Source organism: Streptomyces sp. NPDC054765, assembly GCF_053612065.1.
In genome coordinates, this window is the sequence record NZ_JBSHBP010000013.1 from 56,730 (window position 1) to 113,847 (window position 57,118).

Sequence of the window (57,118 nt, forward strand, 5' to 3'; positions counted from 1 at the left end):
TGGTACGGGTGCCGGTGGTACGGGTGCCGAGGGTGCGTCTTCCGGGCATGGCAATGGCTCCTGGGAAAGGAGTGGCGTGGCCGGCGGTGGAGCGCGCGGTCAGCCGAGGCGGGCGACGGTGCGGGCACTGAGGTCGATCACAAAGCGGCGGGTGTCGATCCACCGGCCGTTCTTCACCTTGGTGAAGAGGCGGATACAGCGGTGTTCCCCGCAGTCGCCCAGCGCGCCCGGCGCCTCGCCCTCCGCGCGGCCGCGGTAGACGAAGCCGGTGACGGAGAGCGGGTCCGGGCCGGTGAGGTCGCGCCCGGTGGCGTCGCGGTAGTCCTGGCGCAGCCCGGAGCCCAACGGGGCGGCGATCAGCAGCCGGGCCGCCTCGACGGCCTCGGCGTGGCTGGGCGGTGGCTGGACGCCGTGCTGGGTGTCCGTCGACTCCACCTTCGAGGTCGTGAGGTTGACGGTCTTGGTCAGGTAGCCGTCGGTCTTGTAGTCGTAGAAGGAGACCAGTGCCCGCCGCGGCGGGTCGGCGAGCTGGACCTCAGAAGGGGCGAGTTCGGCCAGATCGGTGATGAGGCGTTCGGGACCGGGCCGTCCGGTGACGTCCGCAGCGGCGCTGCGCGGCGTCCGCGGCAGCGCCAGGTCCTGGGCGCGCCGGAGTTCGTCGTCGGTGAGCGGGTCCCGTCCCCGGCCGCGCTCCCCCTGGGGACGGACCCCCTCGACGACGCCGGGCGCCGGTGGTCCCTGGTCGTGTCCCGGTGCGGGCGCGCCGGGCGCGCCGGCCGCGGCGGGCCGGCTCCGGCCGCCCGTGCGGTCCGTGGCGTCCGCGTCGGACGGCAAGGTGATCGCGGCCATGACGGCGGTGCCCGTCAGCGCGATAGCGGTGCCCGCGAGGAGCTTGCCGAGGTGGCGGTGCATCAGATGGTGCACGGTTCCCCCCTGCTGTCACATGCCGTGACACACATGTCGGTTCCCCCCTGTCCGTCCTCCAGTAGGACGACCAGTAGGACGATCCGACATCGCGACAGGTTGCCCACCATTGAGCGGAGATCCCGCGAAAAGCCCTCTGTGTGCGAGAAGTTGCGAAAAGTTGGGGAAGTATTTCGATCCGTTCCGCGGATGTGTGTCGTGGAGTCGCCGCAGCGCCCGAGAAGAAAGTGGAAGAGTCTACCCATGCAGGTCTGGCCGGGACAGATGTATCCGCTGGGTGCCACCTATGACGGGGCGGGCACCAACTTCGCGGTGTTCTCCGAAGCCGCGAAGCGCATCGAACTGTGTCTGCTGCACGACGACGGTTCGGAGACCGCCGTCGAGCTGCGCGAGAGCGACGCCAATGTGCGGCACGCGTACCTTCCGGGGGTGATGCCGGGGCAGCGTTACGGCTTCCGGGCGCACGGTCCGTACGAGCCGGAACGGGGGCAGCGCTGCAACTCGGCAAAGCTGCTGCTCGATCCGTACGCACGGGCCATGAGCGGCCGGATCGACTGGGACGAGGCCGTCTACGGCTACCACTTCGGACGCCCCGAGGTCCGCAACGACCTGGACTCGGCACCGCACACCATGGCGTCGGTCGTGGTCAATCCGTACTTCGACTGGGGTGACGACCGTCCGCCGCGCACCGCATATCACGAGACGGTGCTCTACGAGGCCCATGTGAAGGGTCTGACGATGCGCCATCCGGAGCTCCCCGAGGAGCTGCGCGGCACCTATGCCGCGCTGGCGCATCCGGCGATCATCGACCATCTGACCAAGCTCGGGGTGACCGCCCTGGAGCTGATGCCGGTGCATCAGTTCGTCCAGGACCACCGGCTGGTGGACGCGGGGCTGACGAACTACTGGGGCTACAACACCATCGGGTTCTTCGCCCCGCACAACGCCTATGCGTCCTGGGGCGACCGCGGGCAGCAGGTGCTGGAGTTCAAGACGGCGGTTCGGGCGCTGCACCGGGCCGGTATCGAGGTGATCCTCGATGTCGTCTACAACCACACCGCCGAGGGCAGCCACCTGGGCCCGACCCTGTCGTTCCGGGGGCTGGACAACGCCTCGTACTACCGGCTGTCGGACGACAAGCAGTACTACACGGACACCACGGGCACCGGGAATTCGCTGCTGATGCGCAGCCCGCACGTGCTCCAGCTGGTGATGGACTCGCTGCGCTACTGGGTGCAGGAGATGCGGGTGGACGGCTTCCGCTTCGATCTGGCGGCGACGCTGGCCCGGCAGTTCCACGAGGTGGACCGGCTGTCGTCGTTCTTCGACCTGGTGCACCAGGATCCGGTCGTCAGCCAGGTGAAGCTGATCGCCGAGCCGTGGGACGTCGGCGAGGGCGGCTACCAGGTGGGGAACTTCCCGCCGCTGTGGACCGAGTGGAACGGGAAGTACCGGGACACCGTGCGGGATCTGTGGCGGGGCGAACCGCGCACCCTGGCGGAGTTCGGGTCCCGGCTGACGGGCTCGTCGGACCTCTACCAGGAGGACGGGCGACGTCCGCTGGCCTCGGTGAACTTCGTGACCTGCCATGACGGCTTCACGTTGCACGATCTGGTCGCGTACAACGAGCGGCACAACGAGGCCAACGGTGAGGGCAACCGGGACGGTGAGCGCTTCAACCGGTCCTGGAACTGCGGCGCCGAGGGCCCGGCCGACGATCCCGGGGTGCGCCGGCTGCGGGCGCGGCAGATGCGCAACTTGCTCGCCACGCTGATGCTGTCGCAGGGCGTGCCGATGCTCAGCCACGGGGACGAGTTCGGGCGCAGTCAGGGCGGCAACAACAACGCGTACTGCCAGGACAACGAGCTGTCGTGGGTGCCCTGGCCTCAGCAGGGCGGCGCCCGGGGCATCGACGCACCGTCCGAGTCGGACGACACGCAAGGCACGGACGAGGCGGATGCGGCGGACGCGGCGGACGCGGCGGACGCGGCGCAAGAGGGGGACGCGGCGCCGGAGCGGGACGAGGAGCAGCTGGCGCTGCTGGCGTTCGTCCGGCAGATGGTGTGGCTGCGGCGCGACCATCCGGTGTTCCGTCGCCGGCGGTTCTTCCAGGGGCACCCGTTGGAGGGCACCCACGACGAACTGTCCGACATCGCGTGGTTCACGGCGGGCGGCGAGGAGATGGGGCCGCGCGACTGGCAGTCGGTGCATGCCAAGTCGCTGACGGTGTTCCTCAACGGCAGCTCGATCTCCGAGCCGGGTCCCCGGGGCGAGCCGGTCACCGACGACTCGTTCCTGCTGATGTTCAACGCCCACGACCAGGACCAGGAGTTCATCGTGCCGGAGCACCTCGGCCGGCAGTGGCAGATCGTGGTGGACACCGACCGGCCGCAGGCGGTGGCGGACGGCTGCGGCGCCAAGGTCAAGGCCGGCGACCGGCTGAACCTCATCGGCCGGAGCCTGCTGGTGCTGCAGCGGCCTGCGTAGCGGCGTCGGGCCGCCGGGCCGGAGCCCCGAGGGCGGTGCCCAGGATCAGGACAGCTGCTCCGACGGCGGCGGCGAAGGCGGCCGAGGGGCCATGGGTCTCGGCGAGCCGGCCGGCGACAGGTGGCTGTTGCAGCGAGCATCGCCGGACGCCGTCCGGCACCGGCCCGCGCACCCAACGCACCCAACGCACCGGACGTACGAAGGTCTACGGCCTCGCGGCCCGTCCCCTTGGAGGAAACGACAACCCCAATGCCGGGCGGGGATGACACAACGGGCCGTCAGCGGGGTACGGGTGTTCCCATGACGCAGCCATCGAGTCCGTCGCCGACCGCCACCTACCGGCTGCAACTCCAGCCGGACTTCCCGTTCGCCGCCGCCGAGCGGGCCGTCCCGCATCTGGCCGCGCTCGGCATCTCCCATCTGCATCTCTCGCCGGTGCTGGAGGCGGTGCCGGGGTCCACCCACGGCTATGACGTGGTCGATCATGCGGCGGTCCGGGCCGAGCTGGGCGGCGAACCGGGGCTGCGGGCGCTGTCGGCGACGGCCCGGTCGCACGGCCTGGGGCTGGTCGTCGACATCGTGCCGAACCATATGGCCGTGCCCGAGCCGGTGTCGCTGAACGAACCGCTGTGGCAGGTGCTGCGGGACGGCCCGGCGTCGCCGTACGCGCGGTGGTTCGACATCGACTGGGACGGCGGGCACGGTGGCCGGCTGCTGCTGCCGGTGCTCGGCGGCCGGCTCGGCGAGGAGGCACGGCACTTCCGCGTCGAGGGCGAGGTACTGCGCTACCAGGAGCATGCCTTTCCACTGCGCCCCGGTACGGAAGGGCTCCCGCTGAAGCGCCTCCTGGAGGCCCAGTGGTACCGCCTCGCGTGGTGGCGGCTGGCCCGCAGTGAGCTCAACTACCGCCGCTTCTTCACCATTTCGGAGCTGATCGCGGTCCGTGCCGAGGACCCCGAGGTCTTCGGGGCGACACACGGCACGGTGCTGCGGCTGATCCGCGAGGGCGTCATCGAGGGACTGCGCATCGACCACCCGGACGGTCTGGCGGACCCCGCCGGCTATCTGGCCCGGCTGCACGAGGAGACCGGTGGCCGCTGGACGGTGGTCGAGAAGATCCTCACCGGTGACGAACAGCTGCCGGCGAGCTGGGCGTGCGCGGGCACCACGGGCTATGACGCCCTCCGGCGCATCGACGGTCTCTTCGTCTGCCCGCAGGGCGTCGGGCGGCTGTTCTCCCACTACCGGGACTTCGTCACCCCGCTGGCCGACGAGGGCGGCGACTGGGAGGAGACGGTACGCCGGGCCGCGTACGAGGTCATCACCCACGATCTGGCCGCGGAGGTCGAGCGGCTGGTGCGCACCGCGGCCCGTATCAGCGCATGTGTCCCCCGACCGGGTGACCATGCGCCGTGGGCGCTGCGCCACGCCATCCGTGAGCTGATGGTGCGGCTGCCGGTCTACCGCCCGTACGCCACGGACCCCGGGCAGGCCGGACCGGACGCGGCGATGCTGGGCGCGGCGGCGGCCGGGGCGCGTACCGCCTTCCGGGTGCCCGAGGAGGCACGGGCGGTGGATCTGGTCCACGATCTGGCGCTCGGCCGGCTGCCGGACGCACCGGACACGGACGCACCGGGCCACGCCCCGGGCCACGCACCCGGCCACGGCGGCACGGACTGCGCCGACTTCGCCGCGCGGTTCGCCCAGACCGCGTCCGCGCTGCACGCCAAGTCCGTGGAGGACACCGCCTTCTACCGCTATCCGGTGCTGCTGTCGGCCTGCGAGGTCGGCGGTGCCCCCGGGGAACCGGCGCTCCCCCCGGAGGCGTTCCATGCGCACTGCGCCCGCGTGCAGCGGGACCGGCCGGTCTCCGCAACGGTGCTCTCCACACACGACACCAAGCGCAGCGCCGATGTACGGGCGCGGATCGCGGTGCTGTCGGAGTGCCCGGACCGCTGGCGGGACGTACTGGGCGCGATGGCCGACAAGGCGGTGTGCGACGTCGGGGCCGGCGGGATCGACGGGGCCGGTCCGGCGGATCCCATGGTGTCGTGGCTGGCCTGGCAGACCGCGTTCGGCCTGGGCGCGCCCGGTGACGGTGGCGCGGCGGAACGCGTGGCACCCGCGGTCCTCAAGTCCGTACGGGAGGCCGGGCTGCGTACCTCGTGGACGGAGCGGAACGCGGGCTACGAGGAGGCGGTCGAGGAGTTCGTCCGCACGGGGCCCTGTGGTCCCACGGCCGCCCCGCTGGCCGCGCTGGACGAGGAACTCGCGCCGTTCATCCGCGCCAATGTGCTGGGCGCCGCGCTGCTGCACCTCACCATGCCGGGCGTCCCCGACCTCTATCAGGGCACCGAACTCGCCTACGCGGCGCTGGTCGACCCGGACAACAGAAGGCCGCCCCGCTTCCGGCCGGAGCTGCTCGCGGAGCTGGACGGGGGCGGCGCGCCGCACGGCCTGTCCGCCGAAAAGCTCCGGCTGACCACCACGGCGCTGCGGCTGCGGCGCGACCGTCCCCACTGGTTCGGCGCCACGGCGACGTACGAGCCGGTGTACGCGGAGGGCCCGGCGGCCGAGCACTGTGTGGCGTTCTGCCGCAGCGGCCGGGTGCTGACGGTGGTGACCCGCCTGTCGCTGCGCCTGGTGGAGACCGGCGGCTGGTGGGACACCCTGCTGCGGCTCCCGCCGGGCGGCCCCTGGCGGGAGCTGCTGACCGGCCGCGAACTGCCGGGCGGCGCGGCGGTGGGACTGAGCGAGCTGCTGTCGGTGTCGCCGGTGGCGTTGTTCGTGGGTGAGTGAGTAAGTGAGTGAGCGAGGGAGCGAGGGAGGTAGGAGCAGGAGGGAGGGAGGTACGGAGGAGCAGGAGGGAGGGGGAGGAGGCGGAGGGAGGAAGGCAGGAAGCGTCAATTCCCGGTTGCCTCACCCGTGTTCGTCGACCCGCGCAGCAATTCGGTGAACTCCGCCGCCGCGCCGGTCAGCCCCACCCGTGAGAAGACGGTGATGTCACGGTGCCAGGGCGGGTCGGTGGACACCGAAGCACAGTCCAGGCCGGCGAGTTCATGGGACGCGGTCAGCAGTACGCCGACGCCCGCCGAGGCCATCCGGACGGCGGTCGAGCTGTGCTGGGTGCGGACGGGGACCGTCGCCGCTCAGCGCTCCGTCAGGACGTAATCCACCCGGCCGAAGGTGATGTGGTCCCCGGGGCCGACCGTTACCTCGCCCACCACGCGGCGGCCGTTGACGCAGGTGCCGTTGGTGGAGCCGAGGTCGCGCAGCAGCCAGCCCTTGCCCGCGCTGCGGAGTTCGGCGTGGGCGCGGGAGACCGTTTCGTGGTTGAGGCGCAGGCCGACGCCGGGCGCCCGCCCTATGAGCAGCGGCAGCGGCCCCGGCTCCGGCAGCAGAAGCTTCGGCAGCCGCTCCATACGCCATGCGCGGCGTACCCGGAGGTGGAACGCCGACGCCCGGCCCACCATCCGCAGCATGACGCCCTGGACCTTGCCGCTGCTGGCCAAGTCGGCGGTGACCAGGTCGAGTTCGGACTGCTGCTCGGCGGTGAGGACGAGTTCCAGACGCCGCAGGAAGGTGTCCTGGGACAGCCGTCCCTGCGCCGCACCGTCGCGCAGCAGGTCGAGAGCGCGTTCCCGGTCGGCGTCCGACGGGCGCGCCGGGCGCGCAGGGAACTCGAGCGAAGTCATACCGGGATTCTCCGGCGGCCGCGAGCCGCTGTCCAGGCGAGGTGTGCGCCCGGGACGGTGCGGGCGGGCGTCGCTCGCCGGAACGGCCCAGCGGAATGGCGCGATGTCGGCCCGTGCCGCCACGTCGGGCTGTCGGGCGGGGCGGCAGCATGCTTTCTTCGTCAGGGACCGGGACCGAACGAAGGAGGACGGCCGTGCTGTTCGAGGTGTGGGCGCCGAAGGCCGGGCGGGTCGCTCTCCGGTGGGCGGGGGGCCGGGCCGGTGAACCGGACGTCCCGATGGAGCGCGCGGAGGGGCGGCCGGGCTGGTGGCGTACCGAGGCGCCGGCCCGTGACGGGGACCGTTACGGTTTCCGGCTCGACGGCGGGCCGCCGCTGCCCGATCCGCGTGCCGTGCGGCTGCCGGACGGCCCCGGCGGGCCCGGCGCGGTCGTCGAGCACGACAGGTTCGGGTGGCGGCACCCCTGGTCCGGCCGCCCGCTGCCCGGCGCGGTCCTCTACGAACTGCACCTCGGCACCTACACCCGCGAGGGGACCTTCGACGCCGCCGCGGCGCGGCTGCAGCACCTGGCAGCCCTGGGCATCACCCACATCTCCCTGATGCCGGTCTGCCCCTTCCCCGGCAGCCACGGGTGGGGCTACGACGGGGTCGCGCCCTGGGCGGTGCACGAACCGTACGGCGGTCCGGACGGGCTCAAGCGGTTCGTGGACGCCGCGCACGGTCACGGGCTGGGGGTCGTGCTCGATGTGGTGCACAACCACCTCGGCCCGTCCGGCAACCATCTCCCGCAGTTCGGGCCGTACTTCACCGACACCCATCACACGCCGTGGGGCGCCGCGGTCAATCTCGACGCCCCCGGCAGTGACGAGGTGCGCGGCTATCTCGTCGGCTGCGCGCTCTCCTGGCTGCGGGACTACCGGCTCGACGGGCTGCGGCTGGACGCCGTCCATGCGCTGCACGACGACGGCAGCCCGCATTTCCTGGCCGAACTGTCCGCCGCCGTCGACGCGCTGGCGGAGCAGCTGCGGCGCCCGCTGTTCCTGGTCGCCGAGTCCGATCTCAACGATCCGCGCACCACCGCGCCGCGGGCCGACGGCGGACACGGTCTGCACGCCCAGTGGAACGACGATTTCCACCATGCCCTGCACACCGCGCTCACCGGAGAATCCCAGGGCTACTACGCCGACTTCGCCCGCGCCCCGCTCGCCGCCCTCGCCAAAACGCTGACCGGTGGCTTCTTCCACGACGGGGGCCGTTCCAGCTTCCGCGGCGAGCGGCACGGCGCACCGCTCGACCTGCGGGTGACGCCCGCGTACCGGCTGCTGGCCTACGCCCAGACGCACGATCAGATCGGCAACCGTGCGCTCGGCGACCGCCTCGCCGCCGGGCTCTCCCCCGGGCTGCTGGCCTGCGCCGCCACGCTGGTGCTGTGCTCCCCGTTCACACCGATGCTGTTCATGGGCGAGGAGTGGGGCGCGAGGACCCCGTGGCAGTACTTCACCGCGCACACGGATCCGGAGCTGGCGGAGGCGGTACGGGCCGGGCGGCGTCGCGAGTTCGCCGCGCACGAGTGGGCCGGCCACGCCGACGACTGGCCGGATCCGCAGGACCCGGCGACCCGGGACCGCTGCGTGCTGGACTGGAGCGAACCCGCCGTGGAGCCGCATACCGCGCTGCTGGCCTGGCACCGTGCGCTGCTGACGCTGCGCCATGAACTGCCGCCGCTGACCGACCCTGATCCGCGTCACACCGCCGTGCGCTACGACGAGGCGGCCCGCTGGCTCCTGCTGCGGCGCGGCGCGCTACGGGTGGCGGTGAATCTCGCGCGGGACACCACGGCCGCCATCCCGGTCGGCGGCGACGGCCCGGACAGGGACGACGCGGACCCGAACGGCACGGACGGGAACGGCACGGACGGGAACGGCACAGGCGGGAACGGCACAGGCGGCGGGGCGGCGCTGCGGGCGCTGGCGGGCTGGCCCGGGGCCCGGCTGCCCGGTGCGGACGGAGTGCTGCGGCTGCCGCCGGAGTCGGCGGTGGTGCTCGGGCCGTAGCGCGGCCGACGGCGCGGCCGACGCGACGTCGGGCCGCCGCCCGCATCGGCCACCACCCGCCACGGTCCGCCTCCGGACGGCGCCCGCAACGGCCCCGCCCACGGCCACCACCCGTCCCGCTCGCCCGATCGTCCACCCCATGGACAGGTGATGGACACTGTGTCCATGCCCCTGCATATCTCCGACCTGCTGGCCCGGCCCGATCTCCGGCTGTCGGTGACCTACGACGTACCGCCGGAGCTGCTGGCCCGTACGGTCGAAGCGGCCACCGTCTCGGATCTGCCGACGCCGGGCAAGTGGCTGCAGGGCGGTGAACTCCTCATGACCATCGGGCTGTTGCTGCCGATGGAGCCGGCCGCCTGCCGCGCGTACGTCCGGGACGCGGCCGAGGGCGGCGCGGCGTGTCTGGCGCTCGGGCTGGGCCGGGGGCTGCCGTATCAGGAGGCGCCGGAGCCCCTGGTGACCGCGGCCGAGGAGGCCGGTCTGCCGCTGCTGACGGTGCCGGACGAGGTGCCGTTCATCGCCGTCACCAAGGCGGTCTTCGACACGCGGGCCGACGAGCAGCGCGCGCTGCTGCACCGGGCCTTTGCGACCCAGCGGCGGCTGACGGCGGCGGCGACCGGTGACGGGCTGCGGCCGATGCTGACGGAGTGGACGGCGGCCACGGGCGTGGGCGCGGCGGTGCTCGACCCGCTCGGGCGGCTGCTCGCCACGAGCGGGCGCGAGCCGCGGAAACATGCCGCCACAGGCGCACGATCTGCTCGAACGGGTTGCCGCGCGCGGGCTGCGTGGCAGCGCCTCCAGCACGGCCGAGGGTCAGCAGTGGGAGGTGCAGCCGCTGGGCGCGCGGCGGCTGCGCGGGCTGCTGCTGCTCACCGGCCGCCCGGACGACGCCGCCCGTTCGGTCGTCCCCGGCCTGGTCTCGCTGCTCTCGCTGGAGCTGGAGCGCCGCCACCTCCGCGATGAGCCGGAGCGTCGCCGCAGGTCGGCGCTGTTGTCGGAGCTGCTGGCCGACGAGGACCCGGCCGCCGACCGGGCCCGGGACATGCTGCGCTCGGCGGGGCTGACGGCCGAGCGGGTGCGCGGTGTCGTGGTGGAGGCGGGCGGCGCCACGGCGGGTCGTACGGCCACCGGCCGCGCCGAATCCGGAACCGGGGCGGCGGACGGGCAGACGGACGGACAGGCGGACGAGCAGACGGACGGCGCCGCGCAGGAGATGGCCGCCGATCTGGCGCTGGCGGTGCCCGGCGGTCTGGTCAGGGTCGTGGGCGAGGCGCCGGGCACGGTCATCGAGGCGGTGGTCGGCGAGGAGCTGGACGTCCACGAGGTGCTCGCCCGCTTCGCCCCGCACTGCCCGGCCGGGATCGGCCCGGCCACCGCCCCCGAGGCGGTACGGGTGTCCCTGCGCCAGGCCGCCGGTCTGCTCGCCGTCAGCCGGGCCGGCGGCGCGCCCTCGCAGGCCCGGCAGAGCCAGGCCAGCCGGCTGCTGCTCGACCTGGGCGACCGCCGGACGCTGCACGGCTACGCCGACACCGTGCTCAGCCCGCTCGATCTCGCCGACCACGGCGAGGAGCTGATCGCCGCCCTGGCGGCCTGGCTGGAGACCGGCGGCGCCTGGGACGCCACCAGCCGGCGGCTCGGCGTCCACCGGCACACCGTACGCAACCGCCTCGACAAGGTCATGGACCTCACCGGCCGCCGTCTCGACGACCCCGACGACCGCTTCGACCTCTGGCTGGCCACCCGCATCCGCCGCGACGGCGCTCCCCCCTCCGGGCCCGGCGACCGGCCCGCTCCCCCGCCGCCAGGCCGGTGACGTGGCGCACCGTCACCCCGCCCGCTCTTCACTCTTTTCCCCGCACCGTCTTTACTTCGAGGGTGACCTACGAGATCCGCACCCTCACGACCGGCGTCACCGGCCCCGCCCCCACATCCACGTCCACTCCCGCGCCCGCTTCCCCGCGGGGCACCGGATCCGGCACCTTGGTGGCCGTCAGCGATCTGCACGTCCGCTACCAGGAGAACCGTGACATCGTCGAGGCGTTAAGGCCGGAGTCCGACGACGACTGGCTGCTGGTCGCCGGTGACGTCGGCGAATGCGTCTCCGACATCCGCTGGGCGCTCACCCTGCTCAGCGAGCGGTTCGCCAAGGTCGTATGGGTGCCCGGCAATCACGAGCTGTGGACACCGGACCACGACCCGGTGCAGCTGCGCGGCGTGGCACGCTACGAGCATCTGGTGGAGATCTGCCGGGAGTTGGGCGTTCTCACCCCCGAGGACCCGTATCCGGTCTGGGAGGGCGCCGGCGGCCCGGCCGTCATCGCACCGCTCTTCCTCCTCTACGACTACACCTTCCGGCAGCCCGGGGTGACGTCCAAGGAGGAGGCACTCGCCCGTGCGGAGGAGGCCGGAGTCGTCTGCACCGACGAATACTTTCTGCACCCCGACCCGTATCCGACGCGGGAGGCGTGGTGCCGGGCCCGGGTGGCCGCCACCGAGGCCCGGCTCGCCGCCCTGCCGGAGGAACTGCCCACCGTGCTCATCAACCACTGGCCGGTGGTGCGCGAGCCCACCCGGCCCCTGTGGTACCCGGATTTCGCGCTGTGGTGCGGTACGGAGGCGACCGCCGACTGGCCGCAACGGTTCCGTGCCGCCACCGTGGTCTACGGCCACCTCCACATCCCGCGGCTGCTGATCTGCGACGGCGTACCCCATCAGGAGGTGTCGCTCGGCTATCCGCGGGAGTGGCAGCGCCGCTCCCGCGCACCGGGCCGCCCGGTCCGGATCCTGCCCGCACCCGCCCCCGTCGCCGCCGGAACCACCGGGACCCCCGCATGATCGACAAACTTCTGCCGGCCCCGGTCGTGACCGCCGAGGCCTTTGCCGACGCCCCGCTGTCCGAGATGTTTCCCGAGGAGTGGGCGCTGGTGTCCGCCGCGGTGCCCAAGCGGCAGAAGGAGTTCGGCACCGTACGCGGCTGCGCCCGCAGCGCGCTGGCCGAGCTGGGCATCGCCCCCGCGCCGCTGCTCCCGGGCCCCGGCCGCGAACCGCAGTGGCCGGCCGGCATCGTCGGCGCCATGACGCACTGCTCCGGCTACCGCGCCGCCGCCGTGGCCCGCTCCTCGGACGTACGGACCATCGGCCTGGACGCCGAGCCCCATCTGCCCGTGGACGACCCCGGGGTGGTCGGCCTCATCGCCCTCCCCGAGGAACGCGCCCAGCTCCGGCGGCTGGCCGTCACCCAGCCCGACGTCTGCTGGGACCGCCTGCTGTTCAGCGCGAAGGAGTCCGTCTACAAGGCGTGGTATCCGCTCACCCACCGCTGGCTCAACTTCGAGGAGGCCCTCCTCACCCTCGACCCGTCGAACGCCACCTTCACCGCCCGCCTCCTCGTCCCTGGCCCCGTGGTCGACGGCAGGGAACTCACCGAATTCAGCGGCCGGTGGCTCGTGGGGGCGGGGTTGGTGGTGACGGGGATTGTGGTGATGGGGTGACGCCGGCGCCGTGGCCGAGGACCATGCGAGAGCGTTCCGCCGGGCTTTGCCGGCAGCCGATTCACCATGCCTCCGGTCAGGCTCCTGGCACCATCCTTCGGCGCCCACCGTGAAAGGCAGTTGGCCGTGCGGGGAACGGATGCCCCATCACATCACCCCGCATCAACGCCCGTTCCTCCGCACTTCCTCCCTTCCGCTCTTCCGCACCGGCTGATGCCAACGACGGACCGGCCACCGGATCCGTCCGCGCCTTGCGTTACGTTTATGAACCGTCAGGACGTTGAAGGGTCAGTAGCCCACTCATGCACGAGCAATTCGACACAACCGGTGGGACGGAACCGTCCGATACCGAACTGGTCCGGCGTATCCGTGCGGCCGCCCGGGTCGGCGACCGGGCGGCGGCCGAACCGGGTGCCGCGCCGGCTGCGGACGGCGCAGCCGCCGCGGCAGGCGAGGAAGCCCTCAATGAGTTCCACCGCCGGCACTACGCCGCCGTAGTGGCCCACGCCCGCGCCTGTTGCAGATCCTCCCAGGCCGCAGCCGATCTGGCGGCGGAAGCCCTCGCCGGCGTCCTGCACTCCCATGACCCGGGAGAGGATCCCGATGCGGCATGGCGGGGCAGCTTGCTGGCGGCGGTACGCCACACCGCCGCCGCCTGGCACCAGAGTTCGCGGAACACCGAGCTGCGCGACGACTTCGCCTCCTGGCTGGCCGCCCAGCACCCGGGGAAGGGCCCCGACCCCTCCGGCACCGGACAGTTGTCCTCCACAGACGGCGAACCCACCGCCACCGTGCGCCCCGTGGAGCTGAACCCGCCCGCCGCACCACGCAGGGCGCGCCCGTCCCGAGTCTCCTGGGCACGCATCGTCATACCCGCCGTTGCCGTGGCCGTCCTGGCCGGCATTGCCATATCCGCCGGACTCCTGGCCGGCCCGGCGCGTCATGACACCTCGGCCACCGGCCCCGGACGGTCGGGTCCCCCTTCGGCCGTCACTCCGGATCAGCCGCCGACGGCTTCTCCCCGCAGCTCGGCGACCGCCTCCAGCTCGGCGTCGGGCACCCCGACCGCACCCCCCACCGCGGCGTCGACGCCACCGCACTCCCCGCACTCCCCGCACTCGTCGCCGGCAGCATCGTCGACGCCCGCGCCCCCGGGCGGCAAAGGCAAGCCGCCGACCGCCCACACCACCGCGCTGAGCGCCCGGCCGTGGTCCTCCAGCAGGAACGGCTGGGGGCCGGTGGGACTGAATCACAGCGTCTACGGAAGCCCCCTCACCATCGGGGGCGCCGGCTACTCCCAAGGCCTGGGGGCCCACGCCGACAGCGAGATCACCTACCCCCTCGGCGGCACCTGCTCCACCCTCAGTGTGGATGTGGGCATCGACGACGAGGTGGGCGCGAACGGTTCAGTGGTCTTCCAGATCTACCGGGACGGCACGAAGGTCGCCGACAGCGGCCTGATGACGGTCGGCCAGTCCGCGAAACACCTCACCGCAGACCTCACCGGCGGCACCGAGCTGCGGCTCGTGGTCACTGACGGCGGCAACGGGAACAACTCCGACCACGCCGACTGGGGCGGCCCCCTCATCACCTGCAGCTGAACGGCCTCCCACCGCGGCCGGACCAGGCCCGGCCGCCACCGTCCCGCCGCTCACGCCCCGTCCGGCAGCAATCGCAGCGAGATCGAGTGGATGCAGTACCGCTGGTCGGTGGGTGTCGGGTAGCCCTCGCCCTCGAAGACATGGCCGAGGTGGGAGCCGCAGCGGGCGCAGCGGACCTCCGTGCGGACCATGCCGTGGCCGCGGTCCTCGATGAGCTCGACGGCGTCGGAGTCCTTGGCGTCGTAGAAGGACGGCCAGACGTAGCCGATGACCCGCGGCACTTGTCGCACTGACCGACGACGCCGGGCGCGAATGCCGACGTCACCGAGCAGGCTTGGCGGCAGAGCGGGGCAAGACATGGTCGAGTTGGAGCAAAGCGCTCGATGAGACCGTCTCCCCGGGGAGCCAGGCGCGGAGCAGGTGCAGCCCGGCGACCAGTGCGGTGATCTGTCTCGTCGGTGGTGAACAGCAGCGGCGGGACCTTGGCCCCGGGACTCAGCCGATAGGCGCTGCCCGGTCCCGGGCGGGCCTCGACGGTGTTCCCCAGCCGGGGTAGCCGCTGGGCGTCGCGTCGTCCGATGCGGACGCTCGTGCCGAGCCGCTCGGCCAGGTCGGCTGCCGTCCACTCGCCCCCGACTGCAGCAGAGTCAGCAAGGTCAAGGTCCTGATCGTCGGGTCGACGTCCATGCTCTCAGCCGTCCAGAAAAGGAGGACAGATTCAGGCCGCCTCTGTTCCTAGCCTGAAGTCGAGTCACCGAATGAGAGGAAGCTATGCAGATCGCTGTCACTACCCCGACCGGCAACGTGGGCCGCCACGTCGTCGCCACGCTGGTCCGCGCCGGGGTCCGGCCACGCGTCTTGCTGCGCGAGCCCGACCGACTGGCTCCCGACGTCCAGGACGAGGTGGATGCCGTGCCGGTCGACCAATACGATGCCGATGCGGTGGTGGCCGCCACCGACGACGTCGACGCACTGTTCTGGGTGGACCCAACCACCGGCAGTGAGAATCCCCTCGCCGACTACGCCCGCGCCACCCGCAGCGTGGTCCGCGCCGTCACCGGCAACCGGATCGGCCGCGTCGTCTTCCAAAGCAGCGTCGGCGCCGAGAAACGTCACGGCGCCGGCGAGATCGACGGCCTGGCACACACCGAAACCGCTTTGGATGACATCGGCGTCGACGTCACCCACCTCCGCTGCGGCTACTTCTTCACCAATCTCGAACTTCAACTCGATGCCTTACGAGCGGGCACCCTCCAGGTGATCCTTCCACTCGACCAGCCCATGGCCTGGGTGGCGCCTCGCGACATTGCCGAGGTGGCCGCCACCCGACTGCTTTCTCCCACCTGGTCCGGACGTTGCGTGCAAGCAGTTCATGGACCCGCCGACCTCACCTGGCGACAGGTTGCCGAAATCCTTACCGCCGCCACCGGTCGGCGGATCGGCGTCGAACGGATCACCGACAACGCCATGCGCACCCAGCTCCACCAGGCCGGGATGACCAACCAATTGGTCGAGGCCGTGCTCGGCATGTCAACCGGCCTTCGCGAGAACTTCGTGCCCGAACAACGCCGCACCGTCCAGACCACCACCCCGACCACCCTCGCCGCCTGGGCCTACGACCATCTCCGGCACCAGCTCGTCGAGGCGTCGTAAGTAATCCGGTCAGGTAACAGCAACTCCGTTGAACGGGGTCCCGGCCGCGACCCCGGCGACCCCAGGGTGCGCCGGCTACCGGCGCACCCTGGCCATCGCTTTCCTTGTGAGTGTGAACGGGTTTTGGCGATCGGCGCGGCGTCACGCGTGGCGGTCGCCACGCACCGGATCGGCCAGGCCGGGGAGGGCGGACGGCTCCGAGAGGCGCGCAACCGGTATGGGCCGGCGGTCCCGGATCAGCTTGGCGCAGACGTAATATCCCACTCCGCCCACGACGAGCCCGACGAGCCAGGACAGGTCGGCGCCACCGAGGAGCCCCACCATGGGGCCGACGTACATGCCACTGTTGATGAACAGTAGTTCGGCACCGATCGACACGAGGTAGATGAGCACGGCCCACCAGTTGCAGGTCCCGTAGCGGCCGTCCTTCGTCAGTAGCGCGGGAATGTCGTAGTGGCCCCGGCGAACGACGTAGTAGTCGACGAGGTTGATCGCGGACCACGGCACCAGGAGAGCCAGCACGAACAGGGTGATGTTCTGGAACGTCGCCAGCAGGCTGCCGCTGGCCAGGGCGGCGAGCACGCTCGCGACCGTCGCGAAGCAGGTCACGAAGATCGCCCGTGCCGCAGCGGTCGAGCGCACCCGGCCGTCCGCGGATACCGCGCTGAGCACGGTGAGGAAGGCGCCGTACGGGCCCTCCGCGCCGGCCGGAACCAAGCCGAGCAGCAGCGCCGCGACCAGCAGCCCGCTGACCGACGGAAAGCGGCCGGCCAGGAACCCGATCGCGTCGGAGTTCACCGCGGCACTGTTGACGGCCGCGGCCATGGCTCCGATGATCATCGTGCCCGCGCCGCCCACGGCCGAACCGAGATACGTGTAGGCGAACGTCACCCTGGTCGGCGTGTCCTCGGGCAGGTACCGGGAGTAGTCGGACACGTAGGGAGCCCAGGTGACCTGCCAGGCGACGCACACCGACATCGCCGAGACGACGGCGCCGACGGAGTGCGTGGTCGCGCCGGGCGCGTGGCTGGGCAGGTGCGGGACAAGCCATACGAACAACGCGAGGAACGCCACGCCCGAGATCACCGCGACGACCCGGCCGGCGGCGTGGATCAGCCGGTATCCCACCAGGGGGATCAACAGCAGCACCAGGTTGAAGACCACGATGCCTGCGATCTTGGGCACATGGGCCCAGGTCGCGATCGCCTGCCCGGCGACGAGGCTGCCCTCGACGGCGAAGCCGAGATACATCAACACGACCATGGCGGAGGGCAGCACCGCGCCGTAGAAGCCGAACTGGGCGCGGCTCTGCACCATCTGTGGAAGACCGAGTTGGGGCCCCTGCGCGGAGTGGTAGGCCATGAACAGCCCACCGACCAGGTTCCCCACCACGATGCTGATGATCGCCCAGGTCAGATCGAGTCCCATCCCGATGGTCACCGCACCGGTGATCAGGGTGTTGATCTGCACGTTGGTGGAGAACCACAGGGCGAGCTGGTGCCACGGCCTGCCGTGCCGCTCCGCGGCCGGAATGTGTTCGATCGTTCGCTGCTCCAGCGCGAACGGCGTGCGCCGCTTCATCGTGCTTCCCGGGCGCCGTGCCCGGTCCCGACGGCCGCGGCAATCGAGGCCAGCGCCGCGGCGTGCTCGGCACGGGCGTCCCGGGGGTGCGGGAGGCTGGAAAACTTCACGATGACGACGTCTCGTTCCGGGTCGAGCCAGAGGTACTGGCCGAAGATGCCGATCCCGAAGAGTGTGCCCGCCGAGTCGCCGGGGATCCACCATTGGTTGCAGTAGGTGCCGTGCGGATGGATCGACCCGAGGTCGCGGTCGGGCAGCACCGCCTCCTGGCCACCCCGGCGCGTGGCGTGGATCCACTCCTCGGGAATGACCCGATGGCCGTCGGCCACGCCGCCGTCCAGCACGCACCGACCGAACCGGGCGAGATCGCGGGCGGTGGCGCTGATTCCGGCGCAGGCGTACGGGGCGCCCGCCGGATCCAAGGTGACCACGGCGTCGTGCTCGGCACCGATACGGGACCAGACCCGTTCGCCGATCACGTCCGGATAGGGCTGCCCCGCGGCGCGCTCCAACACCCAGGCGAGCACGTCGGTGGTCGCCGAGCAGTACTGGAAGCGCTGCCCGTGCGGGCCGTCGGGCTCCAGGCCGGTCAGAAAGGCACGCACGCCGTCCGGGTCCCCGTCGTGCCTGGGCCGCCAGCCCGCTGCCCGGTCCCCGGTCTGCACCTGCGACTGCGGATCGTCGTAATCCTGGCGAAAATGCAGCGCCGCGGTCATGTCCAGCACCTCGCGCACCGTCGCCTTCCCATATGCCGACGACGCGAGTTCCGGGACGTATGTCTCCACCGTGGCCGACACATCCAGCATCCCGTCGGCCACCAGACATCCCGCGGCCATGCCGGCGACCGACTTGGAGATCGACATCAGCGCGTGCCGACGGTCCGGCGCCGCCTCGCCGTAGTAGCGCTCGAACACCATCTGTTCGCCGCGCAGCACGACGAGCGCGTCGGTCGCCGTCCGCGCCAGGAACTCGGCCACCGTCGAGGAGCCTTCGGCGGTCGCGATCACCGTCTCCTCCAGCTCCGCCCCGGCCACGGCGAACCGACGGTGGCCGGCCCCGCCGCGCGGGATCACCGCAGTGCCGAGCAGTTGCTCCACATGATTGAACGCCCAGCGGTTGGCCGGCGGTTCGAGCCAGTTTTCGGGCGTGGCCGGGTTTTCGAGGGGGGGCTGAATCGATGCGCTCATGGGTGCGGATCTCCTGCGTCCGGAGGGCGAGTGGGGGGATACCTCAGCGTCGCGAACCCGAACCATGCTGTCCAATACTGATTGTTTCCCTATCTCCATGCCGGTTCGGCATAATGGGCGGATGGGAATCAGGCGCTTTCGCTACTTCCTCGCGGTCGTCCAGTCCGGCACCGTCACCGGGGCGGCGGAGCGGCTGCATGTCGCGCAGCCGGCGGTGTCCCGGCAGCTGCGCCATCTGGAGACCGAGCTGGGACTCGCTCTGTTCGACCGGATCGGGCCGCGACTCCGGCTGACGAGCGCGGGGCGGCAGTTCGTCGCGGTCGCCGAGGACCTGGTCTCCCGAGCCGACCGGATCGACTCCGTGGCGCAGCACATGGCGCGCGGCGGGCTGTCCCACGTCGTCGTGGCCGCCGCCCAGACCACCATCAACGAGGTGCTCGCGCCGTTCGTCGCGACCCTCACCCGCGACGATCCGTTCCTCTCGGTGCGCGAAGTACCCGCGGACCAGATCCAGACCACCGTGCGCGAACAGGCCGATCTCGGCATCGCCGCGGGACCGGCGTACGATCCGATGCTGGCATGGCGCCCACTGACCGACGTTCCCCTGCGCGCCTACGTCGCCCCCACCCACCGGTGGGCCACCCACGGCCGACGCACCATCACCATCGCCGAGCTGGTCACCGAAAAGCTGCTGCTGCTGACCCGGGAACACCCGGCGCGAGCTGTCCTCGACGAGGCCGTGTCCACGGCGGGCCTGACCTACACGCACGTGACGGAAAGCAGCAACGCCCGGATGTGCGAGGCGCTTGCGGCCAGCGGCTTCGGCGTCGGCGTCGTCACCGACCTGCCCCGGTTCGGCGGCCATCCCCTGCTGATCGACACCGCCGGGCCAACCACCCTGCGCCTGCAACTGCGCGCCTGCTGGCCGCCGCACCACTACGCCGCTGAGGCGCTCACCGCCGTCCTCGACCGCCTCGCCGAGTTCGCCGCCACCTATGTCCACGACACCGCATGGCAGACGTCACCCAACAGCCATCGTGAACCGTGAGCCTCGGGCGGGATCGCCGGCTGCCGGAGGTTGCCGAACCGCCGCTCACGCCCCGTCCGGCAGCAATCGCAGCGAGATCGAGTTGATGCAGTACCGCTGGTCGGTGGGTGTCGGGTAGCCCTCGCCCTCGAAGACATGGCCGAGGTGGGAGCCGCAGCGGGCGCAGCGGACCTCCGTGCGGACCATGCCGTGGCCGCGGTCCTCGATGAGCTCGACGGCGTCGGAGTCCTTGGGGTCGTAGAAGGACGGCCAGCCGCAGTGGCTCGCGAACTTGGTGCCGGAGCGGAACAGCTCGGCGTCGCAGGCGCGGCAGGAGTAGATGCCCTCGGTCTTGGTGTCGGTGTACTCACCGACGAAGGCGGGCTCGGTGCCGGCCTCGCGCAGTACCTGGTACTCCGCGGGGGTCAGCTCGGCGCGCCACTGCTCGTCGGGCTTGTCGATCTCGTACGGCATCTGGGGTCCTCCTCAGCTCAGCTGCCCAGGCGGGACAGGATGGCGGGGCCGAGGTCGGTCACATCGCCCGCGCCCATGGTGAGAACAAGGTCACCGGGCTTCGCCATTCCGGCGATGAGGTCCGGGACGGCGGCCTGGTCGGTCTCGGGGGTGACATCGGCGCCGGCGGTGCGCGCGGCATCGACGATCAGGGCGCTGGTGACGCCCGGGATCGGGTCCTCGCGGGCCGGGTAGATGTCCAGGACGACGGAGGCGTCGGCGAGGGCGAGCGCCTGTCCCATCTCGGTGCCCAGCTCCTGGGTGCGGGAGAAGAGGTGCGGCTGGAAGACGACCAGTACCCGGGAGCCCTCGGCCGCACCGCGGATGGCTTCCAGGTCGGCGGTCATCTCCGTGGGGTGGTGGGCGTAGGAGTCGATGACCTGCACCCCGGCCGCCTCGCCCTTGAGCTGGAGGCGGCGCTTGACGCCGGTGTACTTGCCGAGCGCGGAGGCCAGGTTGTGCGGCGGCAGGTCCAGGGCGACGCCGGCGGCGAGGGCGGCGACGGCGTTGTGGGCGTAGTGCCGGCCGGGGACGGAGACCGTGAAGGTGAGGATCTTGCCGCTGGTGAGGGTGACCGTGACATCGCTGGTCAGGCCGCGGGGGTTGACCTTGAGGATGCGGACGTCGGCGTCCGGGGACTCGCCGTAGGTGATGACCTCGATGTCGTAACGGCCGGCGATCTTGGCGGTCAGCTCGCGGGCGCCGGGGTGGTCGGCGGCGATGACCAGGGTGCCGCCGGGGCGGATGCGGCCGACGAAGGTCTCGAACGACTCGTAGATCTCGTCCATCGAGGCGTAGTTGGCGTGGTGGTCCAGCTCGACGTTGAGGACGATGGCGACCTCGGGGGCGTACTTGTGGAAGCTGCGGTCGCTTTCGTCGGCCTCGGCGACGAAGATCTCGCCGGCGCCGTGCTCGGCGTTGGAGCCCGGGGCGTCGAGGTCGCCGCCGATGGCGTAGGACGGCTTGAGGCCGAGGGCACCGAGGGAGACGGCGAGCATGGAGGTCGTCGTCGTCTTGCCGTGGGTGCCGGCGACGGCGATGGGGCGCAGGCCGTCCATGAGGGAGGCGAGCGCGTCGGAGCGGTGGACCACCGGGATGCCGCGTTCGTGGGCGGCGGCCAGCTCGGGGTTGTCCGGGCGGATCGCGGAGGAGACCACGACGCCGGTGGCGTCCTCGGCGAGATGTCCGGCGGCGTGGCCGAGGTGGACCGTGACGCCGAGGGCACGCAGAGCCTGGGCGGTCTCGGAGTCCTTCGCGTCGCTGCCCGCCACCTGGGCGCCGCGCTGCGCGAGGATCTTGGCGATGCCCGACATACCGGCTCCGCCGATGCCGATGAAGTGCGGCCGGTCCATCGAGGCTGGGATGGCGGGTGCCATGGGTGGGTCTCCCTGATCGTCGATCATCGCGAGCGGTGGTGCTGTCGTTCGGTCCTGCTGTCCATGATTCTCGCACCCGGCACCGACAGTGCCGGTCCGTGGACCCCGGGCGGGTGCGGGAACCGCCCGGCGCACGGCCGTCAGCGGCGGATCAGGCCCTGTGCGCCGGCGGCCGCGACCGCGGAGGTACGGGAGTCCACGCCGAGCTTGGAGTAGATGTGGACGAGGTGGGACTTGACGGTCGCCTGGCTGAGGAAGAGCCGTTTGCTGATCGCCGCGTTCGACAGGCCGTCGGCCACGAGCTGGAGGACCTCGGTCTCCCGGCGGGAGAGTGCGGTGGCGGGGGCGCGCATCCGGTCCATGAGGCGCAGCGCGACGGTGGGCGCGAGCGCGGACTTCCCGGCGGCGGCGGTGCGTACCGCGGCGGCCAGCTCCTCCGGCGGGGCGTCCTTGAGGAGGTAGCCGGTGGCGCCGGCCTCGATGGCGGCGAGGATGTCGGCGTCGGTGTCGTACGTGGTCAGGACGAGGACGCGCGGGGCGCCGGGGCGGGCGGTGATCGCCGCGGTGGCCTGGGAGCCGAGCATCCGGCCGCCGAACTGGAGGTCCATGAGCACCACGTCGGCTCCGAGCCGCTCGGCGAGGTCGACGGCCTGCTCGGCGGTGGGGACGTCGGCGACGATCTCGAAGTCCGGTTCGGTCTCCAGGACGGCCCGCAGTCCGGCGCGTACGACGGGGTGGTCGTCGGCGAGCAGCAGCCGGACGACGGGGGCGCCTCCCTGGTCGTGGGGGTCCCCGTCCTCGAACGGAGCCGGGGGCGGGGAAGCCGGGCGCGGGGAAGCCGGGGGCGCGAAAGAGTCCCTCGCGGTCATGTGGCGGCCTCCGGGGTGGCGACGGGCGAGGCGGCGGGGGCGGACGGGCCGGCGGGGCAGGGCAGGGTGACGGCGACCGCGGTGCCCTCTCCGGGGGCGGACTCGACGACGAGGGTGCCCTGGAGGGCGCGGGCCCGTGCGCGCATCGCGGCGAGGCCGAAGCCGGTGCCGGGGACCGCCGCGGTGCCGGGCGGGGGGACCTCGGCGGGGACGAATCCCGCGCCGTCGTCGACGACGTCCAGCGCGACCTCGGTGTCCATGTAGCTGAGGGTCAGCTCGGCCCGGCCGGCGCCGGCGTGCCGGACGGTGTTGGCGAGCGCGGACTGTGCGATGCGCAGCAGGGCGACCTCGTGCGTGGTGGGGAGCGCGGTGGGCGCGCCGGAGACCTGGCAGTGCACGGTGAGAGCGGAGGTATGGGCCGTGGTGGCGCACAGCCGTTCCAGGGCGGCGGGCAGTGATCCGGCCGCCAGGTCGGGCGGGCTCAGCGCGGAGACGAAGCGGCGCGCCTCGGCGAGGTTGCCGACGGCGGCGGTGCGGGCCTGCCGGACATGGCCCAGGGCGGTGCCGGGCCGCTGCGGCAGGGCGCGCTCGGCGGCCCGCAGCAGCAGCTGGATGCTGGACAGGCCCTGGGCGAGGGTGTCGTGGATCTCGCGGGCCAGCCGCGCGCGTTCGGCGAGCACTCCGGCGGCGTGTTCCGCGGCGGCCAGTTCGCTGCGGGCCGCGGTGAGCTCCTCGATGAGCCGGCGGCGCTGTTCGCTCTCCCGGTAGAGGGCCTCGTAGCCGAGGACGACGGCGACCGCGACGGCGGCGCCCAGGGCGGGGCCGAGCACCGTGCCGACGCCGAGGGCGTGGGTGTGCAGACCGAATCCCGCGATGGCGAGCACGGTGGTGGCCGTGACGGCGGGCAGCGCCCAGCGCAGCGGCAGCAGATGCAACTGGACGAAGAACAGCGGGAAGGCCAGCCAGACGCCGTCCGGGGTGAGCGCGAGCAGCACCGTCCAGAGCAGGGCCACGGCGGCGAGCCAGAGGGCGGCGGCGCCGGTGGAGCTGCGCAGGCGGGGCAGTCTGGGGCCGATGGCGTACACGGCGAACACCGCCGCGGCGGTGGCGAGCACGGCCGGGGCGTCCGGGGCACGCTCGGCGAGGGCGCGTACGGCGGCGAGCGCGAGCAGCGCGGCCACCATCAGATGCAGGCAGCTGCGCAGGACCCGCAGGACGGGGGTGAGGGAGTGAGCGGTCACGGCTTCTTCGGTCACGGCCCTTCCAGGCTAGGCGCCCTCCTCACCTGCGGCATCAACCAAAGGGTTGACCGCGGGGCACACCTTTTGATCCCTGCGGACCGCTCCCCGGCGCGATGCCCGGGGCCCGCCGGGGCGGCGACGGTGGGGGCACGCCGCCGGGCAGTGGGGTCCGGCGCCCCGATCCGAGGAGGGCTCCGTCTGTGTTCGTCGCCTGGAGGGACCTGAGATATGCCAAGGGGCGGTTCGCCCTGATGGGCACCGTCATCGTGCTGATCACGATGCTGGTGGGTCTGCTGTCGGGCCTGACGGCGGGCCTGGGCCGGGAGAACACCTCGGCGATCACCGGGCTGCCCGCCGACCACCTGGTGTTCTCGGCGCCCGCCGACGGCAGGGAGGTCGCCTTCACCGATTCGCGGCTGACGGAGCGGACCGTACGGGCCTGGGCGCGGGTGCCGGGCGTACGGCGCGCCGATCCGGTGGGGATCACGACGACGAAGGCCGGGGCGGGCGGCCGGACCGCTGCGGTGTCGGCGTTCGGGGTGCGGCCGGGGGCCGCGCCGGCGCCGGGGCGGGTCGGTGACGGTGCGGTGGTGCTGTCCGAGAAGGCCGCGGCCTCGCTCGGGGTACGGGCCGGGGACGCGCTGACGCTGGGCGGCCGGACGTTCCGGGTCGCGGCGGTGTCGGGCACGGCGATGTACAGCCATACGCCGGTGGTCTGGACGTCGTTGGAGGACTGGCAAGGGCTGACGAGTGCCTCCGGTCCGGCTGCCGGCCGGAGCCCCGCCCCCGGGGAGAGCCGCGCATCCGGCGACTTTGCGGGAGCGACCGTGCTCGCCCTCTCCACCTCCGGGACGGCCGGTCTGGCGGCCGCCGACAAGGCGCTCGGCACGAGGACCGTCGCCACCGGCGACGCCTTGCAGGCCATCGGCTCGTTCGCCGCCGAGAACGGTTCGCTGCAGCTGATGCGCGGCTTTCTGTTCGCCATCTCCGCGCTGGTCATCGGCGCGTTCTTCACGGTGTGGACGATCCAGCGCGGTGGCGATGTCGCCGTGCTGAAGGCGCTGGGCGCCTCGACCCGCTATCTGCTGCGGGACGCGCTCGGCCAGGCCGTCGTCCTGCTGGTGGCCGGGACCGGCCTGGGCACCGCCGTGGCGGCCGTGGTGGGCGCCGGGATCGGCGGCACGGTGCCGTTTGTGCTGGCCCCGTCCACCGTGCTGGTCCCCGCCCTGATCATGATCGCGCTGGGTGCCGCCGGCGCCGCACTCGCCATCCGCCGCATCACGTCCGTCGACCCGCTGACCGCCCTGGGAAGTGCCCGATGAGCCTCGAACTGACCGATGTCACCCTCACCTACCCCGACGGCGATGCCCGGCTGACCGCGCTGGACGAGGTCTCGCTGACCGTGCCCGCCGGATGCCTGACCGCGGTGATCGGCCCGTCCGGGTCCGGTAAGTCCAGCTTGCTCGCGGTCGCCGCCACGCTGATCGGCCCCGACCGCGGACGGGTGGTGATCGACGGCACCGACACCACGGGGCTCGGCCGCGCCGAGCTGACGGCGCTGCGCCGCACCACGATCGGCACGGTCTTCCAGCAGCCGAATCTGCTGCCGTCGCTGACCGCCGCCGAGCAGTTGCAGGTGATGGCCCATCTGGACGGCCGCTCGCCCCGTACGGCGCGGGTCCGCGCACGGGAGCTGCTGGCGGCGGTCGGCCTGGAGGGTCAGGCGGCCAGGCGGCCGCATCAGCTGTCGGGCGGTCAGCGGCAGCGGATCAATATCGCGCGGGCGCTGATGAACGAGCCCGCGGTGCTGCTGGTGGACGAGCCGACCAGCGCCCTGGACCACGAGCGGGGCGCCGCGGTGCTCGATCTGCTGCGCACCCTCACCCGGCAGCGCGCCACCGCGACGGTGCTGGTCACCCATGACACCGCGCATCTGGCCACGGCGGACCGGGTCGCCGAGGTGCGGGACGGCCGGCTCCGCCCCGGGCCCGTCCGTCCGTGACCCGGACGGACGGGCCCGGCAGCGGTGGGCCGGTCAGCCCCCGGCGGTCCCTTGGGGCTGGTCGTCCGCCGCGTGCGAGAAGAGCTTGAGGACCGGGACACCGACCTTGTGGCGGGCGCGGGAGGCCCAGTCGCGGTGGAAGAACTCCTCCACGAAGTGCGGGGTGGTCAGCACGATCACCTCGTCCGCGCCGGTCTGGTCCACGACGGACCGCAGCAGGTCCAGCGGATGGTCCTCGACCACCTGCCCGACGGCCTGTGCGCCGGTGTCGCGCAGCGCCTGCAGGGTGTGGGCCAGGGCCAGCTCGGCGGGGGCCTCGGCACGGGCGCCGCCCGGCTCCTCGCCCTCCCGTACGGCGTCGTCGAACTCACCGAGAGCGACGTCGTCGATGGCCCGTAGCAGAACATCCTGCTTGCCGCGAGGCTGCATGAGCACGACGAACGAGATCCGGTCATCGCCGTGCAGGGTGGTCACAAACTCCACGTCGGCGGGCGTCAGTGGCTTCTCGATCATCAATACGCTCGTGAACACGATGGACGCCCTTCTTCTCTTCGGGGCGCCGCATGGCACGGAGCCCGACAGACACCATCCTGCCCCGTCGCCGTGCGGGACCTGTTGGCTTTCAGTGTGCCCAACGGAAGCTAAGCGGAACAGATAATTCCGCCGATTGTCAGGACCGACGGTAGCGAGTGAAGAGGAACCCGGCCTCCTCCAGTACCGACGCCAGGGCGAACCGCTCCGGCACCGGCACGGCGGGGCCGTTCATGATCCTCGGTGCCTCGCCCACGGCGACCACCGGAGCCAGCGACAGACACAGCTCGTCCAGCGCTCCGGCCGCCGCGAACTGCCCCAGCAGCATCGGCCCGCCCTCCGTCAGCAGCCGGGTATGGCCCCGCCCGGCCAGCACCGCGGCCACCCGGGCCGGATCGACGCCCTGCCCCTCGCCGGCGAACAGCACCTCGGCGCCCGCGGCGCGGGCCTCGGCCACCCGGTCGGCCGGCGCGCCCGCGCCGGTCAGCACGAGGGTGGGCACCAGCGGCTCGGTGAACAACGGCAGGGTGAAGTCCAGCCCGAGGCCGGCGGTCACCACGGCGATGGCGGGGGCCGGTCCCTGGCCGGCGGCGGCCCGGCGGGCGGCGAACGCCTCCCGGGCACGGGCCGGCCGGTAGCCCTCCTGCCGCACCGTCTCCGCGCCCACCACCACCGCGTCCGCGAGCCCCCGCAGCACCCCGAAGATCCGCATGTCGGCCTCGCTGGAGAGCGGCTGTGAGCGGCCCTCGTGGTGGGCGGCACCGTCCACGGACGACACCATGTTCGCCCGCAGCCAGCCGGTGCGCCCCGAGCGCACCGGGTCGTCCGCCGCCGGGTACGCGTAGGCGTCGGCCAGCTCGTGCAGCGTCCATGCGCGGTCCGCGGGGCCGATCGCGCCCACCTCGGTGTTGTCGGCGTCAGGGGCCGGTGCGGAGGGGGCGGGGAGAGGGAACAGGCGTCGCATGGCGGCAGTGTGACATGCCTCGCTCAGCGGACCGGCAGCCACCGCACAGGAGATAGGCTGGACGGCTGTGTCGCCTTCCCAGCCCTCTTCCCCGCAGCCCGACCCGATAGCCGGACCGCCGGCCGACGGGGACGAGGCGGCGCCCGCCGCGCTCACCGCCCGCGCCCCGCACGTCCCGGCCGACCGCCTGGTCGCCGAGATGGTGCCGCCGCCGCGCTTCCAGGGCGCCCGCTTCGACACCTATATCCCGGACGCCGGACAGCCCAGCCAGGCCGCGGCCGTCCAGGTCCTGAGCGACTTCGCGGACAGCATCGACGGCGGGGCCGGCCCGAGCACCGCAAAGCGCCGCTGGTTCGCCAGGAAGCCGGCCGCTCCCAAGGGCCCGCGCGGCGTCTATCTGGACGGCGGCTACGGCGTCGGCAAGACGCATCTGCTCGCCTCCCTGTGGCACGCCACCCCCGCCCCGGCCGAACGCAAGGCCTTCGGCACCTTCGTCGAGCTGACGAACCTCGTCGGTGCGCTCGGCTTCCAGCAGACCGTACGCACCCTCGGCGAGCACAAGCTGCTGTGCATCGACGAGTTCGAGCTGGACGACCCCGGCGACACGGTGCTGGTCTCCACCCTGCTCGGCAAGCTGGTGGACGCCGGTGTGGCGCTGGCCGCCACCTCCAACACGCTGCCCGGCAAGCTCGGCGAGGGCCGGTTCGCCGCCGCCGACTTCCTGCGGGAGATCCAGGGCCTGGGCGCCCATTTCCGTCCGCTGCGGATCGACGGTGAGGACTACCGCCACCGCGGCCTGCCCGAGGCGCCCGCCCCGTACGACGACGAGACCGTCACCCGCACGGCATACCGCACGCCCGGTGCCTCGCTCGACGACTTCCCCTCCCTGCTGGACCATCTGTCCAAGGTGCACCCCAGCCGCTACGGCGCGATGTGCGACGGCATCGAGGCGGTCTGCCTCACGGACGTCCAGGCGGTGCCCGACCAGTCCACGGCGCTGCGCCTGGTCGTCCTCGCCGACCGGCTCTACGACCGTGAGGTGCCGGTACTGACCTCCGGCAAGGCCTTCGACGAGCTGTTCAGCGAGGAGATGCTGCGCGGCGGCTACCGCAAGAAGTACTTCCGGGCGATCTCCCGGCTGACGGCGCTGGCGCGCGACGCGGGCCCGCTGGTGGCCGACGGCTCCCGGTAGGGACCCCGGCGACACCCGGACCGCGGCCTGGTTCCCGGCGACCGGGCCGCGTGGTACACACGAGCGGGTTACGTCACCTGTCCGCCAACAGGGAGTTGCCCATGTCCGCGACACGACGTCAGATCCTGGTGAGAACCGGTGTGCTGGGGGCGGGAATCGCCTTCTCCGGAAGCCTCACGGAGCTCTTCACCTCGTCGCCTCGCCCCGGCCGCCTCACCCCCGGCGGGAGCTGAGGGCGCAGGCGACGGCGGTGGTGGCGGCCGCGATGAGGACGGTGGCGGCGAGCGGCAGCCAGGGGGTGTGGACCGTGCCGTGGGCGGAGCCGGTGACCAGGCCCGAGAGGGCGGCGTTGGCGGGCGACACGGACAGCACGAGCAGCAGCAGCGCGGCGGTCATGCCCACCGGGATGCTCCAGCCGGGGCTGCGCAGCACCGGCCGGTTGCTCAGCACGCCGACTGCCGTGCCCGTCAGCAGGCAGGCCAGCGCGGCGAGCAGCCCGGCGACGGTCGCGGGCAGGACCGGGACCGGCACCTGGTGGCCGGTGGAGTGCGGGTCGGACAGCAGCACGACCAGCGCCGTCCCCAGGAGCGTCAGGAGCAGCGCGGCGCAGGCCGCGGTCAGTACGCCGGCGAGATGGGCCCGGCCGGGCCCGGCGGCCGCGGCGGTGCAATTGCGGGCGGCCGGCGGCTCGTTGGTGACACAGACCCGGGTCAGCCATACGGCGGCCGGCAGCACACCGCCGGCGGCATAGCCGAATGCGTCGAGGATCGGGCCGCCGCTCTGGACGCCGATGGCCAGCCAGGCGGCGTAGAGGACGACCGGCGGCAGCCAGCGGTGCGAGCCGACGAGCAGCGCCGCCTGGTAGCGGAGGAGAGCGATCACAGGAGGGGGGCCTCGTCGGGTGCGGGTGCGGGGGCGGGGGCAGGTGCGGGTTCGGAGGTGGGGGCGGGAGCGTCGCCCGGAGCCGTCCCGGCGCGGCGCACCGTCCCGTTGCGCAGGACCGTCCCGTCGCCGGTCGCGGACACTTGATCCGGCCACGCCCCGGCGGCGGTGACCGAGCGGATGTGCCAGGGCGGCCTGGCGGTGAGCAGGGCGCGCAGCACGGCGTCGGAGTGGACGGCCGGGACCGTCAGACGGGTCGTGCCGTCCGGTCCCGGAGCGATCTGCGGACCGCCGGGCAGCCGTGGCGCTCCGGCGGACGCACGCTCGGGGCCGCCGGGCAGCGCCGCTCCCGGCGGGCCCTCGGCCTCGATGACCACTCTCGTGCCCGGCACGGCCGCCGGTTCCGCCGCCGGGCCGCTCTCCGCACCGGCCGACAGCCGTCCGTCCGCGACTCGGTAGCGGGCGTCGGCCGCGCCCGCCAGCCGCTGCGGATCGTGGTCGACGAACACGACGGTGCCGCCGTCCGCGACCCGCTCGGCAACCGCCCGGTCGAGCACCTCCCGCGCGCTGCGGTCCAGGCCGGTCCAGGCCTCGTCCAGGACCAGGAGTCCGGGCTCGGCGAGCAGTGCCTGGGCGACCGCGACCTTCTGGCTCGTGCCCTTGGACAGCTCCGCCAGCCGGGTACGCGCATGCCCGGCCGCCCCGAAGCGTTCGAGCCACTCGGTGGCGCGGCGGGCCGCCTCGGGGCCGCGCAGACCGTGGATGCGGCCGAGGTGGGTGAGGTAGCCGAGGGCGGTGAAGGGCAGCTCGGCCGGGAACCGTTCGGGCACATAGGCGCTGCGCGGGCGGCCGGTGATACGTCCGGTACTGGGCCGGTCGATCCCGGCCAACAGCCGCAGCAGGGTGGACTTCCCGCTGCCGTTGCTCCCCTCGATGCGCAGCAGCGCACCTGCGGGCACATCGAGCTGCACCTCCCGCAGCACCCAGGGACCGCGCACTCCGTAGCGGCGCCCCACCCCGTCCAGCCTCATGTGTTCCGGCACCTCCGCATGTGTTCCGGCACCTCCGCTGCCTCCCGGCGGCCCCCGCCCGCTCCGCCCTCCCCGACGGTAGCCGGACCGGCTGCCCGGCGTCCGCCCGGGGCGCAATCCCCCTGCGGGCAGCAACCCGGCGTCGGGAAGGCGGCGTTGGGCTCCGCGCCCGGCCGGCCGGCGGGCCGCCCGGCGGGAGGGCGGGAGCGGTGGCGGGGGCGCTGTCGGTGGCGGCTGGCAGACTGGGCGGGTGACCAGCAGTGAGACCGCCGGACAGCCCGGCAACGACTCCGCCGTCCCCGTGCGCCACGAAGACACCGGCCGGGACGCGGCACCGCAGTTCGTGCTGCCGCTCGTCGCGCGGATCGAGCGGGCCGAGCCACCGGCGCGTACGGACGCGCTGGAGACGGCGGCGCGCGCGGTGCTGGTGCTGCTGTCAGACGAGCGGTCGGCCGGGGACGGCGAGTGGGCCGCGGCGGTGCGGGACTGGCAGGACGCCCGGATCCGGAAGGTGGTGCGCCGGGCGCGCGGCGCGGAGTGGCGGCGGGCCGGGGCGCTGCCGGGCATCACGGTCACCGGCCACCGCGCCGAGGTACGGGTCTTCCCGCCGGTGCCGCTGGACGGCTGGCCGAAGGATCTGGTGCGTCTGCAGGTATCCGGCACGGAGCTGGACGACCCCGAACCCCCCGGTGCGCCGGTCGCGGACGCACCGGTGCTCTGGCTCAGCCCCGAGCTGGAGATGACCGCGGGCAAGGCGATGGCACAGGCCGGACACGGCGCGCAGCTGGCCTGGTGGGAGCTGTCCGAGCAGGAGCGGGCGGCCTGGCGCGCGGCCGGGTTCCCACTGTCCGTACGGACCGCCCCGAGCGCGGAGTGGGAGAGGCTGACCCGCAGCGGCCTGCCGGTGGTCCACGATGCCGGATTCACGGAGATCGCCCCCGGGAAGACCGTTGCAGTCGACGGAGTGGACCACGTCAGATCCCTCCCGCGCTGACGACATCCACAGGCGGGCCGCTCCCGCGCCGAACGCGCCCCGCGCCGATGTCCTCCGGCCCAAGGGGACGGAGGACACCGGCAGCGCGGGTCGGGCGGTGTATCAGGTGGTGAGGGTGGCGACGGGGTCGAAGCCGTAGGTACGGGCATAGCCGTTCTCGGTGCCGACGAGGAGGTCGACGACCTCGAAGTAGCGGTCCCAGAACGGGGTTTCGCGCAGCGCGTCGATGAGGAGCTGATAGGCGCCGTGGTCGTCGGCTTCCCAGACCCAGACGTCGGTGACGCGGGTGGAGTAGAACTCCGTGTCGTAGAAGCGTGACCGGACGCCGGTCGTCTTGGCCTTGATCGCGGGGACGACCTGGGTGGCGAAGGCCGTCATCCGCTCCTGGGGGGTCATGGCGAGCCATTCGGGCCTGGTCTTGATGAGCATGAACGCGGTGACCGGCGGTGCGGTTTCCTCAACGGGCATGGCGGGACCCTCCGGAGTGGCAGTGGGTTGTGGTGTGCTGGGCATCGTGTGTTCCGGTGCGGGGGTGGCGCGTCCTCAGGAGAGGACGGCGGGCTTGAGGGTCTGGGCGCACCACTGTTCGAAGGTGGTGCGGGAGGCGGTGTCCGGGGTGCGGGCGACCCCCGCGTCAAGGCCCTCGTCCTTGGCCCGCTTCATGTCGACGATGCCCTGGACGAACGCCTCGTTGAGGCCGTAGCCGACGAGGGTGGTGTACAGCTCGTCGAGCGGCCGGCGTTCGTAGCGGACGGGGCGGCCGAGCTGCTCGGTCATGATGCGGGCGAGGTCGTTGGGGGACAGGTCCTGCGGCCCGAGGACCGGGACGTTGTCGCTGCCGGTCCACGAGCGCTCCAGCAGCAGGCCGGCGGCGACGGCCGCAATGTCGGCGACGGAGACGAGGGGGGCCTTGCGGTCGGCGTCGACGGCGTCGGTGAAGACACCCTTCTCACGGATCGAGTCGGCCTCCTCCAGGATGTTCTCGAAGAAGGACGGGTTGGCCAGGGCGCGGTAGGCGACACCGGTGTCGGTGAGGAGGCCGTCCATGGCGAGGGAAGCGGTGACGAGTCCCGCGCGGTCGGCGACCGGGGTGCCGCGGCCGAGCGCGGAGACGCCGACGACGTGGCCGACGCCGTGCGCGGCGAGGGCCTTCGCGGCGGGGCGGGTGAAGCCGCAGAAGGTGTCCTCCGGGGCCAGGGAGGAGTCCGGGGGGACGAGCCAGAACACGGCGTCCGCACCCTCGAAGGCCCGGTCGACGACCTCGGCGTCGCCGTGCGAGCCGGTGATCACCTCGACGTGTTCGCGCACCTCGTCGGGAAGCCGGGCGGGGTCGCGCACGACCACACGCAATTCCTCGTCGTGGGCGGGGGCGGACTCCAGGAGCAGGGGCAGCAGGTGGCGGCCGATGTTCCCGGTGGGAGCAGTGATGACGATCATGAAAACCTCAGGGGTCGTGCCGGATCGGTACGTCCGTCATCCTGCGGAGCACCACAGTGTTGCCACAATGGGAACTTCAGCACTGAATCATTGCCTGAAATGGAATTATGCCGATGAGCAGCAGTTCAGAGCCTGTTATCGACGCCAATCTCGCCGTCGCGCTGGACGCTCTGCTGGCCGAGCAGAGCGTCACCCGCGCCGCCGCCCGCCTGCACACGTCGCCCGCCGCCATGAGCCGCACTCTCGCCCGTCTCCGGCGCATCCTCCAAGACCCCCTGCTGGTCCGGGCCGGCCAGGCCATGGTCCCCACCCCCCGCGCCCAGGCCCTGCGCGAGGAGGCCGCCGCGGTGGTGCACCGCCTCGGGGCACTGCTCGCTCCCGACGCCGGCGTCGACCCCGCCGACCTGCGCAGCACCTTCACCCTCCAAGCGGCCGACCTGGTCGGCGCGGCACTGGCCCCCGGGCTGCTGCGGCTGGCCCGGCAGGAGGCGCCGGGGGTCTCGTTGCGCTTCCGGGCCGAGGAATGGGAAGCCGGACCGGCCCTGCGCGAGGGCCGGATCGACCTGGAGGTCGGATCCATCGACCACGTCGACCCCGAGACCCAGGTCGAGGAACTGGTCACCTTCCGGATGGCGGCGGCCGTCCGGCCCGGCCACCCCCTCACCGAAGGGTCCCTGACCCCGGACCGGCTCGCTGCCGCCGAACATGTTGTGGTGAGCCGCCGCGGCCGGTTCGCCGGCCCCCTGGACGCCGCGCTGGCCGAGCGGAACCTCCACCGGCGGGTCACTGTCGTCCTCCCCGGCCACCTGGCCGCGATGGCCCTCGCTGCCCGCAGCGATGTCGTCTGCCTCATCCCCAGCGCACCCCCCGGCGTCGTCCCTTTCCCCCTCACCGACGCCGCCGCCACCCTCGGCCTGCGCCTCCTCGACATCCCCCTGCCCCTGCCGCCACTGACCATCGGCATGGCATGGCACCCCCGTCACGCAGCCGACCGAGGCCACCAGTGGCTCCGCAGCGCCGTCCGCCGGACTCTTCTCGCACCCGGAAGCCCGGCCACCTGAGAGCGAAGTGCGCGGCGCCGGCCCCGAGGGAGATCACGCCGGGCCCGTGCACGGTCGCCGTCGGCCACCCCGCGCCGCGGAGGGCGCTGCCGCGCAGGCGTTGCGGGCCGGAGCCGGAACTCACCGGGCCGGCTCCGCACCCTCGCGGAGGAAGCTCAAATCAACCTCTGAAATCGTTCGCCGGAGGGTTCGCCGCGTCCTGCCGCGGCCAGGAGTACCCACACCACGGAGTGAGAGGGGGAGCCATGAAGCGCCTGGGTACGGGAATCGGCTGGCGGCCGGAAATCGCCGCGGAGATCGCGGAGCTGCCCGGGGTGGACTGGGTCGAGGTGGTGGCGGAGAACATCTGCCCCGGCCATCTGCCGTACGCCCTGCAGGAGTTGCGCGAGCGCGGCACGACCGTCATCCCGCACGGGGTCTCACTCGGCCTCGGCGGCGCCGACCGTCCGGACGCCGGCCGGCTGTCCGCCCTCGCCGAGCGCGCCGAGCTGCTCGGCGCACCGCTGGTCACCGAGCACATCGCCTTCGTCCGGGCCGGTGGTCCGCGCACCGCGTCCCCCCGTATGGAGGCCGGCCATCTGCTGCCCGTACCGCGCACCCGTGACGCGCTGGACGTGCTGTGCGAGAACGTACGGATCGCCCAGGACGCGCTGCCGGTGCCGCTGGCGCTGGAGAACATCGCCGCCCTCGTCAACTGGCCGGGCGAGGAGCTGACCGAGGGGCAGTTCCTGGCCGAACTCGTCGAGCGGACCGGGGTGCGGCTGCTCATCGATGTCGCCAACCTCCATACGAACCACGTCAACCGAGGTGAGGACCCGGCAGTCACCCTGGACGAACTGCCGGTCGAGGCCCTCGCCTACGTCCATGTCGCGGGCGGTGTGGAGCGGGACGGGGTGTGGCACGACAGCCATGCCCACCCGGTGACCCGGCCCGTGCTGGATGTCCTCGCCGAGCTGTGCGCCCGGACCGTCCCGCCCGGTGTGCTGCTGGAGCGGGACGAGGACTTCCCCGGGGGCGGCGAGCTGGCCGGTGAACTCGAGGCGATCCGCACCGTGCTGAAGGAGGCCCGCCATGTCCGGGCGGCTTGAGCCGGTACCGGAGAGCGCACTGGACGCCCGCACCCGGCCGGACACGGTCCCCGTCGCTGAGCCGATGCACATCGCCGAGGCGGCGCCCGTCCCTGAGGCGACGCCCGTCCCTGAGGTGGCGCCCGACGCTGAGGCAGCGCCCGCCCCTGAGGCGGCGCCCGGCGCTGAGGCGACGCCCGCCCCTGAGGCGGCGCCCGGCGCACCCGCCGGTACGGGCGGCGAGGCGGGCGGTGACCCGGCCACGGGCACCGACGCGGCGCGGCAGCGGCTGGCGCGGGCGCAGACCGCGCTGCTGTCCGCGCTGGTCGCGGGGGCCCCGGCCCCCGAGGGCTTCGACCACGCACGGCTGCGGGTGCAGAGCCGGGCGCTGACCGCCAAGCGGGCCGCGGTCGTCGCCAAGGTCGCGCCCGAGCTGCCCGAGATCCTCGGCTCGGACTACCGGGCCGCATTCCTCGGCTATGCGCGGCACCGGCCCATGGGCGGCGGCTACCGCCAGGACGCCCTGGACTTCGCGGCGCATCTGCTGGACCGGGGACATCCTGAAGACCCGGCCGCTCGGCAGGAGTTGACGCGCTGGTGGCGGGACCGCGCCGGCCCGAAGCCACCGTCCGCACACCCCCTGGCCCGGCTGGTGCGCGCCGCACGGCATGCCCTGGGCCGGAGGTGACCGTGGTACCAGGCGCCGCCCGCACGGTGAGCTGCCGACGGGGGCCACCGCCTTGCACTGACCCTCTACGAGATGGCCCATCTCTCCGGCGGCCCGCACCGGCTCGCCGATCCGGTCCTGGTGCTGATGGCTCAGCAGCGGCGGCTGCTGCTCGCCGACACCGGCTGGGCCACCGTCGTCGACCCGGTCGGCAAGGACGCCGTCGAGCGGGCCACGCCGAGCGCCATCGGGCCCGGAGGGCAGCGCCGCATACCGGCGACACGGCACGCCCTCGCCGATGACGACGCGGTGCGCGAGGTGGGCGACCGGCTGGTGACCGACGGACCGGCGCTGCCCTCCGCGGCCCGTCCGGGCGTCGCCACGGCCGTCCGCCTGGTACGGGGTGCCGCCCTCCTGGTGGTGCTGTCCACCCTCGCCTCCTACCGGACGGCGCCGGCCGGCGCGGACGACGGGATGCTCCTGGCCTGGTACTCGCCCCCCTGATCCGCACCCTCGGCGCCTGGGCCGTGGCCCGCTTCGAGCTCCACCCGTACAGCGACTGGGCCCCCGACGCCGGCGAAGAGCAGCTGCCGCGCACTGCCGACTCCCCCGCCGCCCCTGCCTCCCTCACCTCGTCCGCCCTCCGCGGCCCCATTGCCCTCACCGACCCCACCTTGCGCGCCGCGCTCCACTCTTCCGGGGCATAGGCACCGACACCGGTGCCAGGTGCTTTACAACGACAATCGCCGCCCCAACTATCCCTTTTGTATGCACACACGAAGGGACGGCCAGTGAGAGCACTTGCGTTGTACGGCACCATCGGGTCGCTGTTGGTGACCGCCCTCGCCACTGCCCCGGCAGGCGGCGCCACGGGGGCCGCCGCCGCACCACCCGCGCCCGCCCCGCACCGCATCGAATTCGGCCGCTGCGCAGCGGTGGAGCATCTGCCGTCGTCCGTCGAGTGCGGCCGACTCACCGTTCCCCTCGACTACGGGCGCCCCGACGGCAAGAAGATCAGCCTCACCGTCAGCCGGGCCCGTGCCACCGCGCGCGGCGAACGGCAGGGCGCCATGGTCTTCAACCCGGGCGGCCCCGGCGCGTCCAGCATGGAGTTCCCGCTCTACGGCGGGCTTCCCAAGTGGAGCAGGCTGGCCCGCGCCTATGACTTCGTGGGCTATGCGCCGCGTGGCGTGGGCCGCTCGGCGCCGCTGTCGTGCGAGGACCCCAAGGAGTTCGCCAAGGCGCCCACCGACAGCCGGCCACACCCCGACGCGGCCTTCAAGCGCCGGAAGGTGGCCGAGGCCAGAAAGTACGCCCGCGGCTGCGTCCGCCGGGCCGGTGCGGACCTGCCGTACTACAACTCCGTCAACAACGCCCGTGACCTGGACATGCTGCGGGCCGCGCTCGGCGAGAAGAAGCTGACGTTCATGGGCGCCTCCTACGGGACGTACTTCGCCGCGGTCTATGCGACGCTCTTCCCCGGCCACGTCCGGCGGATGCTCTTCGACAGTGTGGTCAATCCCGCGCCCCGGCAGATCTGGTACCGCAACAACCTCGACCAGGACATCGCCTTCCAGCGCCGCTGGAGCGACTGGCTGCGCTGGACCGCCGGGCACGATGACCGCTACCACCTCGGTACGTCCAAGAGGGCGGTGCAGCGCGCCTACGACACGGCCGCGAAGAAGCTGCGCCGCAATCCGCTCAACGGGAAGATCGGGGCCGGCCAGCTGCAGTCGGCGTTCCTCAAGACCGGCTACAACGACGCCTTCTGGCCGGTGCGCGCCGAGGCGCTCTCGGGGTATCTGCACGGCGACCCCAAGCCGCTGATCGCCCAGGCCCTGCCGCGGTCCGTCGGCGCCAAGGACGAGGAGAACGCCAACGCCGTCTACACCGCCGTGGAGTGCAATGACGCGCGCTGGCCGCACAGCTGGCGCACCTGGGACCGGGACAACACCGAAGTCGCCCGGATCGCCCCCTTCGAGACCTGGGACAACGCCTGGATGAATCTGCCGTGCGCCTTCTGGCCCGACCGGTCGGAGACGGCCGCGGCCGAGCTCGACGCGGCGGCACACCGGGCGGGCGGCCACGCCGGCGGACAGGACCTGGCCGACGCCGCCGGCCGTGCGGCCTCGACCGCGCTCGACGACGCGCTGCACGGGCAGCGGGGTCCGCTCGACATCCACACGGAGCCCGGCGCGCTGCCGCCGGTGCTGCTGCTGGCGGCCGAGCGGGACGCGGCGACGCCGTACCGGGGTGCGCTGGAGCTGCAGCACCGGCTGCCCGGCTCCTCACTGGTCACCGAGAACGGGGCGGGCACACACGGCATCGGGTTCGGTGACAACGCCTGTGTGAACAAGTACGTCGACGCGTATCTGCTGGACGGGAAGATCCCGGCGCACAAGGTGTACTGCCCGCCGCGCGCGGAGCCGGTACCGGGCCAGCAGGCGACCCGGGCGCAGCACGCGCTGCCGGGGAAGTAGCCAGGACCGCAGACGCCACGGGCCGTCCCCTGGGGGGGCGGCCCGTGGCGCTGTCCGCGGCGGCGCCGGCCGCGCCGCTTGCCGGTTACGCCAGACCGGCGACCAGCTCGGAGACCGGCTTACGGCGTCCGGTGTAGAACGGGATCTCCTCGCGGACGTGCATCCGTGCCTCGGAGCCGCGCAGATGACGCATCAGGTCGACGATGCGGTAGAGCTCATCGGCCTCGAACGCGAGCACCCACTCGTAGTCGCCGAGCGAGAACGACGGCACGGTGTTGGCGCGCACGTCCGGGAAGCCACGGGCCATCTTGCCGTGGTCGGCCAGCATCCGGCGGCGGTCCTCGTCGGGGAGGAGGTACCACTCGTAAGAGCGCACGAAGGGGTAGACGCTCACATAGGCGCGCGGCTGCTCGTCGGCCAGGAAGGCCGGGATGTGCGACTTGTTGAACTCGGCGGGGCGGTGCAGCGCCATGTTCGACCAGACCGGCTCCAGCGCACGGCCCAGACGGGTGCGGCGGAAGAGGTTGTAAGCCTCCTGGAGGGCGTCCGAGCTCTCCGAGTGCCACCAGATCATCACGTCGGCGTCGGCACGCAGGCCGGACACGTCATAGGTGCCGCGCACCACCACGTCCTTGGCCGCGAGCTGCGCGAACAGCTCTTCGACCTCCTCGGCGTAGCCGGTGCGGTCCTCCGGGAGGACCTCGCGCAGCTTGAACACCGACCAGAGGGTGTAGCGGATGATCTCGTTGAGGTCCTTGGCCTTCTTGCCGGCGTGCGGAACCTTCTCGGGCGCCGCGGGTGCCTGCGGCGCGGAAGCGGGAGTGGAAGCGTCTGTCATGCCGTCCATTCTCACTCGGCGGGGACGGAGTCCGGGCGCAGGGTGCCGAGGATGTCGTCGGCGGCCGTACGGGCCGAGGCGATACAGGCGGGGATGCCGACGCCCGCATAGAGCGCGCCGCACACCCTCAGGCCCGGCAGCTGCGCCACGGCGTCCTGGATGCGGGCCACCCGCTCCAGGTGGCCGACCGGGTACTGGGGCAGCCCGCCGTCCCAGCGGGTGACCCGGGACGCGACCGGGGCGGCGGTCAGCCCGACCGCCTCGCGCAGGTCCGTCCGCGAGAAGCCGACCAGTTCGGAGTCCTCGCGCGCCAGGTCCTCCTCGTCGCCGTGGCGGCCGAGGGAGGTACGCAGCACGAAGAGGTCGGGGTCGAAGCCGCCGAGCCAGCCCCACTTGTTGCCGGAGAAGGTGGACGCCTTGATCTTGCGGCCGTCCACGGGCGGTACGAGGAAGCCGCTGCCGGTGAGCCGATCCTCGACGTCGGCGCGGCAAAAGGCCATGGTCACCAGCGCCATGGAGGCGTACTCGACGCGGTTCAGCTCGGCCGCGGCGGGCCGGCAGACGGGGGCGAGGAGGCGGGCGGCGGCGGGCGCGGGGGCGGCGAGGACGACGGCGTCGGCGGCGAGCGGGGCACCGTCGAGGTCGATGAGCCAGCCGTCAAAGGACCGCCGCACGCCGGTGACCTGTGTGCCCGTACGGATCTCACCGCCCTTGGCCCGTACGGCAGCGGCCACCGCGCCCGGCAGCGTCCCGATGCCGCCCTCGATGCCCGTGAAGACGGGGCCGGACGCGGCGGCCCCGGTCCGGTGGACGGCCTCGGCGGACCGCGCCTGGAGGCCCCGTACGCCGTCGAGCAGCGAACGGTTCGTGCGCGCGGCCTCGAACAGCGGGGGAACGGCGGCGCGCATCGAGATCTGGTAGGCATCGCCCGCGTACACCCCGCCGAGGAGGGGCTCCACGAGCCGGTCGACGACCTCGCGGCCCAGACGCCGGGCGACATAGGCGCCGACGGCGACGTCCTCGCCGACCTCGGTGCGCGGCAGCCGGGCATCCTCGTCGATACGGGCGAGCCCTTCGGCGGAGAGCACACCGGAGGCGGCGAGCGGACCGAGGTCCCCGGGGACACCCATGACATGGCCCTTGGGCATCGGACGCAGCGCGCCGCGCGTCCACAGGGACGCCGTTGCCGTGGTGGGCGGCTGCAGCCGGTCGCCGATCCCGACGGCGCGCGCGAGATCCACCGCCTCCGGCCGTCTGGCGAGCATCGATTCGGCGCCCAGATCGACGGGTACGCCCGCGATCTCACCCGCGTACAGCTTGCCGCCCAGCCGGTCCGTCGCCTCCAGGACGGTCACCCGGGCGCCGCCTTCGAGCAGCCGGTGTGCCGCCGCCAGCCCGGAGATGCCGCCGCCGATGACGACCACATGACCGGTGCTGCCGGGCCCGTGGCCCGTACGGGTGTGCGCTGCGCTCATGCCCCCACTCTCTCAGAGCACGCCGACGCGACCGGGACCGGATCATGCCCCGCGCCGGCGTCCGGACCGCCGGGCACGGTGGCCGGGAGCCCCGTTGACAGCGGGCAGCGGCGGGCAAAGACTCATGGTCGGCGGGTGGCGATCTTCGTACCGCCCGCCGACCGTCGAACCGGGACAGCGAGGACAGGGCCTGATGACCGACCCACGCGTACGGGATGTGTACATCGTCGACGCCGTACGGACCCCCGTCGGCAAGTACGGCGGCGCGCTGGCCGGGGTCCGGCCGGACGACCTCGCCGCCCATGTGGTCAAGGCCCTGGTGGACCGCACACCGGACCTCGATCCGGCGCGGATCGACGACGTCGTGTTCGGCGATGCGAACGGCGCGGGCGAGGACAACCGCAACGTGGCGCGGATGGCGGTACTGCTGGCCGGGCTGCCGGTGACTGTCCCCGGCGTGACCGTGAACCGGCTGTGCGGGTCCGGTCTGGAGGCGGTGATCCAGGCGGCCCGCGCCGTTGCGCACGGCGATGTGCATATCGCGGTGGCGGGCGGTGTGGAGTCGATGAGCCGGGCGCCCTATGTACTGCGCAAGCCCGAACGCGCCTTCCCCGCAGGCCATCAGGAGATGTTCTCCTCGACGCTGGGCTGGCGGATGGTCAATCCGCGGATGGCCCCGGAGTGGACGGTGGCGCTGGGAGAGGGCGCCGAGCTGATCGCCGACCGGCACGGCATCACCCGCGAGCAGCAGGACGTCTTCGCGCTGGCCAGCCATCAAAAGGCGGTGCGCGCCTGGCAGGAGGGCGCCTACGACGCGGAGGTCGTGCCGCTGCCGGACGTGGAACTGCTGCGGGACGAGACGATCCGGGAGGCGTCCTCCCTGGAGTCGCTGTCCAAGCTGAAGCCGGTGTTCCGTACGGCCGGAGGCACGGTCACCGCCGGGAACTCCTCGCCCCTCAACGACGGCGCGGCCGCGCTGCTGCTGGTCGACGAGGAGGGGCTGCGGGCCACGGGGCGCGAACCGCTGGCCCGTATCCGTGCGAGCGCGGTGACCGGCATCGAGCCGCAGCTGTTCGGCCTGGGGCCGGTGGAGGCCGTCCGCCGCGCCCTGGAGCGGTCCGGGCGCGGCTTCGGCGAGGTGGCGACGTTCGAGCTCAACGAGGCATTCGCGGCCCAGGCGTTGGGCTGCATCGGCCAGTGGCAGGAGCTGGACCCGGCGGTGGTGAATCCGCGCGGCGGCGCCATCGCCATCGGCCACCCGCTGGGCGCCTCCGGTGCCCGTCTCGCGGGGGCCGTGGCCCACCAGCTCGCCGCCCTGGGCTCGGGTACCGGGCTCGCCGCGTTGTGCATCGGCGTGGGACAGGGCCTCGCGCTGGTCCTGGAGCGCTGAGGCCCGGCGGCGCGGGCCCCGCGGCGCGGGCCCGGCCGGCGCACGCACGGGGCCTGCCCCTGGCCGGCCACCGGCACACCGGCGGGCCCGTGACGTAGCCGGCCCGAGCGGGCAGACCCGTGCGGGCAGCCCCGTACGGAAGTGGCACGGCGGAGCACCCACACGACGGAGCACCCACACGACGAAGGGCACACGGGATGGCGACGGAGCAGCTGGTGATCGTCGGGGGCGATGCGGCGGGGATGGCCGCCGCATCGCAGGCACGCCGGCTGAGGAAGCCCGACGAGCTGGCGATCACCGCGTTCGAGCGCAGCCATTTCACCTCGTACTCCGCCTGCGGCATTCCGTACTGGGTGGGCGGCGAGGTCGACGGCCCGGATGCCCTGATCGCCCGGACGGCACAGGAGCACCGCGCCCGGGACATCAATCTGCGGATGCGCTGCGAGGTCACCGAACTCGACCTGGACCGCGGCCGGGTGCGTACCCGGGACCTGGACAACGGCGGCCGGGAGTCATGGACCGGCTTCGACAAGCTGGTGCTGGCGACCGGCGCCCGCCCGCGCCGCCCCCGCCTGCCGGGCATCGAGGCGCCCGGTGTGCACGGCGTGCAGACCCTCGACGACGGCCAGGCCCTGCTGGACACCCTTGCCGCCTCGCCGGGCCGGCGGGCGGTCGTCGTGGGCGCCGGCTACATCGGCGTGGAGATGGCCGAGGCGCTGATCCACCGCGGCTACGAGGTCACCGTTCTGGAGCAGAGCGCACAGCCGATGTCCACCCTCGACCCGGACATGGGTGCGCTGGTCCATGAGGCGATGTGTGCGCTGGGCATCGAGACGGTGCGCGCGGCGACCGTCACCGGTGTGCTGACCGACGCGGAGGGGCGGGCCCGCGCGGTCACCACCGAGGACGCCGAGTACCCGGCGGATGTGGTCGTACTGGGCCTGGGCGTACGCCCCGAGACCACGCTCGCCGCCGCGGCCGGGCTGCCGCTGGGCGAGTCCGGCGGGCTGCTCACCGACCTCGCGATGCGGGTCCGCGGCCATGACCACATCTGGGCGGGCGGCGACTGCGTCGAGGTGCTGGACCTGGTCTCCGGGCAGCTGCGCCATATCGCGCTGGGCACGCACGCCAACAAGCACGGACAGGTCATCGGCGCCAATGTGGGCGGCGGATATGCGACCTTCCCCGGGGTCGTCGGCACGGCCGTCAGCAAGGTCTGTGATCTGGAGATCGCCCGCACGGGGCTGCTGGAACGCCAGGCGCTCGCCGCCGGTCTGCGCTTCGTCACCGTGACCGTCGAGGCCACCAACCGCGCCGGCTACTACCCCGGTGCCCGCCCGATGCGCGTCAAGATGCTCGCCGAGCGCCGTACGGGCCGGCTGCTGGGCGTGCAGATCGTCGGCCGGGAGGGGGCCGGCAAGCGGGTGGACATCGCGGCGGTCGCGCTGACGGCCGGGATGACGGTGGAGCAGATGACCGCCCTGGACCTCGGCTACGCCCCGCCGTTCTCCCCCGTCTGGGACCCCGTGCTGGTAGCGGCCCGCAAGGCCGCCGGTGCCGTGCGGGGCGCCGGGGCCTGACACCCCGCGCGGGCCCGCAGGCCCGGGTCCGGTCGCCGGCCTCCGGCTCCGCTCAGCGCGCCGTCTGTGTGTGGACGTAGTCGACGAGGCGGGTCAGCGCGTCCGGGTCGGTCGAGGGCAGTACGCCGTGGCCGAGGTTGAAGATGTGGCCTTCCAGTCCGGCGGCCGCGTCGAGGACCTCACGGGCCTTGGTCTCGACGGCCTCGCGGGGCGCGAAGAGCACGGCCGGGTCGATATTGCCCTGGAGCGCCTTGCCCGCACCGACGCGGCGGGCCGCCTCGTCCAGCGGGACCCGCCAGTCGACGCCGACGACATCCGCGCCCGCCTCACCCAGCAGACCGAGGAGTTCGCCGGTGCCGACGCCGAAATGGATCCGCGGGACGCCACGGCCCTCGACGGCCTGGAAGACCTTGGCGGAGGCGGGCATCACCGAGCGGATGTAGTCGGCCGGCGAGAGCGCGCCGACCCAGGAGTCGAAGAGCTGGACGGCACTCGCCCCGGCGTCGATCTGGACCTCGAGGAAGGCGGCGGTGATGTCGGCGAGGCGGTCCAGCAGGTCGGCCCACAGCTGCGGGTCGCCGTACATGAGGGCCTTGGTGCGCTCGTGGTTACGGGACGGGCCGCCCTCGACGAGGTAGCTGGCGAGCGTGAAGGGCGCGCCGGCGAAGCCGATCAGCGGCGTGCCGCCCAGCTCGCGGACGAGCATGCCGATGGCCTCGGTGACGTATGCGACGTCGCCGGGCTCCAGGGCGCGCAGCTGCGCCAGGTCGGCGCGGGTGCGGATCGGGTTCTCGACGACCGGGCCGACGCCGGGCTTGATGTCGAGGTCGATGCCGATGGCCTTGAGGGGCACGACGATGTCGCTGAAGTAGATGGCGGCGTCGACGTTGTGGCGGCGCACCGGCTGCAGCGTGATCTCGGTGACCAGATCGGGCCGCGTGCAGGAGTCGAGCATCGCGATGCCCTCGCGGACCTTGCGGTACTCCGGCAGTGAGCGCCCGGCCTGGCGCATGAACCACACCGGCGTGTGCGGCACCGGCTCACGCCGGCACGCCTTGAGGAAAGCCGAGTCGTGTGTACCGGTCTGCTGCTGGCCCGTGGGGCAATCGTTGGCGCTCACGCCCCAAATCTTCGCACGCCGTACCCCCCACCGAATTGGCCAGGTGGCCGATATCTCCGCATGCGCCCGGGGGCGCCTCCGAATGGGCGACGCGCGCACCGGGTGTCCTCCCCGTATGCGGGCCCGGTTCCGCCTAATCTTCCGGGCATGGCTGCGGCTCACGAACACCTCGCGGACAGCGCGGACGAGGCCCCGATCCCCTTCCGTCAGGCGGTCGAGGCGCTCCGCGCGGCACGACTGCGGCCGGAGATCGAGATCGACCCGACCCCCGCACCGAAACGGCTCGCCCCGTATGCGTATGCGCTGGAAGCGGCGGTCGTCGAGCACGGATCGGGTCCGGACGGCGAGGACAAGGATCTGGCGGACGGCCGGCTGGTGGTGCTGTACAACCCGGCCGGGGACGACACCTGGCAGGGCACCTTCCGGGTGGTGACACTGGCGCGGGCTGAGCTGGAGCCGGAGATGGGCAGCGATCCGCTGCTGCCGGAGGTGTCCTGGTCCTGGCTCACGGGTGCGCTGGACGCGCGCGGGGTGCGCTACGGCGCACCGAGCGGGACGGTGACCCGAGCCGGCTCGTACTACTTCGGCGGGCTCGCGGCGCGCGAGCCCGCGACCCAGATCGAGATCCGGGCGTCATGGACACCTGCCGAAGGGCCCGGCGGGGTGCCGGACCTGGCGGTGCATCTGTCGGGGTGGTGCGACCTGCTGTGCCAGGTGGCGGGCCTGCCGCCGGCCACGCTCGACATGACGCCGCGCGGCGGGATCGTCCCGCTGCCGCAACGCCGCGGCGCACAGCCCCGCTGAGCTGCACTTTTCCATACGGCCGGGCCGCGGTGATCACGTTTGTGCACAGCCGGTCCCGGTGATCGTTTGCGCCCGGCCGGGGCCGTGATCACCGGGACGCCGCCTCCCGCAGGAGTTCCGTGCGGTATCGCGAACGGCTCTGATCATCTTCGTGCGCACTGGATGCTCACCTCTGATCGATCACGCATCCGATTTGCCCGAATTGCCCCTAACTAAATCGTGATCAAAGTCTAAAGTCCCGCCGGTTTGCTGCCGAAGAGGTCAGTGACCCTTCAAACACGGATCATTCCGGCTCCCCCCAGCCGGCTTCCGTCCCCGCCACTCCCCCCAGGAGGCCCGGTGTCTGTTCTCCTCGAGCAACCTTCGAGCCTGGTCGCCTACCGCCCGAACAAGCCGACGGCCATGGTCGTCGTGGCCGACCCTCGCGTCCGCTCCACCGTGACCCGCCACCTGTGGGCCCTCGGAGTGCGTGACGTGATCGAGGCGTCGTCCATCGCGGAGGCCCGTCCCCGCGTCGGCAACCCGCGCGACATCTGCGTTGCCGACGTCCACCTTCCCGACGGCTCCGGCCTCACGCTGCTGTCCGAGACCCGGGCGGCGGGCTGGCCCAACGGCCTCGCGCTGTCCGCGGCCGACGACATCGGCGCCGTACGCAACGCCCTGGCCGGCGGCGTCAAGGGCTATGTCGTCACCGGCACCCGCACCAACCTGGGCCTTCCCGGCCGTCCCGGCACCTCACCCATCGGCGCCAACGCGGCCCGTATGCAGCGCCGCCCTCCGGGTGCCCCCGGCCACCCCGGCGGCTACCGCGAACTGTCGGGCCGTGAGGTCGAGGTGTTGCGGCTGGTGGCGGAGGGCCAGTCCAACAAGGCCATCGGTGTCTCGATGGGACTGTCGGCGCTGACCGTGAAGAGCCATCTGGCCCGTATCGCGCGCAAGCTCGGCACCGGTGACCGGGCCGGAATGGTGGCGGTCGCCCTGCGCACCGGCATCATTCACTGACCCTTCATCCGACCGGCTCGCCCGTCGAGGGAACGTTCCCTCGACGGGCGACGTGCATACACAGATACCCTTGACTGGTGACCGACGCCCAAAAGACCGCAGCAGACACGACACTGCGAGCAACCGGAGACTCGCCTCCGGATTCCCGACCGGCGCCGGTCCCTCTCCTGGAGCCCCGTGAGGGCATCCCCCCGGTGACCGCCACGGACGAGGCGCTCGCCGAGGTCGTGGCCGCCTTCGCGGCCGGTACGGGCCCGGTGGCCGTCGACGCCGAGCGGGCCTCCGGCTACCGCTACGGCCAGCGCGCCTACCTCGTACAGCTGCGCCGCGAGGGCGCCGGCAGCGTACTGATCGACCCGGTCGGCTGCCCCGACCTGTCGGCACTGGGGGAGGCGATCGGCGACGCCGAGTGGGTACTGCACGCCGCCACCCAGGACCTGCCCTGTCTGCGTGACATAGGGATGGTCCCCACCCGGCTGTTCGACACCGAGCTGGCCGGACGGCTGGCCGGCTTCGCCCGGGTCGGCCTGGGCGCCATGGTCGAGAACGTCCTCGGCTTCGCCCTGGAGAAGGGCCACTCCGCCGTCGACTGGTCCACCCGTCCGCTGCCCGAGCCCTGGCTGCGCTACGCCGCGCTCGATGTCGAGCTGCTGGTGGACCTGCGCGACGCGCTGGAGGAGGAGCTGGCACGGCAGGGGAAGCTGGAGTGGGCCCGGCAGGAGTTCGCCGCGATCGCCGCCGCTCCCCCGCCGCCGCCCCGCAAGGACCCCTGGCGCCGTACCTCCGGCATGCACAAGGTCCGCCGGCGCCGCCAGATGGCGGTCGTACGGGAGCTGTGGACGGCCCGTGACCAGGTCGCCCAGCGACGCGATGTCTCACCCGGCAAGGTGCTCGGGGACGCCGCGATCGTGGAGGCGGCGCTGAATCTGCCGCCGAACAGCCATGCGCTGGCCGCACTGCCCGGCTTCGGCCACCGCATGGGCCGGCGGCAGCTGGAGCAGTGGCAGGCCGCCGTCGACCGCGCCCGTGCGCTGGCCGAGAGCGAGCTGCCGCAGCCCGGCCAGCCGCTCAACGGCCCGCCGCCGCCCCGCGCCTGGGCCGACAAGGACCCGGTCGCCGCGGCCCGGCTGTCGGCTGCCCGTACGGCGGTCACCTCGCTCGCCGAGAGCCTGAACCTCCCGCAGGAGAATCTGATCACCCCGGACACCGTGCGCCGGCTGTGCTGGGAGCCGCCGGCCGAGCCGGCCCAGGAGTCGGTCGCCGAGGTGCTGGCGGGCCACGGCGCCCGTCCCTGGCAGATCGAGCAGGTCGCGCCGATCCTCACCGAGGCACTGCTGACGGACACCGACTGACGCCCGCGGCGGCCCGGATTCCGTACGCCCGGCCGTCCGCCGTCACCCCCTCCGCGCACTCGTGGCACGCCAACCGACCGCCGCGTCAGCGGGGTTGGCTTCCCGCCGCCACGACGCGGCACGAGGACGGTGCGGGAGCGGCCCGCCGCCTCCCGGGCGGCGGGGGCGGCCGGGGCGGTCGGCCTGTCCGCCCTAGCCCTGGCTGACGTGCATCCACAGCACCTTGCCGTTGGTGGCGTCGATCTCGTACATCGTCTGGTTCCAGTCGTCGCTGGTCACGACGCCCACGGTCCAGACCACCGCGTCGCTGCCGTTGTCGGCGTTGCCGAGTCCGATGGTGGTGACGGTGCCCTTCGTCTTGGCGGTGGCCGTCTGTGCGGCCTGCTGGGCCGTGACCTTGGCCTTGGCCAGCCGGGCGGCCAGCTGCTGTTTGTCGCCGGCGTCGGCCGACTCGGTGCGCGGCGGGCCCGCCTTTCCGGAGACGGCGTCGACGCGGACGTCGTTCACCGCCCCGTCGGCCGTCGCGACCGCAGTGCTCCAGTAGGGGGCGGCGGGTGAACCCTTGAGCTGTGCGGCGAGCGCCTCCGAGGCGGGGACGGCTGCCACCGCCGCCTTCAGTGCCTGCTCGTAGCCCACCTTGGCCTTGGGGACCAGGGCCTTGCGCCGGGCCTGGTCGGCGCTGAGCGAGCTGCTCGGGGAGGCGGGGGCGGAGGCGGGCACCGCCCGCGGGGGAACCGCGCTGTTCTTCCGGGCGCCGGCCGTGTCGCTGTTCCCGCAGCCCGACAGCAGCACACCCGCGGCGGCGACGGCGACGGCGCAGACCAGCCCGGTTGCACGGGGCCCCACAGGGCGCCAGCGCCGGACCACGACACCACTCCTGTTCGTATCCATATCGGCACTTTAAGTGTGCAATGAGATGAATTGCGCCAAGACCCGGCGGCATCCGGCCTTTTTCGATCAGCAGTGACCGCCGGTCGCCGGGCGGGCGCCCGGTAACCGGCGCAGCTGACCGGTGTGACCTTCACCGCTCCGGGCAGTGGGGGTGTGCAGCTTGGTTACCCGTAAGTAGCATGTCGGGTGTGAAGCGTCCCCCCGGGGCGCCCCGCAGCAGTGCCATCCCGCACCTGGAGGAGAGCCAACGTGCCTCGTACCGCTAGGGACGTCGTCTTCGTCGACGGCGTCCGCACCCCGTTCGGCAAGGCGGGCCCGAAGGGCATCTACCACGAGACCCGCGCCGACGATCTCGTCGTGAAGGCCATCCGGGAGCTGCTGCGCCGCAACCCGGCCCTGGACCCCGCGAAGATCGACGAGGTCGCCATCGCCGCCACCACCCAGATCGGTGACCAGGGTCTGACCCTCGGCCGGACGGCCGGCATCCTCGCCGGACTGCCGCAGTCCGTGCCCGGTTACTCCATCGACCGCATGTGCGCCGGCGCGCTGACCGCCGTCACCGCCACCGCCGGCTCCATCGCCTTCGGTGCGTACGACGCCGTCATCGCCGGCGGTGTCGAGCACATGGGCCGCCACCCCATGGGCGAGGCCGTCGACCCGAACCCGCGGTTCGTGAGCGAGAAGCTCGTCGACGAGTCCGCCCTGTTCATGGGCATGACCGCGGAGAACCTGCACGACCGCTACCCGCACATCACCAAGCAGCGCGCCGACGAGTACGCCGTGCGCTCGCAGGAGAAGGCGGCCAAGGCGTACGCGAACGGCAAGATCCAGCAGGACCTGGTGCCGATCTCGGTGCGCAACACCAACGCAGAGCTCGGCGAGACCGGCTGGGGCCTGGTGACCGCCGACGAGCCGATGCGCCCGGGGACGACCCTGGAGAACCTCGCCGGCCTGAAGACGCCGTTCCGTACGCACGGCCGGGTCACGGCCGGTAACGCCGCGGGTCTCAACGACGGCGCCACCGCTTCGATCCTCACCTCCGAGGACTTCGCCCGGGAGCACGACCTCCCGGTCAGGATGCGCCTGGTCTCCTTCGCCTTCGCGGGCGTGGAGCCCGAGGTCATGGGCTACGGTCCGATCCCGGCCACCGAGAAGGCGCTCGCCAAGGCGGGCCTGGGCATCGAGGACATCGGCCTGTTCGAGGTCAACGAGGCGTTCGCCGTGCAGGTGCTCGCCTTCCTCGACCACTACGGCATCGCCGACGACGACGCGCGCGTCAACCAGTACGGCGGCGCCATCGCCTTCGGTCACCCGCTGGCCTCCTCCGGCGTCCGGCTGATGACCCAGCTGGCCCGGCAGTTCGAGGAGCAGCCGCAGGTTCGCTACGGCCTGACCACCATGTGCGTCGGCTTCGGCATGGGCGCGACGGTCATCTGGGAGAACCCGAACTTCGACGGAGGCAGCAAGTGAGCACCACCACCGAACTGCTGAAGGGCGCGGCCGAGCTGTTCCCCGACGAGGTCGTCACGTCGGCGCACGTCCGCCACCTCGATCTGCCGTACGGCGCGGGCAAGTTCGCGCTGATCACGCTGGACAACGGCTTCGACCACACCAAGCCGACCACCTTCGGCCCCGGCTCGCTGGCGAACCTCAACGCCGCGATCGACCAGGTCGAGAAGGAGGCCGCGGACGGCGGCATCGTCGGCGTCGGCATCACCGGCAAGCCGTTCATCTTCGCCGTCGGCGCCGACCTCAAGGGCGTCGAGCTGCTGAAGAACCACGAGGACGCGCTGGCCATCGGCAAGGGCGGCCACGAGGTCTTCAAGCGGCTCGCGCAGCTCGCCGTGCCGACCTTCGCGTACTACAACGGTGCCGCGATGGGCGGTGGCGTCGAGGTCGGTCTGCACTGCACCTACCGCACCGTCTCCAAGGCCCTGCCGGCCTTCTCGCTGCCCGAGGTCTTCCTCGGTCTCGTCCCGGGCTGGGGCGGCTGTGCACTGCTGCCGAACCTCATCGGCGCGGACAAGGCCGTCTCGGTCATCATCGAGAACTCGCTCAACCAGAACAAGCAGCTCAAGGGCAAGCAGGTCTTCGAGCTCGGGATCGCGGACGCGCTCTTCGAGGGCGCGGACTTCCTGGAGCAGTCGCTGATCTGGACCGCGAACGTCCTCAAGGGCGAGGTGGCCGTCGAGCGCGCCGAGGTCGACCGCGGCGAGGCCTGGGACCAGGCCGTCGCCAAGGGCCGGTTCATCGCCGACGGCAAGGTGCACGGCGCCGCCCCGGCCGCCTACCGTGCGCTGGACATCATCGCCGCCGCCAAGAGCGGTGATCTGCAGGCCGGTTTCGACGCCGAGGACCAGGCGCTCGCCGACCTGATCATGGGTGGCGAACTCCGCGCCGGCATCTACTCGTTCAACCTGGTGCAGAAGCGTGCCAAGCGGCCCGCCGGTGCGCCGGACAAGAACCTGGCGCGTCCGGTCAGCAAGGTCGGCGTCGTCGGTGCCGGTCTGATGGCCTCGCAGCTCGCCCTGCTCTTCCTGCGCCGCCTGGAGGTGCCGGTCGTACTGACCGACATCGACCAGGAGCGCGTCGACAAGGGTGTGGGCTACGTCCACGCCGAGATCGACAAGCTGCTCGGCAAGGGCCGGATCAACCAGGACAAGGCCAACCGCCTCAAGGCCCTGGTCTCCGGTGTCCTCGACAAGGCCGAGGGCTTCTGTGACGCCGACTTCATCATCGAGGCCGTCTTCGAGGAGATCGGCGTCAAGCAGCAGGTGTTCGCGGAGGTGGAAGCCGTCGCCCCGGCGCACGCGATCCTCGCCACCAACACCTCCTCGCTGTCGGTCACCGAGATGGCGTCGAAGCTGAAGCACCCCGAGCGGGTCGTCGGCTTCCACTTCTTCAACCCGGTCGCGATCCTGCCGCTGCTGGAGATCGTGCGCGGCGAGAAGACCGACGACGCCTCGCTGGCCACGGCGTTCGGTGTCGCCAAGAAGCTGAAGAAGACCGTGGTACTGGTGAAGGACGCCCCGGCGTTCGTCGTCAACCGCATCCTGACCCGCTTCATGGGCGAGATCCAGAACGTCATCGACGAGGGCACCCCGGTCGAGACCGCGGAGCAGGCCATCGAGCCGCTCGGTCTGCCGATGTCGCCGCTGGTGCTGCTGGAGCTGGTCGGCCCGGCGATCGGTCTGCACGTCTCCGAGACGCTCAACCGCGCCTTCCCCGACCGCTTCACGGTCTCCCCCAACCTCAAGGCCGTCGTCGAGGCCGGCAAGCGCGGCTTCTACGTCTACCCCGCCGAGAATCCAGCCAAGCCGGAGCTGGACCCCGAGGTCGCCGCGCTCCTCGAGCAGGGCGACTCGGTGCTGACGGAGGAGCAGGTCCGCGACCGCGTCCTGGACGCGGTGGCGCAGGAGATCGGTCTGATGCTGGACGAGGGCGTGGTCGCCGAGGCGCAGGACATCGACCTGTGCCTGATCACCGGCGCCGGCTGGCCCTTCCACCTGGGCGGCATCACGCCGTACCTGGACCGCGCGGGCGTCTCCGAGCGGGTGCGGGGCAAGAAGTTCCTGGCCCCGGGCATGGCGAGCGTGCCCGCGTAAGGGGACACCGCTGATCGTATGAAGGCGTGGGCCGGCTCGGCGGAGCCGGCCCACGCCTTCATGCGTCACCGCCCGCCCGCTTCATACGTCACCGACCGCCGGCCCGGCCCCGCCGGCCCGGCCGGCCCTGACGGCCGCGGGACCCGCCCTCCCCGGCGTGGGACAGTGGCGGCATGGATCCCATGGTCATTGTCGATGCCGCGAATGTCGTCGGCTCGGTGCCCGACGGCTGGTGGCGCGACCGGCGCGGAGCGGCGGAGCGGCTGCGCGACGCGCTGTCCGAGTACCCCGACAAGGGGCTGCCGGGGCTGGTGGCGCCGCCCGTGGAGCTGGTTTTGGTGGTGGAGGGCGCGGCGCGCGGGGTCGAGTCCGTCGAGGGCGTACGGGTGGTGCCGGCGAGCGGCAGCGGCGACGACCGGATCGTGCAGCTGGTGGCGGAGGAGTGCGGCGACCGGGACTGTCTGGTGGTCACCGCGGACCGTGAACTGCGGCAGCGGGTCCAGGCGCTGGGGGCCCGGGTGACGGGACCGCGGGCGGTGCGGGGCCGGGGACGCGACGAGGCGTAGGGCGCGGGGCCGGGGGTCAGCCCTTGCCGGCCTGCCGGTTGCGGATGCCGAGGCGGCTGCGCGAGCGCCCGTACAGGAAGTAGATGCCGAAGCCGACCACCATCCAGATCCCGAACCGGACCCAGGTCTCCGCGGGCAGATTGAGCATCAGCCACAGCGAGGCCAGCACGGACAGCAGCGGCACCACCGGCACCCACGGGGTGCGGAAGGAACGGTGCAGATCAGGCCGGGAGCGGCGGAGCAGGACGACGCCGAGGGCCACCACGACGAACGCGAAGAGGGTGCCGATGTTGACCAGTTCGGCGAGTTCGTCGATCGAGGTGAAGCCGGAGACGACGGCGACGACGAGGCCCAGCGCGATGGTCGACCGGTAAGGAGTCCCGAAGCGGGGGTGGGCGCGCGAGAAGATCCGCGGCAGCAGCCCGTCCCGGCTCATCGCGAAGAACACCCGGCTCTGGCCGAGCAGCAGGATCATGCAGACCGCGGTCAGGCCGACGGCGGCGCCGAAGCTGATCACGTCCGCGAAGAAGGGGTGTCCGAGGTTCTTGAAGGCATCGGCGAGCGGGGCCTCGGTGGAGAGCTTGCTGTACTTCTCCATGCCGGTGACGACGACCGACACGGCCACGTAGAGCACGGTGCAGATGGCCAGCGAGCCGAGGATGCCGCGGGGCACATCGCGCTGCGGGTTACGGGTCTCCTCGGCGGCGGTGGCCACGACGTCGAAGCCGATGAAGGCGAAGAAGACCACGGCCGCCGCGGCGAAGACGCCCATGACCCCGAAGCTGGACGGGGCGAAGCCGAACATCAGTTCTGACAGCGGAGCGGCCAGTCCGCCGCCGGCCTCGCTGGGCTTGCTGGGCGGGATGAACGGTCTGTAGTTGGCGCCGTTGACGAGGAAGGCGCCGGCGATGATGACCAGCAGCACGACGGTGACCTTGATGCCGACGACCACCGCCGTCACCCGCGACGACAGCTTCATCCCCAGCACCAGGATGCCGGTCAGCACCAGCACGAGGATGCTGGCGAGCAGATCGAAGCCGAAGTGCCCCTCATGGGTGCCGGAGAGCCGGGCGGGCAGACGCAGCCCGGCGGTGTCCAGCAGTGAGCGCACATAGCCGGACCAGCCGACGGCCACCACCGCGCAGCCCAGGGCCAGTTCCAGGATCAGGTCCCAGCCGATGATCCAGGCCGGCAGCTCGCCCAGTGAGGCGTACGAGAAGGTGTAGGCCGAGCCGGCGACCGGCACGGTGGAGGCGAACTCCGCGTAACACAGCGCCGCCAGCGCACAGACCACGCCCGCGACGGCGAAGGACAGTGCGACGGCAGGCCCGGCCTGCTCCTTGGCGATTTTTCCGGTGAGGACGAAGATGCCGGTGCCGATGACGACACCGACGCCGAAGACGGTCAGATCGAGCGCCGACAGGGACTTTTTGAGCGTGTGCTCCGGCTCCTCGGTGTCCAGGATCGACTGCTCAACAGTCTTTGTCCGGAACAGGCCGCTATTACGGCGTGAATTGTGTGGTGTGCCGTGCTGTGTGCTCATGGGCGAACCTCCGCCTGGACGACCCTCGCAACTCTCCTGAACTGACCGAGTCTCCGCAATGTCAGGAAACAGTCGGCTTCGGCGGGCCTCCGGACGGCGGGGATTCACCCGATGGGGTGTGGCCGCGTCCATGCCGATGGGCCGGGCGGAACATCCGTACGGATGACCGGCCGGCCCATCGGCGTCGTCGTCTGCGAAATCAGTCGCGGGCGGCCTCGGCCGGCTCGCCCACGCCCGTGGCGTCGGCGGACTCGGTGTCATAGCGGCCGTCGATCTTGGAGACCAGACCGGTCACCTGGCGGGCGATGTCCGGCGCGGTGAGCCCGATCTCCGCCATGACCTCCTTGCGGGAGGCATGGTCGAGGAACCGCTCGGGGATGCCGAAGTCGCGCAGCGGCACGTCCACACCGGCGTCCCGCAGCGACTGGGCGACGGCCGAACCGACGCCGCCGGAACGGATGTTGTCCTCGACGGTGACCACGACCCGGTGCCGGGCGGCGAGCCCCGGCAGTGCCGCATCGACCGGCTTGACCCAGCGGGGGTCGACGACGGTGGTGGAGATGCCCTGCTTGTCGAGGAGGTCGGCGATCTCCAGGCACATGGGGGCGAGCGCGCCCACGGAGACCAGCAGGACGTCCGGCCGCTTGACGGCCTCGGCGGGCTCGCGCAGCAGATCCATGCCGCCCACCCGGCCGACGGCCTCGACGGCGGGGCCGACCGCGCCCTTGGAGTAACGCACCACGGTGGGCGCGTCATCGACCTCCACGGCCTCGCGCAGCTGGGCGCGGACCTGGTCGGCGTCGCGCGGCGCGGCGATCCGCAGACCGGGCACGACCTGCAGGATCGACATGTCCCACATGCCGTTGTGCGAGGCACCGTCGGTGCCGGTGATACCGGCCCGGTCCAGCACGAAGGTGACCCCGCACCGGTGCAGCGCCACATCCATCAGCACCTGGTCGAAGGCGCGGTTGAGGAAGGTGGCGTAGACGGCGAAGACCGGGTGCAGTCCGCCGGTGGCCATGCCCGCCGCGGAGACCGCCGCGTGCTGCTCGGCGATGCCGACGTCGTAGACGCGGTCGGGGAAGGCCTTGGCGAACTTCTCCAGGCCGACGGGCTGGAGCATGGCCGCCGTGATGGCGACGATGTCCTTGCGCTCCTTGCCGAGCTCGACCATCTCGTCGCCGAAGACGGACGTCCAGTCCTTGCCGCCCGAGGAGAGGGGCAGGCCGGTGTCGGGGTGGATCTTGCCGACGGCGTGGAAGCGGTCCGCCTCGTCCTGGAGGGCGGGCTGGTAGCCGCGGCCCTTCTCGGTGAGGCAGTGGACGATGACCGGACCGCCGAAGCGCTTGGCGCGCGTCAGGGCGGACTCCAGCGCCTCGATGTCGTGGCCGTCGATGGGGCCGACGTACTTGAGGCCGAGGTCCTCGAACATGCCCTGCGGGGCGATGAAGTCCTTCAGGCCCTTCTTGGCGCCGTGCAGGGTCTCGTAGAGCGGCTTGCCGACGACGGGCGTGCGCTCCAGCAGGTCCTTGCCGCGGGCCAGGAAGCGCTCGTAGCCGTCCGTGGTGCGCAGCGTGGCCAGGTGGTTGGCGAGTCCGCCGATGGTGGGGGCGTAGGAGCGCTCGTTGTCGTTGACGACGATGACGAGCGGGCGGTCCTTGGCGGCGGCGATGTTGTTGAGCGCCTCCCAGGCCATGCCGCCGGTCAGCGCACCGTCACCGATGACCGCGGCGACCCGGTTGTCCGAACCGCGTACCTCGTTGGCCTTCGCGATGCCCTCGGCCCAGCCCAGCACCGTGGAGGCATGGCTGTTCTCGATGACGTCGTGCGCGGACTCGGCGCGGGAGGGGTAGCCGGACAGGCCGCCCTTCGCCTTGAGCTTGGCGAAGTCCTGACGGCCGGTGAGCAGCTTGTGGACGTAGGACTGGTGCCCGGTGTCGAAGAGCACCTTGTCCTTCGGGGAGTCGAAGACACGGTGCAGGGCAATGGTCAGCTCGACCACGCCGAGGTTCGGCCCGAGATGCCCACCGGTCTTGGACACTGCGTCGACAAGGAAGGTACGGATCTCCCCCGCCAGCTGCTCGAGCTGCTCCGGGCCCAGTCGGTCCAGATCGCGCGGTCCCCTGATACGGGAAAGCAACGCCACCCCTGCCTCCTTGCTGCTTGCTGCCGTGGATCGAGCCTGCCGATCAGATGAGTCTAATGTCGCGCCCGCCGCGGCGACGCACGGGCCTTGCGATGTATGTCACTCGGGTGAAACGGGCTGTGGTGTGCCGAATCGGGTACGTCGCCGCACGCGGACCGGCCCCCACCGGATCATGCCCGGTGGGGGCCCGCACCGTCGGACGACGACTTCAGGTCAGGTGCGTCCGGCCGTCTTCTGCGTCCGGCGGGAGACCGAGTCGATCACCACGGCGGCGAGCAGCACCGCACCGGTGATCATGTACTGGATCTCGCTGGCCATGCCGAGCAGGTTCAGGCCCTGCTGGATCGACTGGATGACCAGCATGCCCAGCAGCGCGGACCAGATCTTGCCCCGTCCGCCGAAGAGGCTGGTGCCGCCGATGACGGCCGCCGCGATGACGTTCATCAGGGTGTTGCCGGAGCCCAGGTTCTTGGTGGCGCCACCGGACAGGGAGGCGATGAACAGTCCACCGAAGGCCGCGAGCATGCCGGAGATGGCGAAGACGCTGATCCGGATCTTGTTCACATTGATGCCCGCCCGGCGCGCCGCCTCGGCGTTGCCGCCGACCGCGAAGATCTGCCGTCCGTAGGTGGTGCGGCGCACCACGAAGTCGGCGATGACCAGGACCGCGAGGAACAGCACCAGGGCCAGCGGCAGACCGCGGGCGCCGGCCGGCTCGTTCAGGACGTAAGCGACGACGAAGGCGATCACCGCAACCACACCGGTGCGCAGCAGGATCTCGCTGAGCGGCCGGGAC

48 protein-coding genes and 3 pseudogenes (2 of these 51 only partly in view) are annotated in these 57,118 nt (G+C 72.4%); 27 read left to right on the forward strand and 24 right to left on the reverse strand.

The features are described from left to right. Positions 1–49, reverse strand: the start of a protein-coding gene (locus ACWGJY_RS11515) for a copper amine oxidase (RefSeq protein ID WP_453260570.1). 1,343 nt of this gene lie to the left of the window's left edge; 49 of the gene's 1,392 nt are visible here — the first part of the coding sequence; it begins with the start codon at positions 47–49; the stop codon falls past the left edge of the window. Positions 50–99: 50 nt separating this feature from the next. Continuing rightward, complete coding sequence (locus ACWGJY_RS11520; protein WP_453260571.1) at positions 100–924, reverse strand: Tat pathway signal sequence domain protein; 825 nt, start codon at positions 922–924, stop codon at positions 100–102. A 243-nt stretch (positions 925–1,167) separates the two neighbouring features. Here ACWGJY_RS11520 and glgX point away from each other — a divergent pair, with 243 nt between their 5' ends. Both glgX and treY read left to right on the forward strand, forming a co-directional pair. After that, entirely contained in the window at positions 1,168–3,411 is a 2,244-nt protein-coding gene (glgX, locus tag ACWGJY_RS11525; RefSeq protein ID WP_453260572.1) for a glycogen debranching protein GlgX, read from the forward strand. Positions 3,412–3,711: 300 nt separating this feature from the next. Then, entirely contained in the window at positions 3,712–6,210 is a 2,499-nt protein-coding gene (treY, locus tag ACWGJY_RS11530; RefSeq protein ID WP_453260573.1) for a malto-oligosyltrehalose synthase, read from the forward strand. Positions 6,211–6,314: 104 nt separating this feature from the next. On the opposite strand, the gene ACWGJY_RS11535 is transcribed toward treY, so the two are convergent. Then, positions 6,315–6,512, reverse strand: a complete 198-nt coding sequence (locus ACWGJY_RS11535) for a hypothetical protein (RefSeq protein WP_453260574.1) — start codon at positions 6,510–6,512, stop codon at positions 6,315–6,317. Between the two features lie 48 nt (positions 6,513–6,560). After that, positions 6,561–7,106, reverse strand: coding sequence for an FHA domain-containing protein (locus ACWGJY_RS11540; RefSeq protein WP_453260575.1), 546 nt, complete (start codon positions 7,104–7,106; stop codon positions 6,561–6,563). A gap of 194 nt (positions 7,107–7,300) precedes the next feature. Between ACWGJY_RS11540 and treZ the strand changes: the two genes are divergently transcribed. The 6 genes from treZ to ACWGJY_RS11570 all read left to right on the forward strand — a co-directional run bounded on the left by treZ (position 7,301) and on the right by ACWGJY_RS11570 (position 14,255). Continuing rightward, on the forward strand, positions 7,301–9,160 hold the full coding sequence (treZ, locus tag ACWGJY_RS11545) for a malto-oligosyltrehalose trehalohydrolase (RefSeq protein WP_453260576.1): 1,860 nt from the start codon (positions 7,301–7,303) through the stop codon (positions 9,158–9,160). Between the two features lie 165 nt (positions 9,161–9,325). Continuing rightward, positions 9,326–10,126 carry a PucR family transcriptional regulator ligand-binding domain-containing protein gene (locus ACWGJY_RS11550; RefSeq protein ID WP_453260577.1) on the forward strand — a complete coding sequence of 267 codons (801 nt, stop codon included), beginning with the start codon at positions 9,326–9,328 and terminating at the stop codon, positions 10,124–10,126. 250 nt (positions 10,127–10,376) lie between these two features. Further along, positions 10,377–10,976, forward strand: coding sequence for a PucR family transcriptional regulator (locus ACWGJY_RS11555; RefSeq protein ID WP_453260632.1), 600 nt, complete (start codon positions 10,377–10,379; stop codon positions 10,974–10,976). 62 nt (positions 10,977–11,038) lie between these two features. Then, on the forward strand, positions 11,039–11,998 hold the full coding sequence (locus ACWGJY_RS11560; RefSeq protein ID WP_453260578.1) for a metallophosphoesterase family protein: 960 nt from the start codon (positions 11,039–11,041) through the stop codon (positions 11,996–11,998). Beyond that, entirely contained in the window at positions 11,995–12,654 is a 660-nt protein-coding gene (locus ACWGJY_RS11565; RefSeq protein ID WP_453260579.1) for a 4'-phosphopantetheinyl transferase family protein, read from the forward strand. The genes ACWGJY_RS11560 and ACWGJY_RS11565 overlap by 4 nt, the downstream gene beginning before the upstream one ends. A gap of 302 nt (positions 12,655–12,956) precedes the next feature. Next, a complete protein-coding gene (locus ACWGJY_RS11570; protein WP_453260580.1) occupies positions 12,957–14,255 on the forward strand; it encodes an NPCBM/NEW2 domain-containing protein in 1,299 nt (432 codons plus the stop codon). A gap of 50 nt (positions 14,256–14,305) precedes the next feature. On the opposite strand, the pseudogene ACWGJY_RS11575 reads toward ACWGJY_RS11570, so the two are convergent. Beyond that, positions 14,306–14,512, reverse strand: a pseudogene (locus tag ACWGJY_RS11575) (peptide-methionine (R)-S-oxide reductase); the annotation flags it as partial. A 514-nt stretch (positions 14,513–15,026) separates the two neighbouring features. Here ACWGJY_RS11575 and ACWGJY_RS11580 point away from each other — a divergent pair. Further along, positions 15,027–15,908: an NmrA family NAD(P)-binding protein gene (locus ACWGJY_RS11580; RefSeq protein ID WP_453260581.1), complete on the forward strand. Its 882-nt coding sequence runs from the start codon at positions 15,027–15,029 to the stop codon at positions 15,906–15,908. Positions 15,909–16,049: 141 nt separating this feature from the next. Here ACWGJY_RS11580 and ACWGJY_RS11585 read toward each other — a convergent pair whose 3' ends face one another. Together ACWGJY_RS11585 and ACWGJY_RS11590 are read right to left on the reverse strand one after the other, a co-directional pair. Then, positions 16,050–17,489 carry a purine-cytosine permease family protein gene (locus ACWGJY_RS11585; RefSeq protein ID WP_453260582.1) on the reverse strand — a complete coding sequence of 480 codons (1,440 nt, stop codon included), beginning with the start codon at positions 17,487–17,489 and terminating at the stop codon, positions 16,050–16,052. After that, entirely contained in the window at positions 17,486–18,676 is a 1,191-nt protein-coding gene (locus ACWGJY_RS11590; protein ID WP_453260583.1) for a serine hydrolase domain-containing protein, read from the reverse strand. The genes ACWGJY_RS11585 and ACWGJY_RS11590 overlap by 4 nt, the downstream gene beginning before the upstream one ends. Before the next feature lie 121 nt (positions 18,677–18,797). Between ACWGJY_RS11590 and ACWGJY_RS11595 the strand changes: the two genes are divergently transcribed. Further along, the gene (locus ACWGJY_RS11595) at positions 18,798–19,724 is read left to right on the forward strand and encodes a LysR family transcriptional regulator (RefSeq protein WP_453260584.1); all 927 of its coding nucleotides are present in this window, start codon (positions 18,798–18,800) and stop codon (positions 19,722–19,724) included. A gap of 45 nt (positions 19,725–19,769) precedes the next feature. On the opposite strand, the gene msrB is transcribed toward ACWGJY_RS11595, so the two are convergent. The 4 genes from msrB to ACWGJY_RS11615 form a co-directional block, all read right to left on the reverse strand. Next, on the reverse strand, positions 19,770–20,177 hold the full coding sequence (gene msrB, locus ACWGJY_RS11600; RefSeq protein WP_453260585.1) for a peptide-methionine (R)-S-oxide reductase MsrB: 408 nt from the start codon (positions 20,175–20,177) through the stop codon (positions 19,770–19,772). A 17-nt stretch (positions 20,178–20,194) separates the two neighbouring features. Beyond that, positions 20,195–21,592, reverse strand: a complete 1,398-nt coding sequence (murC, locus tag ACWGJY_RS11605) for a UDP-N-acetylmuramate--L-alanine ligase (protein WP_453260586.1) — start codon at positions 21,590–21,592, stop codon at positions 20,195–20,197. 140 nt (positions 21,593–21,732) lie between these two features. Next, positions 21,733–22,461, reverse strand: coding sequence for a response regulator (locus tag ACWGJY_RS11610; RefSeq protein ID WP_453260587.1), 729 nt, complete (start codon positions 22,459–22,461; stop codon positions 21,733–21,735). After that, the gene (locus ACWGJY_RS11615) at positions 22,458–23,717 is read right to left on the reverse strand and encodes a sensor histidine kinase (RefSeq protein ID WP_453260588.1); all 1,260 of its coding nucleotides are present in this window, start codon (positions 23,715–23,717) and stop codon (positions 22,458–22,460) included. Before ACWGJY_RS11615 ends, ACWGJY_RS11610 begins: the two co-directional genes overlap by 4 nt. Positions 23,718–23,902: 185 nt before the next feature. Between ACWGJY_RS11615 and ACWGJY_RS11620 the strand changes: the two genes are divergently transcribed. Together ACWGJY_RS11620 and ACWGJY_RS11625 are read left to right on the forward strand one after the other, a co-directional pair. Next, positions 23,903–25,024: an ABC transporter permease gene (locus ACWGJY_RS11620; RefSeq protein ID WP_453260589.1), complete on the forward strand. Its 1,122-nt coding sequence runs from the start codon at positions 23,903–23,905 to the stop codon at positions 25,022–25,024. Beyond that, positions 25,021–25,704, forward strand: coding sequence for an ABC transporter ATP-binding protein (locus tag ACWGJY_RS11625; protein WP_453260590.1), 684 nt, complete (start codon positions 25,021–25,023; stop codon positions 25,702–25,704). Before ACWGJY_RS11620 ends, ACWGJY_RS11625 begins: the two co-directional genes overlap by 4 nt. 33 nt (positions 25,705–25,737) lie before the next feature. Here ACWGJY_RS11625 and ACWGJY_RS11630 read toward each other — a convergent pair whose 3' ends face one another. Both ACWGJY_RS11630 and ACWGJY_RS11635 read right to left on the reverse strand, forming a co-directional pair. After that, positions 25,738–26,235, reverse strand: coding sequence for an indole-3-glycerol phosphate synthase (locus ACWGJY_RS11630; protein ID WP_453260591.1), 498 nt, complete (start codon positions 26,233–26,235; stop codon positions 25,738–25,740). Positions 26,236–26,374: 139 nt separating this feature from the next. Next, complete coding sequence (locus ACWGJY_RS11635; protein WP_453260592.1) at positions 26,375–27,199, reverse strand: dihydrofolate reductase family protein; 825 nt, start codon at positions 27,197–27,199, stop codon at positions 26,375–26,377. A 67-nt stretch (positions 27,200–27,266) separates the two neighbouring features. Between ACWGJY_RS11635 and zapE the strand changes: the two genes are divergently transcribed. Further along, entirely contained in the window at positions 27,267–28,391 is a 1,125-nt protein-coding gene (gene zapE, locus ACWGJY_RS11640) for a cell division protein ZapE (protein ID WP_453260593.1), read from the forward strand. A 101-nt stretch (positions 28,392–28,492) separates the two neighbouring features. After that, a complete protein-coding gene (locus tag ACWGJY_RS11645; RefSeq protein WP_453260635.1) occupies positions 28,493–28,624 on the forward strand; it encodes a hypothetical protein in 132 nt (43 codons plus the stop codon). Here ACWGJY_RS11645 and ACWGJY_RS11650 read toward each other — a convergent pair. After that, complete coding sequence (locus ACWGJY_RS11650) at positions 28,605–29,273, reverse strand: ABC transporter (protein ID WP_453260594.1); 669 nt, start codon at positions 29,271–29,273, stop codon at positions 28,605–28,607. The two genes, ACWGJY_RS11645 and ACWGJY_RS11650, sit on opposite strands and share 20 nt — an antisense overlap. Next, positions 29,270–30,304, reverse strand: coding sequence for an ABC transporter ATP-binding protein (locus ACWGJY_RS11655; RefSeq protein WP_453260595.1), 1,035 nt, complete (start codon positions 30,302–30,304; stop codon positions 29,270–29,272). The genes ACWGJY_RS11650 and ACWGJY_RS11655 overlap by 4 nt, the downstream gene beginning before the upstream one ends. A gap of 250 nt (positions 30,305–30,554) precedes the next feature. On the opposite strand from ACWGJY_RS11655, the gene ACWGJY_RS11660 reads away from it, so the two are divergent. Next, positions 30,555–31,298: a peptidyl-tRNA hydrolase gene (locus ACWGJY_RS11660; RefSeq protein WP_453260596.1), complete on the forward strand. Its 744-nt coding sequence runs from the start codon at positions 30,555–30,557 to the stop codon at positions 31,296–31,298. A gap of 102 nt (positions 31,299–31,400) precedes the next feature. Here ACWGJY_RS11660 and ACWGJY_RS11665 read toward each other — a convergent pair whose 3' ends face one another. Both ACWGJY_RS11665 and ACWGJY_RS11670 read right to left on the reverse strand, forming a co-directional pair. After that, positions 31,401–31,766: a darcynin family protein gene (locus ACWGJY_RS11665; RefSeq protein WP_453260597.1), complete on the reverse strand. Its 366-nt coding sequence runs from the start codon at positions 31,764–31,766 to the stop codon at positions 31,401–31,403. Positions 31,767–31,841: 75 nt separating this feature from the next. Then, the gene (locus tag ACWGJY_RS11670) at positions 31,842–32,735 is read right to left on the reverse strand and encodes an NAD(P)H-binding protein (protein ID WP_453260598.1); all 894 of its coding nucleotides are present in this window, start codon (positions 32,733–32,735) and stop codon (positions 31,842–31,844) included. 113 nt (positions 32,736–32,848) lie between these two features. On the opposite strand from ACWGJY_RS11670, the gene ACWGJY_RS11675 reads away from it, so the two are divergent. The 4 genes and pseudogenes from ACWGJY_RS11675 (at position 32,849) to ACWGJY_RS11690 (ending at position 38,010) form a co-directional block, all read left to right on the forward strand. Then, positions 32,849–33,796 (forward strand): LysR family transcriptional regulator, encoded by a 948-nt coding sequence (locus ACWGJY_RS11675; RefSeq protein WP_453260599.1) that lies wholly within the window; start codon positions 32,849–32,851, stop codon positions 33,794–33,796. A gap of 245 nt (positions 33,797–34,041) precedes the next feature. After that, positions 34,042–35,551: pseudogene (locus ACWGJY_RS11680) on the forward strand (DUF692 domain-containing protein). A gap of 57 nt (positions 35,552–35,608) precedes the next feature. Continuing rightward, a pseudogene (locus ACWGJY_RS11685) lies at positions 35,609–36,237 on the forward strand (TIGR04222 domain-containing membrane protein); the annotation flags it as partial. Positions 36,238–36,321: 84 nt separating this feature from the next. Further along, positions 36,322–38,010, forward strand: a complete 1,689-nt coding sequence (locus ACWGJY_RS11690; RefSeq protein WP_453260600.1) for an alpha/beta hydrolase — start codon at positions 36,322–36,324, stop codon at positions 38,008–38,010. Positions 38,011–38,095: 85 nt separating this feature from the next. Here ACWGJY_RS11690 and hemQ read toward each other — a convergent pair whose 3' ends face one another. Both hemQ and hemG read right to left on the reverse strand, forming a co-directional pair. Next, a complete protein-coding gene (hemQ, locus tag ACWGJY_RS11695; protein WP_453260601.1) occupies positions 38,096–38,848 on the reverse strand; it encodes a hydrogen peroxide-dependent heme synthase in 753 nt (250 codons plus the stop codon). A gap of 11 nt (positions 38,849–38,859) precedes the next feature. Beyond that, entirely contained in the window at positions 38,860–40,323 is a 1,464-nt protein-coding gene (hemG, locus tag ACWGJY_RS11700) for a protoporphyrinogen oxidase (RefSeq protein WP_453260602.1), read from the reverse strand. A 193-nt stretch (positions 40,324–40,516) separates the two neighbouring features. On the opposite strand from hemG, the gene ACWGJY_RS11705 reads away from it, so the two are divergent. Both ACWGJY_RS11705 and ACWGJY_RS11710 read left to right on the forward strand, forming a co-directional pair. Next, complete coding sequence (locus tag ACWGJY_RS11705; protein WP_453260603.1) at positions 40,517–41,713, forward strand: thiolase family protein; 1,197 nt, start codon at positions 40,517–40,519, stop codon at positions 41,711–41,713. A gap of 197 nt (positions 41,714–41,910) precedes the next feature. Next, entirely contained in the window at positions 41,911–43,293 is a 1,383-nt protein-coding gene (locus tag ACWGJY_RS11710; protein WP_453260604.1) for an FAD-dependent oxidoreductase, read from the forward strand. A gap of 52 nt (positions 43,294–43,345) precedes the next feature. On the opposite strand, the gene hemE is transcribed toward ACWGJY_RS11710, so the two are convergent. Beyond that, positions 43,346–44,413 (reverse strand): uroporphyrinogen decarboxylase, encoded by a 1,068-nt coding sequence (gene hemE / locus ACWGJY_RS11715; RefSeq protein ID WP_453260605.1) that lies wholly within the window; start codon positions 44,411–44,413, stop codon positions 43,346–43,348. A 147-nt stretch (positions 44,414–44,560) separates the two neighbouring features. Here hemE and ACWGJY_RS11720 point away from each other — a divergent pair, with 147 nt between their 5' ends. The 3 genes from ACWGJY_RS11720 to ACWGJY_RS11730 all read left to right on the forward strand — a co-directional run bounded on the left by ACWGJY_RS11720 (position 44,561) and on the right by ACWGJY_RS11730 (position 47,571). Beyond that, positions 44,561–45,217 carry a DUF3000 domain-containing protein gene (locus ACWGJY_RS11720; protein WP_453260606.1) on the forward strand — a complete coding sequence of 219 codons (657 nt, stop codon included), beginning with the start codon at positions 44,561–44,563 and terminating at the stop codon, positions 45,215–45,217. Between the two features lie 339 nt (positions 45,218–45,556). Further along, a complete protein-coding gene (locus tag ACWGJY_RS11725) occupies positions 45,557–46,219 on the forward strand; it encodes a response regulator transcription factor (RefSeq protein ID WP_018536954.1) in 663 nt (220 codons plus the stop codon). 77 nt (positions 46,220–46,296) lie between these two features. Further along, positions 46,297–47,571 carry a ribonuclease D gene (locus ACWGJY_RS11730; protein WP_453260607.1) on the forward strand — a complete coding sequence of 425 codons (1,275 nt, stop codon included), beginning with the start codon at positions 46,297–46,299 and terminating at the stop codon, positions 47,569–47,571. Between the two features lie 192 nt (positions 47,572–47,763). On the opposite strand, the gene ACWGJY_RS11735 is transcribed toward ACWGJY_RS11730, so the two are convergent. Next, positions 47,764–48,462: a PepSY domain-containing protein gene (locus ACWGJY_RS11735; protein WP_453260608.1), complete on the reverse strand. Its 699-nt coding sequence runs from the start codon at positions 48,460–48,462 to the stop codon at positions 47,764–47,766. Between the two features lie 249 nt (positions 48,463–48,711). Between ACWGJY_RS11735 and ACWGJY_RS11740 the strand changes: the two genes are divergently transcribed. From ACWGJY_RS11740 to ACWGJY_RS11750, 3 genes are all read left to right on the forward strand, one after another. Continuing rightward, positions 48,712–49,932, forward strand: a complete 1,221-nt coding sequence (locus ACWGJY_RS11740; protein WP_453260609.1) for a thiolase family protein — start codon at positions 48,712–48,714, stop codon at positions 49,930–49,932. Further along, on the forward strand, positions 49,929–52,067 hold the full coding sequence (locus tag ACWGJY_RS11745; RefSeq protein ID WP_453260610.1) for a 3-hydroxyacyl-CoA dehydrogenase NAD-binding domain-containing protein: 2,139 nt from the start codon (positions 49,929–49,931) through the stop codon (positions 52,065–52,067). Before ACWGJY_RS11740 ends, ACWGJY_RS11745 begins: the two co-directional genes overlap by 4 nt. Before the next feature lie 173 nt (positions 52,068–52,240). Beyond that, positions 52,241–52,633 (forward strand): NTP pyrophosphohydrolase, encoded by a 393-nt coding sequence (locus ACWGJY_RS11750; RefSeq protein ID WP_453260611.1) that lies wholly within the window; start codon positions 52,241–52,243, stop codon positions 52,631–52,633. A 16-nt stretch (positions 52,634–52,649) separates the two neighbouring features. Here the strand turns inward: ACWGJY_RS11750 and ACWGJY_RS11755 are convergent, their stop codons facing one another. The 3 genes from ACWGJY_RS11755 to ACWGJY_RS11765 form a co-directional block, all read right to left on the reverse strand. Continuing rightward, the gene (locus ACWGJY_RS11755) at positions 52,650–54,176 is read right to left on the reverse strand and encodes an amino acid permease (RefSeq protein ID WP_453260612.1); all 1,527 of its coding nucleotides are present in this window, start codon (positions 54,174–54,176) and stop codon (positions 52,650–52,652) included. 199 nt (positions 54,177–54,375) lie between these two features. Then, a complete protein-coding gene (gene dxs / locus ACWGJY_RS11760) occupies positions 54,376–56,322 on the reverse strand; it encodes a 1-deoxy-D-xylulose-5-phosphate synthase (protein WP_453260613.1) in 1,947 nt (648 codons plus the stop codon). Between the two features lie 213 nt (positions 56,323–56,535). Next, a protein-coding gene (locus tag ACWGJY_RS11765; protein WP_453260614.1) for a sugar ABC transporter permease crosses the window boundary here: on the reverse strand, positions 56,536–57,118 show its end. It continues 755 nt past the right edge of the window; 583 of the gene's 1,338 nt are visible here — the last part of the coding sequence; the start codon falls outside the window, past its right edge; its stop codon occupies positions 56,536–56,538.

Excerpts from the sequence above, each read along its gene's own strand:
- ACWGJY_RS11665 (WP_453260597.1), bottom strand. The coding sequence starts at position 31,766 with ATGCCCGTTGAGGAAACCGCACCGCCGGTCACCGCGTTCATGCTCATC.
- murC (WP_453260586.1), bottom strand. The coding sequence starts at position 21,592 with ATGGCACCCGCCATCCCAGCCTCGATGGACCGGCCGCACTTCATCGGC.
- ACWGJY_RS11590 (WP_453260583.1), bottom strand. The coding sequence starts at position 18,676 with ATGAGCGCATCGATTCAGCCCCCCCTCGAAAACCCGGCCACGCCCGAA.
- ACWGJY_RS11645 (WP_453260635.1), top strand. The coding sequence starts at position 28,493 with ATGTCCGCGACACGACGTCAGATCCTGGTGAGAACCGGTGTGCTGGGG.
- ACWGJY_RS11720 (WP_453260606.1), top strand. The coding sequence starts at position 44,561 with ATGGCTGCGGCTCACGAACACCTCGCGGACAGCGCGGACGAGGCCCCG.
- ACWGJY_RS11670 (WP_453260598.1), bottom strand. The coding sequence starts at position 32,735 with ATGATCGTCATCACTGCTCCCACCGGGAACATCGGCCGCCACCTGCTG.
- ACWGJY_RS11555 (WP_453260632.1), top strand. The coding sequence starts at position 10,377 with ATGGCCGCCGATCTGGCGCTGGCGGTGCCCGGCGGTCTGGTCAGGGTC.
- msrB (WP_453260585.1), bottom strand. The coding sequence starts at position 20,177 with ATGCCGTACGAGATCGACAAGCCCGACGAGCAGTGGCGCGCCGAGCTG.
- ACWGJY_RS11675 (WP_453260599.1), top strand. The coding sequence starts at position 32,849 with ATGAGCAGCAGTTCAGAGCCTGTTATCGACGCCAATCTCGCCGTCGCG.
- ACWGJY_RS11750 (WP_453260611.1), top strand. The coding sequence starts at position 52,241 with ATGGATCCCATGGTCATTGTCGATGCCGCGAATGTCGTCGGCTCGGTG.
- ACWGJY_RS11535 (WP_453260574.1), bottom strand. The coding sequence starts at position 6,512 with ATGGCCTCGGCGGGCGTCGGCGTACTGCTGACCGCGTCCCATGAACTC.
- hemQ (WP_453260601.1), bottom strand. The coding sequence starts at position 38,848 with ATGACAGACGCTTCCACTCCCGCTTCCGCGCCGCAGGCACCCGCGGCG.
- ACWGJY_RS11540 (WP_453260575.1), bottom strand. The coding sequence starts at position 7,106 with ATGACTTCGCTCGAGTTCCCTGCGCGCCCGGCGCGCCCGTCGGACGCC.
- ACWGJY_RS11585 (WP_453260582.1), bottom strand. The coding sequence starts at position 17,489 with ATGAAGCGGCGCACGCCGTTCGCGCTGGAGCAGCGAACGATCGAACAC.
- hemG (WP_453260602.1), bottom strand. The coding sequence starts at position 40,323 with ATGAGCGCAGCGCACACCCGTACGGGCCACGGGCCCGGCAGCACCGGT.
- ACWGJY_RS11550 (WP_453260577.1), top strand. The coding sequence starts at position 9,326 with ATGCCCCTGCATATCTCCGACCTGCTGGCCCGGCCCGATCTCCGGCTG.
- ACWGJY_RS11635 (WP_453260592.1), bottom strand. The coding sequence starts at position 27,199 with ATGCGACGCCTGTTCCCTCTCCCCGCCCCCTCCGCACCGGCCCCTGAC.
- ACWGJY_RS11705 (WP_453260603.1), top strand. The coding sequence starts at position 40,517 with ATGACCGACCCACGCGTACGGGATGTGTACATCGTCGACGCCGTACGG.
- ACWGJY_RS11570 (WP_453260580.1), top strand. The coding sequence starts at position 12,957 with ATGCACGAGCAATTCGACACAACCGGTGGGACGGAACCGTCCGATACC.
- ACWGJY_RS11755 (WP_453260612.1), bottom strand. The coding sequence starts at position 54,176 with ATGAGCACACAGCACGGCACACCACACAATTCACGCCGTAATAGCGGC.
- treY (WP_453260573.1), top strand. The coding sequence starts at position 3,712 with ATGACGCAGCCATCGAGTCCGTCGCCGACCGCCACCTACCGGCTGCAA.
- ACWGJY_RS11655 (WP_453260595.1), bottom strand. The coding sequence starts at position 30,304 with ATGAGGCTGGACGGGGTGGGGCGCCGCTACGGAGTGCGCGGTCCCTGG.
- ACWGJY_RS11710 (WP_453260604.1), top strand. The coding sequence starts at position 41,911 with ATGGCGACGGAGCAGCTGGTGATCGTCGGGGGCGATGCGGCGGGGATG.
- ACWGJY_RS11595 (WP_453260584.1), top strand. The coding sequence starts at position 18,798 with ATGGGAATCAGGCGCTTTCGCTACTTCCTCGCGGTCGTCCAGTCCGGC.
- ACWGJY_RS11625 (WP_453260590.1), top strand. The coding sequence starts at position 25,021 with ATGAGCCTCGAACTGACCGATGTCACCCTCACCTACCCCGACGGCGAT.
- glgX (WP_453260572.1), top strand. The coding sequence starts at position 1,168 with ATGCAGGTCTGGCCGGGACAGATGTATCCGCTGGGTGCCACCTATGAC.
- ACWGJY_RS11565 (WP_453260579.1), top strand. The coding sequence starts at position 11,995 with ATGATCGACAAACTTCTGCCGGCCCCGGTCGTGACCGCCGAGGCCTTT.
- ACWGJY_RS11580 (WP_453260581.1), top strand. The coding sequence starts at position 15,027 with ATGCAGATCGCTGTCACTACCCCGACCGGCAACGTGGGCCGCCACGTC.
- ACWGJY_RS11610 (WP_453260587.1), bottom strand. The coding sequence starts at position 22,461 with ATGACCGCGAGGGACTCTTTCGCGCCCCCGGCTTCCCCGCGCCCGGCT.
- ACWGJY_RS11735 (WP_453260608.1), bottom strand. The coding sequence starts at position 48,462 with ATGGATACGAACAGGAGTGGTGTCGTGGTCCGGCGCTGGCGCCCTGTG.